General features: G+C 66.8%; 60 protein-coding genes and 1 pseudogene (1 of these 61 running past the window's edge). 19 read left to right on the plus strand and 42 right to left on the minus strand.

What is annotated here, in order from left to right:
- The 4 genes from A5753_RS16435 to fadD5 all read right to left on the minus strand — a co-directional run.
- Nucleotides 1-231: MlaD family protein (locus A5753_RS16435; protein WP_156656135.1), on the minus strand; the 231-nt coding region annotated here is incomplete at its 3' end.
- Nucleotides 232-236: 5 nt separating this feature from the next.
- Nucleotides 237-1,106, minus strand: a complete 870-nt coding sequence (locus A5753_RS16440; protein ID WP_067130199.1) for an ABC transporter permease — start codon at nt 1,104-1,106, stop codon at nt 237-239.
- A gap of 1 nt (nt 1,107) precedes the next feature.
- The gene (locus tag A5753_RS16445; RefSeq protein WP_067130500.1) at nt 1,108-1,923 is read right to left on the minus strand and encodes an ABC transporter permease; all 816 of its coding nucleotides are present in this window, start codon (nt 1,921-1,923) and stop codon (nt 1,108-1,110) included.
- Between the two features lie 293 nt (nt 1,924-2,216).
- Nucleotides 2,217-3,812 (minus strand): fatty-acid--CoA ligase FadD5, encoded by a 1,596-nt coding sequence (gene fadD5, locus A5753_RS16450; RefSeq protein WP_067130502.1) that lies wholly within the window; start codon nt 3,810-3,812, stop codon nt 2,217-2,219.
- A 182-nt stretch (nt 3,813-3,994) separates the two neighbouring features.
- Here fadD5 and A5753_RS16455 point away from each other — a divergent pair, with 182 nt between their 5' ends.
- A complete protein-coding gene (locus A5753_RS16455) occupies nt 3,995-4,675 on the plus strand; it encodes a GntR family transcriptional regulator (protein ID WP_197694721.1) in 681 nt (226 codons plus the stop codon).
- On the opposite strand, the gene A5753_RS16460 is transcribed toward A5753_RS16455, so the two are convergent.
- Together A5753_RS16460 and A5753_RS16465 are read right to left on the minus strand one after the other, a co-directional pair.
- The gene (locus A5753_RS16460; protein ID WP_067130208.1) at nt 4,672-5,112 is read right to left on the minus strand and encodes an SRPBCC family protein; all 441 of its coding nucleotides are present in this window, start codon (nt 5,110-5,112) and stop codon (nt 4,672-4,674) included. The genes A5753_RS16455 and A5753_RS16460 overlap by 4 nt on opposite strands.
- A gap of 92 nt (nt 5,113-5,204) precedes the next feature.
- Nucleotides 5,205-5,690: a thioesterase family protein gene (locus A5753_RS16465; protein ID WP_067130211.1), complete on the minus strand. Its 486-nt coding sequence runs from the start codon at nt 5,688-5,690 to the stop codon at nt 5,205-5,207.
- Nucleotides 5,691-5,704: 14 nt separating this feature from the next.
- On the opposite strand from A5753_RS16465, the gene A5753_RS16470 reads away from it, so the two are divergent.
- Nucleotides 5,705-6,817: an alcohol dehydrogenase catalytic domain-containing protein gene (locus tag A5753_RS16470; RefSeq protein WP_067130506.1), complete on the plus strand. Its 1,113-nt coding sequence runs from the start codon at nt 5,705-5,707 to the stop codon at nt 6,815-6,817.
- On the opposite strand, the gene A5753_RS16475 is transcribed toward A5753_RS16470, so the two are convergent.
- The 10 genes from A5753_RS16475 to A5753_RS16520 form a co-directional block, all read right to left on the minus strand.
- Entirely contained in the window at nt 6,818-7,756 is a 939-nt protein-coding gene (locus A5753_RS16475) for an alpha/beta hydrolase (RefSeq protein WP_067130214.1), read from the minus strand. It lies immediately after the preceding gene.
- Complete coding sequence (locus A5753_RS16480; protein ID WP_067130217.1) at nt 7,753-9,264, minus strand: NAD(P)/FAD-dependent oxidoreductase; 1,512 nt, start codon at nt 9,262-9,264, stop codon at nt 7,753-7,755. The genes A5753_RS16475 and A5753_RS16480 overlap by 4 nt, the downstream gene beginning before the upstream one ends.
- Nucleotides 9,246-9,974, minus strand: a complete 729-nt coding sequence (locus A5753_RS16485; RefSeq protein WP_067130220.1) for an SDR family NAD(P)-dependent oxidoreductase — start codon at nt 9,972-9,974, stop codon at nt 9,246-9,248. The genes A5753_RS16480 and A5753_RS16485 overlap by 19 nt, the downstream gene beginning before the upstream one ends.
- A complete protein-coding gene (locus A5753_RS16490) occupies nt 9,971-10,369 on the minus strand; it encodes a nuclear transport factor 2 family protein (protein WP_067130222.1) in 399 nt (132 codons plus the stop codon). The genes A5753_RS16485 and A5753_RS16490 overlap by 4 nt, the downstream gene beginning before the upstream one ends.
- On the minus strand, nt 10,366-11,124 hold the full coding sequence (locus A5753_RS16495; RefSeq protein WP_067130225.1) for an HpcH/HpaI aldolase/citrate lyase family protein: 759 nt from the start codon (nt 11,122-11,124) through the stop codon (nt 10,366-10,368). The genes A5753_RS16490 and A5753_RS16495 overlap by 4 nt, the downstream gene beginning before the upstream one ends.
- Nucleotides 11,125-11,131: 7 nt before the next feature.
- The gene (locus A5753_RS16500) at nt 11,132-12,100 is read right to left on the minus strand and encodes a zinc-binding dehydrogenase (protein ID WP_067130228.1); all 969 of its coding nucleotides are present in this window, start codon (nt 12,098-12,100) and stop codon (nt 11,132-11,134) included.
- A 1-nt stretch (nt 12,101) separates the two neighbouring features.
- Nucleotides 12,102-13,277: a cytochrome P450 gene (locus tag A5753_RS16505; RefSeq protein WP_067130509.1), complete on the minus strand. Its 1,176-nt coding sequence runs from the start codon at nt 13,275-13,277 to the stop codon at nt 12,102-12,104.
- A 62-nt stretch (nt 13,278-13,339) separates the two neighbouring features.
- Complete coding sequence (locus tag A5753_RS16510) at nt 13,340-14,044, minus strand: NIPSNAP family protein (RefSeq protein WP_067130231.1); 705 nt, start codon at nt 14,042-14,044, stop codon at nt 13,340-13,342.
- 3 nt (nt 14,045-14,047) lie between these two features.
- Complete coding sequence (locus tag A5753_RS16515; RefSeq protein ID WP_067130512.1) at nt 14,048-14,611, minus strand: hypothetical protein; 564 nt, start codon at nt 14,609-14,611, stop codon at nt 14,048-14,050.
- 139 nt (nt 14,612-14,750) lie between these two features.
- On the minus strand, nt 14,751-15,920 hold the full coding sequence (locus A5753_RS16520; protein ID WP_067130234.1) for a CaiB/BaiF CoA-transferase family protein: 1,170 nt from the start codon (nt 15,918-15,920) through the stop codon (nt 14,751-14,753).
- Nucleotides 15,921-16,033: 113 nt separating this feature from the next.
- On the opposite strand from A5753_RS16520, the gene A5753_RS16525 reads away from it, so the two are divergent.
- Nucleotides 16,034-16,720: a DUF427 domain-containing protein gene (locus tag A5753_RS16525; protein WP_067130237.1), complete on the plus strand. Its 687-nt coding sequence runs from the start codon at nt 16,034-16,036 to the stop codon at nt 16,718-16,720.
- On the opposite strand, the gene A5753_RS16530 is transcribed toward A5753_RS16525, so the two are convergent.
- The 3 genes from A5753_RS16530 to A5753_RS16540 are packed head-to-tail and all read right to left on the minus strand — an operon-like array spanning nt 16,659 to nt 19,723.
- A complete protein-coding gene (locus A5753_RS16530) occupies nt 16,659-17,894 on the minus strand; it encodes an acyl-CoA dehydrogenase family protein (RefSeq protein WP_067130240.1) in 1,236 nt (411 codons plus the stop codon). The genes A5753_RS16525 and A5753_RS16530 overlap by 62 nt on opposite strands.
- A gap of 13 nt (nt 17,895-17,907) precedes the next feature.
- Complete coding sequence (locus A5753_RS16535) at nt 17,908-18,828, minus strand: LLM class F420-dependent oxidoreductase (RefSeq protein ID WP_067130243.1); 921 nt, start codon at nt 18,826-18,828, stop codon at nt 17,908-17,910.
- 4 nt (nt 18,829-18,832) lie between these two features.
- Complete coding sequence (locus tag A5753_RS16540) at nt 18,833-19,723, minus strand: acyl-CoA thioesterase II (protein ID WP_067130247.1); 891 nt, start codon at nt 19,721-19,723, stop codon at nt 18,833-18,835.
- A 289-nt stretch (nt 19,724-20,012) separates the two neighbouring features.
- Between A5753_RS16540 and A5753_RS16545 the strand changes: the two genes are divergently transcribed.
- From A5753_RS16545 to A5753_RS24390, 5 genes and pseudogenes are all read left to right on the plus strand, one after another.
- Nucleotides 20,013-20,831, plus strand: a complete 819-nt coding sequence (locus A5753_RS16545; RefSeq protein ID WP_067130250.1) for an SMP-30/gluconolactonase/LRE family protein — start codon at nt 20,013-20,015, stop codon at nt 20,829-20,831.
- A 15-nt stretch (nt 20,832-20,846) separates the two neighbouring features.
- Complete coding sequence (locus A5753_RS16550) at nt 20,847-21,680, plus strand: thioesterase family protein (protein ID WP_067130253.1); 834 nt, start codon at nt 20,847-20,849, stop codon at nt 21,678-21,680.
- Nucleotides 21,681-21,732: 52 nt separating this feature from the next.
- Nucleotides 21,733-22,278, plus strand: coding sequence for a TetR/AcrR family transcriptional regulator (locus A5753_RS16555; protein WP_065056844.1), 546 nt, complete (start codon nt 21,733-21,735; stop codon nt 22,276-22,278).
- A gap of 201 nt (nt 22,279-22,479) precedes the next feature.
- Entirely contained in the window at nt 22,480-23,259 is a 780-nt protein-coding gene (locus A5753_RS25235; RefSeq protein WP_369829328.1) for a hypothetical protein, read from the plus strand.
- A gap of 105 nt (nt 23,260-23,364) precedes the next feature.
- Nucleotides 23,365-23,691, plus strand: a pseudogene (locus tag A5753_RS24390) (peptidase M42); the annotation flags it as partial.
- On the opposite strand, the gene A5753_RS16565 reads toward A5753_RS24390, so the two are convergent.
- Nucleotides 23,688-24,260 carry a TetR/AcrR family transcriptional regulator gene (locus tag A5753_RS16565; RefSeq protein ID WP_197694722.1) on the minus strand — a complete coding sequence of 191 codons (573 nt, stop codon included), beginning with the start codon at nt 24,258-24,260 and terminating at the stop codon, nt 23,688-23,690. The pseudogene A5753_RS24390 and the gene A5753_RS16565 sit on opposite strands and share 4 nt — an antisense overlap.
- Before the next feature lie 373 nt (nt 24,261-24,633).
- Between A5753_RS16565 and A5753_RS16570 the strand changes: the two genes are divergently transcribed.
- Nucleotides 24,634-25,596 (plus strand): NAD(P)/FAD-dependent oxidoreductase, encoded by a 963-nt coding sequence (locus A5753_RS16570; RefSeq protein ID WP_067130262.1) that lies wholly within the window; start codon nt 24,634-24,636, stop codon nt 25,594-25,596.
- A 100-nt stretch (nt 25,597-25,696) separates the two neighbouring features.
- Complete coding sequence (locus A5753_RS16575; RefSeq protein ID WP_231990097.1) at nt 25,697-26,371, plus strand: class I SAM-dependent methyltransferase; 675 nt, start codon at nt 25,697-25,699, stop codon at nt 26,369-26,371.
- A 914-nt stretch (nt 26,372-27,285) separates the two neighbouring features.
- On the opposite strand, the gene A5753_RS16580 is transcribed toward A5753_RS16575, so the two are convergent.
- Genes A5753_RS16580 through A5753_RS16590 form a run of 3 tightly spaced genes read right to left on the minus strand, consistent with a single transcriptional unit; the run spans nt 27,286 to nt 30,505 of the window.
- A complete protein-coding gene (locus tag A5753_RS16580) occupies nt 27,286-28,626 on the minus strand; it encodes an FAD-binding oxidoreductase (protein WP_067130265.1) in 1,341 nt (446 codons plus the stop codon).
- A 21-nt stretch (nt 28,627-28,647) separates the two neighbouring features.
- Complete coding sequence (locus A5753_RS16585; RefSeq protein ID WP_067130268.1) at nt 28,648-29,388, minus strand: glucose 1-dehydrogenase; 741 nt, start codon at nt 29,386-29,388, stop codon at nt 28,648-28,650.
- Nucleotides 29,389-29,404: 16 nt separating this feature from the next.
- Nucleotides 29,405-30,505 (minus strand): diacylglycerol kinase, encoded by a 1,101-nt coding sequence (locus A5753_RS16590; protein ID WP_067130271.1) that lies wholly within the window; start codon nt 30,503-30,505, stop codon nt 29,405-29,407.
- 109 nt (nt 30,506-30,614) lie between these two features.
- Between A5753_RS16590 and A5753_RS16595 the strand changes: the two genes are divergently transcribed.
- Nucleotides 30,615-31,514 (plus strand): alpha/beta hydrolase, encoded by a 900-nt coding sequence (locus tag A5753_RS16595; protein ID WP_067130274.1) that lies wholly within the window; start codon nt 30,615-30,617, stop codon nt 31,512-31,514.
- A gap of 73 nt (nt 31,515-31,587) precedes the next feature.
- A complete protein-coding gene (locus A5753_RS16600; protein WP_067130276.1) occupies nt 31,588-32,457 on the plus strand; it encodes an SAM-dependent methyltransferase in 870 nt (289 codons plus the stop codon).
- Nucleotides 32,458-32,558: 101 nt separating this feature from the next.
- Here A5753_RS16600 and A5753_RS16605 read toward each other — a convergent pair whose 3' ends face one another.
- Nucleotides 32,559-33,194, minus strand: coding sequence for a TetR/AcrR family transcriptional regulator (locus A5753_RS16605; RefSeq protein ID WP_064950964.1), 636 nt, complete (start codon nt 33,192-33,194; stop codon nt 32,559-32,561).
- Between the two features lie 157 nt (nt 33,195-33,351).
- On the opposite strand from A5753_RS16605, the gene A5753_RS24395 reads away from it, so the two are divergent.
- Nucleotides 33,352-33,477, plus strand: a complete 126-nt coding sequence (locus A5753_RS24395) for a hypothetical protein (RefSeq protein ID WP_156656137.1) — start codon at nt 33,352-33,354, stop codon at nt 33,475-33,477.
- A 28-nt stretch (nt 33,478-33,505) separates the two neighbouring features.
- On the opposite strand, the gene A5753_RS16610 is transcribed toward A5753_RS24395, so the two are convergent.
- The 4 genes from A5753_RS16610 to A5753_RS16625 all read right to left on the minus strand — a co-directional run bounded on the left by A5753_RS16610 (nt 33,506) and on the right by A5753_RS16625 (nt 37,087).
- Nucleotides 33,506-34,930, minus strand: a complete 1,425-nt coding sequence (locus A5753_RS16610; protein WP_067130279.1) for an NAD(P)(+) transhydrogenase (Re/Si-specific) subunit beta — start codon at nt 34,928-34,930, stop codon at nt 33,506-33,508.
- The gene (locus A5753_RS16615; protein WP_067130283.1) at nt 34,927-35,256 is read right to left on the minus strand and encodes an NAD(P) transhydrogenase subunit alpha; all 330 of its coding nucleotides are present in this window, start codon (nt 35,254-35,256) and stop codon (nt 34,927-34,929) included. The genes A5753_RS16610 and A5753_RS16615 overlap by 4 nt, the downstream gene beginning before the upstream one ends.
- Nucleotides 35,257-36,351, minus strand: coding sequence for a Re/Si-specific NAD(P)(+) transhydrogenase subunit alpha (locus A5753_RS16620; protein ID WP_067130286.1), 1,095 nt, complete (start codon nt 36,349-36,351; stop codon nt 35,257-35,259). It abuts the gene before it with no gap.
- A gap of 274 nt (nt 36,352-36,625) precedes the next feature.
- Complete coding sequence (locus tag A5753_RS16625; RefSeq protein WP_067130289.1) at nt 36,626-37,087, minus strand: nuclear transport factor 2 family protein; 462 nt, start codon at nt 37,085-37,087, stop codon at nt 36,626-36,628.
- Nucleotides 37,088-37,202: 115 nt separating this feature from the next.
- Here A5753_RS16625 and A5753_RS16630 point away from each other — a divergent pair, with 115 nt between their 5' ends.
- Nucleotides 37,203-38,420 (plus strand): acyl-CoA dehydrogenase family protein, encoded by a 1,218-nt coding sequence (locus A5753_RS16630; RefSeq protein ID WP_197694725.1) that lies wholly within the window; start codon nt 37,203-37,205, stop codon nt 38,418-38,420.
- On the plus strand, nt 38,417-39,241 hold the full coding sequence (locus A5753_RS16635; RefSeq protein WP_067130295.1) for a tyrosine-protein phosphatase: 825 nt from the start codon (nt 38,417-38,419) through the stop codon (nt 39,239-39,241). Before A5753_RS16630 ends, A5753_RS16635 begins: the two co-directional genes overlap by 4 nt.
- 12 nt (nt 39,242-39,253) lie before the next feature.
- On the opposite strand, the gene A5753_RS16640 is transcribed toward A5753_RS16635, so the two are convergent.
- The 9 genes from A5753_RS16640 to A5753_RS16680 all read right to left on the minus strand — a co-directional run bounded on the left by A5753_RS16640 (nt 39,254) and on the right by A5753_RS16680 (nt 48,752).
- Nucleotides 39,254-40,117, minus strand: coding sequence for an SDR family oxidoreductase (locus A5753_RS16640; RefSeq protein WP_067130299.1), 864 nt, complete (start codon nt 40,115-40,117; stop codon nt 39,254-39,256).
- 58 nt (nt 40,118-40,175) lie between these two features.
- Nucleotides 40,176-41,600: an aldehyde dehydrogenase family protein gene (locus tag A5753_RS16645; RefSeq protein ID WP_067130302.1), complete on the minus strand. Its 1,425-nt coding sequence runs from the start codon at nt 41,598-41,600 to the stop codon at nt 40,176-40,178.
- Nucleotides 41,601-41,748: 148 nt separating this feature from the next.
- Nucleotides 41,749-43,314 carry an LCP family protein gene (locus A5753_RS16650; RefSeq protein WP_067130305.1) on the minus strand — a complete coding sequence of 522 codons (1,566 nt, stop codon included), beginning with the start codon at nt 43,312-43,314 and terminating at the stop codon, nt 41,749-41,751.
- A gap of 135 nt (nt 43,315-43,449) precedes the next feature.
- Nucleotides 43,450-44,391 (minus strand): class I SAM-dependent methyltransferase, encoded by a 942-nt coding sequence (locus A5753_RS16655; protein ID WP_067130308.1) that lies wholly within the window; start codon nt 44,389-44,391, stop codon nt 43,450-43,452.
- Nucleotides 44,392-44,418: 27 nt separating this feature from the next.
- On the minus strand, nt 44,419-45,360 hold the full coding sequence (locus tag A5753_RS16660; protein ID WP_067130311.1) for a class I SAM-dependent methyltransferase: 942 nt from the start codon (nt 45,358-45,360) through the stop codon (nt 44,419-44,421).
- A gap of 69 nt (nt 45,361-45,429) precedes the next feature.
- On the minus strand, nt 45,430-46,065 hold the full coding sequence (locus A5753_RS16665) for a TetR/AcrR family transcriptional regulator (RefSeq protein WP_067130314.1): 636 nt from the start codon (nt 46,063-46,065) through the stop codon (nt 45,430-45,432).
- A gap of 2 nt (nt 46,066-46,067) precedes the next feature.
- Complete coding sequence (locus A5753_RS16670) at nt 46,068-47,048, minus strand: pirin family protein (protein WP_067130316.1); 981 nt, start codon at nt 47,046-47,048, stop codon at nt 46,068-46,070.
- Nucleotides 47,049-47,204: 156 nt separating this feature from the next.
- Entirely contained in the window at nt 47,205-47,753 is a 549-nt protein-coding gene (locus tag A5753_RS16675) for a Dps family protein (protein WP_067130319.1), read from the minus strand.
- An 87-nt stretch (nt 47,754-47,840) separates the two neighbouring features.
- Nucleotides 47,841-48,752, minus strand: coding sequence for a DNA-3-methyladenine glycosylase (locus A5753_RS16680; RefSeq protein WP_067130322.1), 912 nt, complete (start codon nt 48,750-48,752; stop codon nt 47,841-47,843).
- A gap of 63 nt (nt 48,753-48,815) precedes the next feature.
- Here A5753_RS16680 and A5753_RS16685 point away from each other — a divergent pair, with 63 nt between their 5' ends.
- A complete protein-coding gene (locus A5753_RS16685) occupies nt 48,816-49,214 on the plus strand; it encodes a nuclear transport factor 2 family protein (protein WP_067130325.1) in 399 nt (132 codons plus the stop codon).
- Here A5753_RS16685 and A5753_RS16690 read toward each other — a convergent pair.
- From A5753_RS16690 to A5753_RS16705, 4 genes are all read right to left on the minus strand, one after another.
- Entirely contained in the window at nt 49,208-49,588 is a 381-nt protein-coding gene (locus tag A5753_RS16690; RefSeq protein ID WP_067130328.1) for a DUF427 domain-containing protein, read from the minus strand. The two genes, A5753_RS16685 and A5753_RS16690, sit on opposite strands and share 7 nt — an antisense overlap.
- Before the next feature lie 48 nt (nt 49,589-49,636).
- Nucleotides 49,637-50,464, minus strand: a complete 828-nt coding sequence (locus A5753_RS16695) for a class I SAM-dependent methyltransferase (protein ID WP_067130331.1) — start codon at nt 50,462-50,464, stop codon at nt 49,637-49,639.
- Nucleotides 50,465-50,543: 79 nt separating this feature from the next.
- The gene (locus A5753_RS16700) at nt 50,544-51,563 is read right to left on the minus strand and encodes an NAD-dependent epimerase/dehydratase family protein (RefSeq protein ID WP_067130334.1); all 1,020 of its coding nucleotides are present in this window, start codon (nt 51,561-51,563) and stop codon (nt 50,544-50,546) included.
- Nucleotides 51,560-52,066: a nuclear transport factor 2 family protein gene (locus tag A5753_RS16705; protein WP_067130337.1), complete on the minus strand. Its 507-nt coding sequence runs from the start codon at nt 52,064-52,066 to the stop codon at nt 51,560-51,562. The genes A5753_RS16700 and A5753_RS16705 overlap by 4 nt, the downstream gene beginning before the upstream one ends.
- Before the next feature lie 87 nt (nt 52,067-52,153).
- Here A5753_RS16705 and msrA point away from each other — a divergent pair, with 87 nt between their 5' ends.
- Nucleotides 52,154-52,666 carry a peptide-methionine (S)-S-oxide reductase MsrA gene (gene msrA, locus A5753_RS16710; RefSeq protein WP_067130341.1) on the plus strand — a complete coding sequence of 171 codons (513 nt, stop codon included), beginning with the start codon at nt 52,154-52,156 and terminating at the stop codon, nt 52,664-52,666.
- Between the two features lie 30 nt (nt 52,667-52,696).
- On the opposite strand, the gene A5753_RS16715 is transcribed toward msrA, so the two are convergent.
- Nucleotides 52,697-54,016 (minus strand): cytochrome P450, encoded by a 1,320-nt coding sequence (locus A5753_RS16715; protein WP_067130344.1) that lies wholly within the window; start codon nt 54,014-54,016, stop codon nt 52,697-52,699.
- A gap of 145 nt (nt 54,017-54,161) precedes the next feature.
- Between A5753_RS16715 and A5753_RS16720 the strand changes: the two genes are divergently transcribed.
- Both A5753_RS16720 and A5753_RS16725 read left to right on the plus strand, forming a co-directional pair.
- Entirely contained in the window at nt 54,162-54,779 is a 618-nt protein-coding gene (locus A5753_RS16720) for a TetR/AcrR family transcriptional regulator (RefSeq protein WP_067130348.1), read from the plus strand.
- A gap of 105 nt (nt 54,780-54,884) precedes the next feature.
- A protein-coding gene (locus A5753_RS16725; RefSeq protein WP_067130514.1) for a molybdopterin-binding protein crosses the window boundary here: on the plus strand, nt 54,885-54,950 show its 5' portion. 147 nt of this gene lie beyond the right edge of the window; only the first 66 of its 213 coding nucleotides appear in the window; its start codon is at nt 54,885-54,887; its stop codon lies off the right edge, out of view.

The raw sequence follows: 54,950 nt of genomic DNA on the forward strand, positions 1-54,950 counted from the left end.
AATCGACCCCACCCGGCCGATCTCCACCCCGTTGTAGGTGACCTTCGAACCCGGATCCATCACCAACCCGGCCCGCGCCGCGAGCATGGTCAGCTGCGACTTGGCGGTGAAGCTGCCCCGAAACTGCCCGTATACCAACGCCAGAATCAGTGCGAACACGATCAAAAGCGCTACGCCGGCCAGCTTGTACGGCGGGGTCCGCGGTGGGTTGATCTGAATCGCTCGCGCCATGTCGGTTACACCGTGAGTGCGAAGTTCGGATTGACGCCATAGAGCGCCAACGCGGCGGACAACACGACAACCTGTACCGACACCAACGAAAAGCGCATCGAGCGGCCGACGGCCTCACCCACGCCGACCGGACCGCCGCCGGCGTTGTAGCCGTAGAAGCAGTGGGTGATCATCACCACCGCGGTGATGATGATGGCTTCCACGAACGACCAGAACACGTCCTCGGGACGCAGGAACGTCCTGAAGTAGTGCTCGTAGGTGCCGTTCGACTGCCCATAGATCACCGTCGTCGTGATCTGTGGCGACAGGAAAGTCATGATGATCGCCATCGAGTAGATGGGGATGATCACGACCAACCCGGCCATGATGCGGGTGGACGCCAGGAACGAAATCGACTTGATGCCCATCACTTCCAGGGCGTCGACCTCCTCGCTGATGCGCATCGCGCCCAGCTCCGCCGTGGCGCCGGCACCGACCGTGGCGGCCATGGCGATGCCGGTCACGACGGGCGCGGCGATGCGCACGTTGATCAGCGCGGCGAAGAAGCCGGTGAACGCCTCGACTCCGATGTTGCCGAGCGAGGCGAAGCCCTGGATGGCGACCAGCGAGCTACCGGACAACGTCACGAAGCCGACGATGGCGACGGTGCCACCGATGACCGCCATCGCGCCGGTGCCCATGCCGATCTGGGCGATGAGTCGCAGGGTCTCTTTGCGGTAGTTGCGTAGCGCGTGCGGAATGCTGCCGACGGCGGTCGCGCCGAACCACGCCATCTGACCCATGTCGTCGAGGCCGCGGGCCGCGGCGAGGCCGTAGCGGTTGAGGTTCTCTGCCGCCCGCGGGAAGCGCGAGCGAAGGACGGCGGATGTCGACATGTCAGTGTCCCGTCCCGAACCGCACGCCGATGGTCGTCAGCACCACGTTGACGGCGTAGAGCGCGACGACGCAGAGCACGACGGTCTCGTTGACGGCGGTGCCCAGGCCCTTGGAGCCGCCGCTCACGGTCAGGCCGCGGTAGCAGCCGACCAGTCCGGCAATGAGGCCGAATACGGCGGCTTTGACCGTCGCGATGACAACCTCGGGCAGGCCGGTGATGGTGGTCAGGGTGGCCAGGTACGCACCGCCCGACACATTCTGCAAGTAGACGCCGAACAGGTAGCCACCGACCAGGCCGACAGTGATCACCAGGCCGTTGAGCAACGTAGCGACCAGGGTCGCGGCGAGCACCCTGGGCACCACCAGGCGGTGGATCGGGTCGATGCCGAGCACCTCCATCGCGTCGATCTCCTCGCGGATGGTGCGGGCACCAAGGTCCGCGCAGATCGCCGTCGAGCCGGCACCGGCGACCACCAGCACCGTGGTCAGCGGGCCGAGCTGGGTGACGGCGCCGATCGCCGCGCCGGCACCGGACAGGTCAGCGGCCCCGAACTGAGCGAGCAGCACGTTGAGCGTGAAGATCAGCAACACGGTCAACGGGATCGAGACGAAGACGGTCGGCAGGAACGCGACCCGCATGATGAACCAGCACTGCAGGATGAATTCGCGCGCCTGGAAAGGCCGGCGGAACAGCGCTTTCCCGGTCAAGACGCACATCCGGAAGAATCCCCCGACGAGCGTCAAGGGCGTCCGCGCTTGGTCGCGCACATAATTGACCAGGTAGGGGCCTTGCCGATTCGTCGACGTTGAAGTCACCACTCCCCCCTCCGGCCGTCACCGCGCGCTTCGTGGCGTCGCGGCGGATCGTGTAGCACGCCTCGCCCCCTCACCGCTATGTAGCTGGGGTCGTCCCCACCTCGCCCCGGAATGATGCCTGTGACCATCGGCTCCCTACTGGCAAGTAGTAACGGAGACCACAGGAATGTACCCGATGGCCAAGCACGTGTGAACCGCATCCGCACAATTAACCCTTCGCCAACCGCTGGCAAACGTTACAGCTCCTGTCGCCTTTCTTCTCTACTCCTAAAACCTCTTGCCCGAGAATGGATTTAGTCGATTTGTCCGACTCCGTACCGCACCCGTAGTTCAGTCTTGAGCACCTTGCCGGCCGGGTTGCGCGGCAGGGCGTCGACGATCTCGAGCGCCTTGGGGTGCTTGTATCGCGCCAGCCGTTCGGTCAAAAACTCATCGAGCTGATCGAGCCGCAAATTGTCATCCGCGACAGCGGCCACCGCGATGGGCACCTCACCCCACTTGTCGTGGGCCCGGCCGATCACGGCGACCTCGACGATGCTGGGGTGGCTGGCGAGGACGTTTTCCACCTCGGCGCAGTAGATGTTCTCGCCACCGGAGATGATCATGTCCTTCTTGCGGTCGACCACCCACACGTAGCCCTCGGAGTCCATGCGGACGAGGTCGCCGGAGTGGAACCAGCCGCCGGCGAAGGCCTCGGCGGTGGCCTCCGGGTTGTTCCAGTAGCCGCTCATCAAAGTTGGTGCGCGGTAAACGATTTCGCCAACCTCACCGATCGGCACGTCATTCATGTTTTCGTCGACGACGCGGGCGGCCACGGTGGGGATCACCTTGCCGACCGAGCCACGTTTGCGAATGGCGTCCTCGCCCAGCAACATGCACGTCACCGGCGACATCTCCGTCTGGCCGAAGGCGGCCAGAATCTGGGTGCCGGGGAACCTCGCCGACATCTCCCGCAGCAGCGCGTCGGGTGCAGGCGCGGCGCCCCACGAGATCACCCGCAATTTCAGGTCGCGGGGGCGGGCCTGCTGTTCGGCGCAGACCGCCTGCCACTGGGCGGGCACCAGGAAGATGCCGGTGACCTTCTCCGCGGCGAGCACGTCGAGCAGCTGCCCGGGCTCGAACGCGCCGAGCGGGTAGATCACCGTCGGGATGCCGAGCAGCACCCCGGTCAGCATGTTGCCGATGCCGGCGATGTGGAAGAACGGCACACCGATGAACCCGACGTCGCTGTTGATGTCGGCGCCGTTGGTGTACAGGCCGGTCATCGTCTGGCCGGTCAGATTCGTGTGGGTCAGCACGGCGCCCTTGGGCCGCCCGGTCGTGCCCGAGGTGTACATGATCAGCGCAGGCGAGTCGTTCGGGATGTCGACGGGCCGGTGCTCTTGTCCGGACTCATTGATCAGGTCCTCGTAGCCCAGCACGCTGTCGTCGGTCGGACCGCCGGCCACCACGATGGTGCTCAGCAAAGATTCGATGTCGCGGACCCCGATGGCCACCGCTGCCAGCACGGGTTCGGTGATGATGACGCGCGCTTCGCAGTCCTGGACCAGGAAGGCGATTTCGGCCGGGGTGAGCCGGAAGTTCAGCGGGACCGCAATGGCGCCGAGCATGTTGACGGCCAGCACCGACTCGACGAACTCGGTGCGGTTGAGCATCAGGATCATGACCCGGTCACCGAAGCCGACACCCCGGCGGCTCAACGCATCGGCCAGCGCCGCGACCCGGCTGCGCAGGTCGCCCCACGTCAGGGTTTTGCCCAGGAACCGCAGCGCCGTCGCCTTCGGCTGCATCAGCGCGTGGCGTTCCAACTGGTTCACCCAGTTCTGGCGCCGGGCGAGGTACGGCTGCTCGTCCGCCTGGGTCGGATGGTTCACCAATTGCGCGGTCAAACTAAACACTCCCCTTCACTCGCGCACCGCTTGCGCCAGGTTGATATTTGATAAAACTTGGTGTTGTGTGGGTCACACTATGGCGTTGACGGTCTACTGACAAGTCCGCGTTAACACCCGTCAAAACTTCAACCCCGTCCGGCCAAGCCCACGAAAGCCCTGGCAGTCCCGTGAACGCACCGATGTCAATGCAGCCGAGGAGTCGGCGGCCGCTGCGCCGGGCGCAGTTGTCCGACGCGGTGGCTGGCCATCTGCGGGCCGCGATCATGTCCGGCACGCTGCGGCCGGGGACGTTCATCCGCCTCGACGAGACCGCGGCAGAGCTCGGAGTCAGCGTCACCCCGGTGCGTGAAGCCCTGCTGAAGTTGCGCGGCGAGGGCATGGTTCAGCTCGAACCGCACCGCGGCCACGTCGTGCTGCCCTTGACCCGGCAGGACATCGAGGACATCTTCTGGCTGCAGGCATCGATCGCGCGGGAGCTGGCGGCCGCGGCCACCGACCACGTCACCGAGGCAGAGATCGACGAGCTGGACCGCATCAACGACTCGTTGGCCGCGGCCGTCGGGTCCGGCGATGCCGAGACCATCGCGGGCATCGAGTTCGCGTTCCACCGAGTCTTCAACCAGGCGAGTGGGCGCATCAAACTGGCCTGGTTCCTGCTCAACGCCGCGCGCTACATGCCGGTGCTGGTCTACGCCGCCGACCCGCAGTGGGGAGAGGCCGCCGTCGACAACCACCGCCAGCTGATCGCCGCGCTGCGCCGGCGCGAAACCGCCGCGGTGATCGAGCACACCCTGTGGCAATTCACCGATGCCGCGACCCGACTGGCCGAGATGCGCGACCGCACCGGAATCTTCGACTAGCTCGCGGCCAGCTGCTCGGCGCGCTGCTTCAGGCTTTCGGCCAGATGGTCGAGCACATTGTTGAGGAGTTGCTTCACCATCGGTGCCGGCACCGGCATCGATGTTTCGACGTCCAGATCGACAGTCAGCAGGCTGGACGTCCCCATCGACACCACGCTGAACAGCTGCTCCTGCTTGGTGAAGAGGTCGCCCTGCTGCAGGACGGTCTGGATCTGGTTTTCGCCGGGGTAGTACACGGCCTGGATGAACATGCTCTGCATGCCTTGGTACTCGGTGTCGAGCCGCAGCTGGCTGGGGCGCCCGTCGTCGTAGCGGGCGAGCACCCAGAGACCCTTGATCTCCTGGTTCCACTGCGGGTAGGCCTCGAAGTCGCCGACGATCTTCATGATCAACGCGGCGTCGGCGTCCACCTCGACGGTCTTGCTCATGACTGGCATGCGCGAAGCATAGCCGGACGGCGGATCTCCTTGCGGTGCCTTCGCGGCCGCCTCGACGGCGAAAGCCCTGGTGTCAGGCCGTTATTGGGCTCTTATTCGTCGACGGCGGCGGTCGCCAGCAGCGCCCGGACGGCGTCGGGGATCGGGACGGGCTTGCGGGTGACCCGGTCGACGTAGACGTGCACCCAGTGCCCCAGCGCGGTGATGGGTTGCGCGTCGCTTTCAGCGGGCTCGTTTCCGGCGGCCGGGAACACGCCCAGGCGGTAGGTGACGCTGCTGCGGCCCAGCCGCGTGACGGCCAGGCCGACCACGAGGTTCTGCGGGAATTGCAGTTCGGTGAAGTAGCGGCAGCCCGATTCGGCGACGATGCCCAGCGCGGGCGTGGTGATCGGGTCCAGCTCGGTGCTGGTGTTGATCCAGGCGTTGATCGCGGTGTCGAACAGCTGGTAGTACACGGCGTTGTTGAGGTGGCCGAACATGTCGTTGTCGGCCCACCGGGTTCCGACCGGCCACAGCACCGGAAAGTCGTTGCTGGTCAGCCCGTCCGGTGCGGGCGGAACTACGGAAGCCGACGTCATGGTTGTATTCCAGCATGTCTGGAATTCGGGGCGCGGTACTGGAGCGCATCGCGTCACCGCGGCCCTACGCGCAGTCGCGGCCGATCAGCATCGCCGAACTCGACCTCGCACCCCCGGGCCACGACGAAGTCCTAGTCCGTATCGAGGCGGCCGGCGTCTGCCACTCGGACCTGTCGGTGGTCGACGGCAACCGGGTGCGGCCGGTGCCGATGTTGCTCGGCCACGAGGCCGCCGGGATCGTCGAGCGGGTCGGCGAGGGGGTCGACGACCTGGCCGTCGGCCAGCGGGTGGTGCTGGTGTTCTTGCCGCGCTGCGGTCATTGCGCGGCCTGCGCAACCGAGGGCCTGACGCCGTGTGAACCGGGCAGCGCGGCGAACGGCGCAGGCACCTTGCTCGGCGGCGACATTCGGCTCAGCCGGGCCGGCCACCCGGTCTATCACCACCTCGGTGTCTCGGGATTCGCGACGCACGCGGTCGTCAATCGGGCCAGCGCGGTCGCGGTGCCCGAAGAAGTGCCGGCCGACGTCGCCGCGCTGCTGGGTTGCGCGGTCCTCACCGGCGGCGGCGCGGTGCTCAACGTGGGCCATCCGCGGCCAGGCCAGACGGTCGCCGTGGTCGGGCTCGGCGGTGTGGGGATGGCGGCGCTGCTTACCGCGCTCACCTACGACGATGTCCGGGTGGTCGCCGTCGATCAGTTGCCGGAGAAGTTGGCCGCCGCCCGCCGCCTGGGCGCCCACGAGGCGTACACGCCGCAGCAGGCCGCCGAGGCCGGGGTTAAGGCCGCGGTGGTCGTCGAGGCCGTCGGTCATCCGGCCGCACTGGAGACCTCGATCGGCCTGACGGCCCCCGGTGGGCGCACCATCACCGTGGGTCTGCCGCCGCCGACCGCACGAATCAGCGTGTCGCCGTTGGGTTTTGTGGCGGAGGGCCGGTCGCTGATCGGGAGTTACCTGGGCTCTGCGGTGCCCAGCCGGGATATCCCCCGGTTCGTGGAGCTGTGGCGGTCGGGTCGGTTGCCGGTGGAATCGCTGGTGTCGTCGACGATTCCGTTGGAGAACATCAACGAGGCGATGGACAATCTGGCCGACGGCACCGCCGTGCGGCAACTGATCAGGTTCGACGGCTAGTTAGTCGCCGTGCAATGCGTCGGACAGGGCGTGGCCGTGTAGCGCGAACAATCGTTGCGAGCCGGCCCAATCGGGCAGCAGCGAATCGAACCCGTGACAGGCGCGCGCGAAGACGTGCAGCTCGGCCGAGACCCCGGCGCGCAGGAGCCGTAGCGCGTAATCGAGCGCCTCGTCGCGGAACGGGTCGATCTCAGCGCAGGTGATCAAAGCCGGTGGCAGTCCGGCGATTTTGTTGCGCCGCGCGGGCACCGAGGCAGCCGAGGCGCCGGCCGGTCCCAGGTAGTGGCGCCACATCAGTTCGGCGGCCTCGCCGTCGAACGCCGGACTGGTGCGGAACTCCACCTTCGATCCGGTGATCCGATCGTCGAGCACCGGTTGGTGTAGCAACTGGAAGGCCACCGGCGGCAGTGTCCTGTCGGCGGCCCGCTGCGCAAGTCCGGCGGCCAGGGCGGCGCCGGCGCTGCTGCCCGCGACGGCCAGGCGTCCCGGGTCCGCTTCCAGATCCCCCGCGTTCGCGGCCATCCACCGCAGCACGGCGCTCGCATCCTCGAGGGCAGCCGGGAAGGGGTGTTCGGGGGCGAGCCGATAGTCCACCGAGACCACCGTGCAGCGGCCGCGCCGCGAAAGTTCCACGCATTGGCGGTGATCGGTGTCCAGGTTGCCCAGCGCGAAACCACCGGCGTGGCAGTACACCACGCCCGGCGCCCGGTCGTCAGGTCCACCGCGATAGATGCGCACGCTGACGCCGCCGGACTCCGTGGGCACGCGATCCTCGGCGATCCGGACCCCGCGCGCATCGGTCTGCCCGGCGGTCAGCCGGCGGCGCTCGTTGAACGGTTCGCGGGTGAGTCCTATTGCGGCCGACGAGAACTCGGTCCGCGTCGTAGCGACGTCACGCAGTGCGGGATCAAGCCGATTGGCGCCGTCCAGCTCCGTCACCGCACATCCCGCTGCGCGGCGGTGACCGCCTCGGTCGCCGACGTGGCGGGCGCGGTGAAACGGAAGTCGGCCGGGGAGAACCTGCGCGTCATGCTCCAGAAGGCGCGCGCGCTGCGCGGCCACTGGGTGACCACTCGCCCGTTGGGGGCGCGGAAGTAGTTGCTGCACTGGGTGGTCCAGACGGTTCCGACCATCCATCGATCGATCTTGGTGACGAAGTCGGCCAGCGCGGCGGGTCGCACCGCGATGTAGCGCTTGCCCCTGCGCCGCAAATATTTCAGGGCCCGCACGATGTAGCGCGCCTGCGCCTCGAGGATGAAGATGACGCTGTTGGACCCGACGTTGGTGTTGGGTCCGTACAGCATGAAGAAGTTGGGGAAGCCCGGCACGGCCATGCCGAGGTAGGCGTGGGCCCCGTCCCGCCAGACCTCCCGCAGGGTGACGCCGTCTTCGCCGACCACGTCCAGCTCCGCGAGGTAGTCGGCCGCGGCGTATCCGGTGGCGCAGACCACCAGGTCCACCTCGCGTTCGGTGCCGTCTTCGGTCACCAGGGACCGGGCCCTCAGCGAGCGCGCCGGGCTGCTCACCACCTCGACGTTGGGCCGAATCAGCGCGGGCAGGTAGTCCGAGGAGAAGACCAGCCGCTTGCACCCCATCGGGTGATCCGGCGTGAGCTTGCGGCGCAACTCCTCGTCAGTGACGGTCTTCTCGAGCAGCCCCAGCGCGACCGCCTTGAATTCCTCGGTCTTTTCGCTGCCGTGCTCGATCACCGCGATGTTGGATTCGCTGCGCAGCCACAGCCGGGTCCGGTAGAGCTTTTTGGCGAACGGGAGGTGCGCGAACAACCAGCGTTCGCGCTGCGTGTAGTGCCGGTCCGGTTTGGGCAGGATCCAGGTCGGCGACCGTTGCACCGAATACACCTTGTCGGCGACCTTGGCCAGTTCGGGGATCAGCTGGGAGGCCGTCGAACCGGTGCCCAGTACGGCGATCCGTTTGTCTTGCAACGGGATCGAGTGATCCCAGCGCGACGAGTGCATCAGGGTTCCGGTGAACGGCTCTTCCTCGACGAGGTCCGGAAGCAGCGGCCGGGTGAACAATCCGACCGCCGAGACCACCACGTTGAAGTGGTGCAGCTCGCCGGACGCGGTGGACAAGCACCACAATTGACTATCGGGATCCCAGTGTGCCGCTTTGATTTCGGTCCGCAGGCGCAGGTGTGGACGCAACCCGTATTTGGCGGCGCATCGCTCGAAGTAGTCCAGGATCTCGGGTTGCGCTGACCATAGGCGCGACCAGTCGGCGTTCAGGTCGAACGAGTAGGAGTAGAGGTGCGATTTGACGTCGCACGCCAGCCCCGGATAGGTGTTGATTCGCCAGGTGCCCCCGACGCCGTCCTCCCGGTCAAAGATGGTGAAGCTGTCAAACCCGGCGCGCGACAACATGATTCCTAGCGCCAGGCCACCGGGCCCGGCGCCGATGATGCCGATGTTCATCGGATCTGCAGGCATTGCCCACCGTCGATGACGAGTTCGGAGCCGGTGATGAACGATGCCTCGTCAGACACCAGGAAGGCCACGGCGTCGGCGACTTCATCGGCCTCGCCAATCCGCCCGAACATGGACGCCTCGACCAGCCGCGCCTGGGTGGCCGCGTCGAGCATCGATGTGGCAATCGGCCCGGGGAAGATGGCGTTGACCCGGACGCCGGAGGGGGCGAGTTCGGCCGCGACGGTCTGGGTCAGCCCGCGTAGCGCCCACTTCGACGACCCGTAGGCGCTGTGCTGCGGGAAGGGGCGGATCGCACCGGTGCTGCAGATGTTGACGATCGAGGCGTTCGGCGCCTTGAGTAGCTGTTCCAGCGCTGCGCGCATCCCGAGGAATGAGCCCAGACAGTTGACCCGCCAAGCGGTTTCGAAGCCGTCGGGCGTCTCCTCGGTCAGCGACGCCCGGTGCAGCACGCCGGCGCAGTTGACCAGCGTGCTCAGCGACCCGAAGCGCGCGACGACCTCGGCGACCACGGTTTGCCACTGCTCGGGTGAGGTGACGTCCAGCTCGAGGGCGATCGGGCCATCGTCGTCCGCTTCGCCGACCGCGGTGACCAGTTCGGCTGTCCGCAGGTCGCACGCCGCCACCGAAAACCCTTTGTCTCGCAGGCGTTTGGCGATGGACCAGCCTTGCCCGCCGGCGGCTCCAGTCACCAGTGCGACGCGTTGATTCATGCTGGGCTCACCTCTGGGCTGTCGGCCAGTCCGGCGCTGGTGACGAAGCGGCAGCGGCGGCGTGCAAAGAACCACTGCCCGTCGACGCGGGTCAGCTCGTCATCGTAGATCGCGGGCCGCAGCTGCAGGTCGCCCGCGCGAACGAACAGCACCTGCGATCTGGCCGCGGCGCGCTCCCCGTCGACCTCGATCCGCACGCTGCCGTTCAGGTGCAGGCCGCGGGCCGCGGCGCGGAACATGCCCGCGATGGCGTCATGACCGGCGTAAGTTTTGCCATAGACCAGGAATTCGCCGTCGGGGGCGAACAGCCGGGCGCATTCGTCGACGTCGCCGACGTCGAGTGCCAGAGCGTAGCCGGCGAGGAGCTCACGGATTTTAGCCTCGTCGTCTGTCATTGCGTGGCCTCGCGCAGGTGCTCCGCGGCGCCTCGTCGCAACGCCTGTGACTCGGCTGCCAGGGTGATCATGCCGAATCCCAACTGCGCCATGGCGTGACCCGTCTTGCCGTCCCCGGCGTGAATGCCGGTGACGAGGCCCGCCTCCGACGCCGCCCGGTGGATGCGCACGATCGCGGCGAGCACGTCCGGATGACGGGTGGCGCCGACGACGCCCACGCCCAGCGAAATGGCCAGATCGGCTGGGCCGACGTAGATTCCGGTCAGGCCGTCGACGGCGCAGATCTCGTGGATGCCGGACAGCGCGCCCGCGGTCTCGATCATCGCGAACACGGCGGCCCGTGACTCGTGGGCGGCGGGATCGTGGCCCAGGCTGGCGCGCAGCGGACCGAAGCTGCGCACGCCCCGCGGCGGGTAGTGGCTGGCGGCCACCGCCGCGGCGGCCTGGTCCGCCGACTCGATCATCGCGATGACGACGGCGTCGGCGCCCGCGTCGAGAACCCGCCCGATCGGCGCCGCGTCGGCATCGGGCAGGCGCACCACCGTGCCGACGGCCAGGTGCTCGGTGCGGCGCAGGATTTCGGCGATGCCGGCGTCGTCGAGATAGCCGTGTTGGGCATCGAAGCCGACGTAATCGTAACCGGCACGGGCGAATTCCTCGGGCCCCAGCGCCGTGGGGCCGGTGACCCAGCCGCCGAATATCGGGGCCTTGCGGCCCAGCGCCAGCTGTAGGGCGCTCGGCGAGGCGTCTGTCATGGTCGACTCATTCGGCGATGGCGATCTTGATGCGTTCGGCGACCGGCCGGCAGGCTAGTTCGAATGCGTTCTGCACCCCGTCGATGCCGAAGGTGTGGGTGAGGTAGGCGCCCAGCAGCCACGGGTGCTCGGCGGCGAACTTGCCGGCCAGTTCCAGCATCCGCCGGCGGTCCAGCGTCACACCGGATTTCAGGGTCAGGTTGTTGCGCAACATCGTCCGCATGCTGATCGGATACATCTCGTCGTCGGCGACACCGAAATAGAACACGGTACCGCCGGGGGCGGCCGCGTCGATCGCGTGGTTCAGGGTGGCGACCTGGTGACCGACGGCCTCGATGACGACGTCTGCGCGTTCCGTGGGCCCGAGTTGACTCACCCAGCGGTCACTGGTGGCGCGCACCGGCTCGTCGACCCCGAAAGCCCTTGCCAGGTCGCGGCGATCAATCGGGTCGACCCCGGTGACGCGTCGCGCGCCCGCCGCCTTGGCGACATAGGAGAACAACAGGCCGATCGATCCCTGCCCGATGATCGCGACGTGCCGGCCGGCCAGGTCGCCGAGTTGGTCGCAGGCGTAGAGGACGCACGCCAGTGGCTGCAGCCCCACCGCCTGGGCCGGGGTCAGCGCCGGATCGTAGGGCGCCAGTCCTTCGCCGTCGCTGACGATGCGTTCCATCATGCCGTCGAACCCGGAGGCCCAACCGACGACGTGATCGCCGGGACGGTGTGCGGGATGCCTGCTGGCGATCACCTCGCCGGCGACCTCGTGAATGGGAAAACCGTCTTTCTCGGGTCCGCTGCGGCCGTCGTCACCGGGGATCCGTCCCTTGGCGCCGCGAAAGGCCGGCAGATCGCTGCCGCAGACACCCGCGGCCGAAAACCGCAGCAGCACCTGCCCGTCGGCCAGGCATTCGGGTGACTTGTCGTCAATCGTGGTGCGCTCGAACAGGTATGGGGCGACGATCCGGTGGCACCACACGTCAGACCTCCACCGGAATGTTGTTCCAGCCCCACTGGAAGCTGGACGGCAGCCGGGTTGCCGTGTCGTCTCGAATCGCGTAGTCCGGTACCCGGCGAAGCCATTCGGCCAGCAGCACAGCCACTTCCAGCCGCGCCAGGTGGTATCCGATGCAGAAGTGCTGGCCACGGCCGAACGCCAGCGAGCGTCCGATGGGCCGGTCCCAGATGAACTCGTCGGGCTCGGGGTATTCACGCTCGTCGCGGTTGGCCGAGGCGAGCAGGGTGATGACGCGCTGGCCCGGGTTGAGGGTCTGGCCGTGAATCTCGAAGGGCTTGCGCACCGTTCGGGCGAACCACTGCGCCGGCGCGCAGAACCGGATCATCTCGTCGCGCGCGACGAGCACGTTGTTGTCCAGATCGGCGCGCACGGCGGCCAGCTGGTCGGGCCGCCGGTTGAGCTCCCAAAGTCCGTGCGCGACGATTTTCGGCACCGTCTCGGTCCCCCCGATGAAGATGCACAGCATCTGGGTCGCGACTTCCATGTCGTCGAGCGCGCTGCCATCGGGCAGGCGATAACCGAGCAGGCCATCCACCACGTCGAGCGGTCCCCCGGTCGGATCGGCGCGGCGGCGCGCAACCGCGGGCAGCAGATATTCGAAGTAGTTGGGCCGCGCTTGGCCGGTGTCCACGCCTTCGCCGGGCTGCGCGAGACTGCCGGCGTTGACCGTGGCGAGGACCTGTGGCGCGAGATCGGTCGGGATGCCCAGGAGTTCGCAGACGATGGCGGCGACCACGATGCCGCCGTAGTCCTGGGTCAGGTCGAACGTACCGTCTGCAAGCAGCGCATCGAGGCGTTCGTTGGCCAGCGCGCGGATCCGGCCCTCCAGGTCGGTGACCGACCGCGGCCGAAACGGCCGGGAGTGGGTGCGCCGGATCTCGCCGTAGAGGTCCGCGTCGAACATGGCGTGAAACGGCAACGGGTGCAGGGGCGGGTCGGCGACCGGCCCGCTGTTGTGTTGCGCCAGAACCGATGCCGGCGGCAGCGTGCCTTCCGAGGCGACGAACGTGCCGTCGTTGACCTCCAGCACCGTCCAGATGTCCTCGAAGCGCGACAGCGCGAACGTGTCCCACTGCGGCATGTAATACACCGGGTGGTGGTCGCGCAGGACCTTGTAGTACGGCAACGGGTTTGCCATCACCGCCGCATCGAACGGGTCGTAGCGGAAGTCGTTGATGGTCACGGCGTTCAGTCGCTCCGTCACTGCAGCGGCGACGGCGGGAGGGCCTGCAGAATGGAATCCTCCCAACCGTCACGTAACGCGGGGGCCACGCTCATCCACGTGACGATCTCGGCCGGTGGGCTCTCTTTCCAGGACGGATAGTGCTCGGCGAAACAGTCCCAGCCGCCGTCCAGCGCCCAATAGTGGATGACTTCGTTGTAGCGGAAGGTCGTGGTGAACGAACCGAGCCAGCGCTTACCGGTACGTTCCGACCACGGAACATAGAGCCGCTCCAGTTCGCGGATGTAGTCGTCTTGGCGTCCCGGTTTGGTCTGCATGATTTCTTGAATCACCAGCGGCGCGGTGAATTTGGCCTCGCGCAGCTGGCCGAGCGTTTTATTGCTGGGCCCGGGGTACATGATGCGGCCCTCCCCCGAGGCGCCGATGTCAGCCAGGAACGCCGACCATTTGCCGGACGCGGCCTCGTGGCTGCCGCCGCGCGCCTGCGCGGCCCCGATCCTCGCGTAGTCGGCGAAGCCGTCGATCTCCCAGATGACAGTCACCTGCGGCCAGTGACCGTTGTACGGCGTGGATTCCCAGATCGCGAACAGCCGAGCGCCGAGTTGCTCCATCATGGGTTGATAGGTGTCGGCGAAAATCTCGGTGAAACGGTCGCTTCGACCGGATCCCAGCGAGATCGTCTCGTGCAAGTACAGCAGGGTATGTCCGAAGTACTTCTTCATGGCCTAATCGAGCCGGATCAGCTCTGAGTCGGCCCCCAGGCCCGTGTCGCACAGCAGCGTCTCGGTGGCATCGACCGTTGCGTCCGGAATGCCCGCCGCCGCAAGCGCATAGCACTTGAACATGCGGGCCGCGCCGCTGAGCAGATGCTGCGCACGGGTGGTCGCACGATTCACCCCCAGGGGCCATCCGTCGCCCCAGAGGGCGACCTCGATCAGCCGGCTGTCCAGCGACTCGAGCACCGCGTCACGCACCCGGGCGTCGTCGGTGAACGCCTGCGCGCTGACGGCCAGGGTCGTCGAGCCCGCCCCCAATCCTGCGAGCTCCGGCTCGAGGTCCGCGGCCCGCACCCCCAGGATGCGCAGCGAGCGGGTGTCGCAGCCCCGCGGGAGCAGCACGGTCACTTCCCAACCGGCCATGGCCCGGTCGTAGAGCCAACCACCGGCCGACTGCACGACATCGACGGCGCTTGCCGCGACGACGTCGAGCCGGTAACGCAAACCCTCACCGTTCGCGCGGGTTGCTTTCACGGCGCTGCTCTTGCTGATGTCGAACGTGGGAGCGACCATCGATCCATTCCTCACCACCAGTTCGCTGGCGGGTCTCAAGCGCTTTGTCATGGGCTGGAGCCGCTTCACGCGCGGGGCGATGCGACTCACCGGACAGCGTGACACTTCTGGCGGAATTTGTAAAGCTCCCCGCGGCCCCTCAGGACCCGCGGCGCGCCTTGAGGTCGGCCAGCACTTCCTCGGTGTGCTGCCCGAGTTCCGGTGCCGCAGAACGCGGTGCCCAGGGAGTACCGTGAAAATCCGCCGGTGTGGCAACCATCGGCACGGCGGCTTCGCCGTCGGGGACGTCGACGATGCCGCCCGCGGCGTGGAACTGCTCGTCGGCGACGACGTCCTCGAGGGTGTTGATCGGTGACCAGAAGAAGTCCGGTTCGCCGGCGAACACCTCCGCCCATGCGTCGAGGGGGCGGGTCGAGAAGATGTCATCCAAAGCGGCGATCAGCTCGGCCGAGTTGACGGCGCGGGAGCGGGCATCGGCGAACCGCGGATCGTCGCGCCACTCGGGCCGGCCCACCGCACGGCACAGCGCCGGCCAATGCCGCTCGGCCTCCAGGCCCACGATCCAGAATCGCCGGCCGTCGGCGGCGGCATAGTTGTTCATGCACGGATTGCCCATCGTTTCGCGCTGGCCGATCGCGATCGGCTGCCCGCTCATCAGATAGGTGTTGAGGTCGAAGCTCACGGTGTAGGCGCCCTGCCGGTACAGCGAGGTCGTCACCAGCTGGCCCGTCCCGGTCCGTTCGCGGGCAAGCAGGGCGGCGCACACGGCCGCGGCCATCGTCATGCCGGCGGAGTGGTCGCCCATGCCGCCGCGCTGAAACGGGGGTGTGTCGCCGGGGCGGGTGAGCAGGTGAGCCACCCCGGCCCGGGACCAGAAGGCGGCAACGTCGAAGGCGGCGCGGTCGGCGTCGGGTCCGTCTTCCCCGTACCCGGTGATGAGGCCGTAGACCAGGCGTGGGTTGGCCGCCGACACCGCCCCGAAGTCCAGGCCGAGGCGCCGTAGCGCGCCGGGCCGCACATTGGTCACGAAAACGTCGGCGTCACTGAGCAATTCGGACGCGGCGCCGCGGCCCTCGTCGGTCCCGAGGTCCAGTACGACGCTGCGCTTGGACCGGTTGTCCATCTCGAACGGCGGGTTGAGGCCCAGGTCGCAGCCCAGCATCCGGCCGAACAAGCGCGCCGGATCACCGGCCGGTGGCTCGATCTTGATCACGTCGGCGCCCCAGTCCGCCAGGATGCCGCCGGCGGCCGGCCCGGCCACCCAAACCCCGAGTTCGACGACTTTGACGCCTGCTACCGGTCCCGCCATGGGTAAGTTCCCGCTCTCTGCCATCCGAGCGTCACGCCAGCGCAACGCCGCATACCGAGTGCCACGCTAGCGTGACGTTCAGAAAAGTTTGCGTGCGATGGAAGGCTTAGACCATGACTCTGGTGGCCGGGCGTGGTCCGCTCAGCAGCGATCCCGCGGGACGCTTCGCGCCCCCGATACCCGACGACGTCGTGTACGTCGAACCGCATCCCCGTCGCGTGCAGGCCGTCAAGGACGGCCGCGTGGTGATCGACACCGAGCGGGCGCTGATGGTGCACCGGCGCGGCCGGCCGCTGAGCTACGTCTTCCCGGCCGACGAGGTCGGCGATCTACCCGGCGAGCCGGAGCCCGAAGCGCGCGGTTTCGTCCAGGTGCCTTGGGACGCGGTCGACACCTGGCTGGAAGAAGGGCGCAAACTCGTGCACTACCCGCCCAATCCGTATCACCGCGTCGACTGCCGTCCGACGCAACGCCGCCTGCGCGTTCGCGTCGACGGCGCAACGCTGGTGGACACCGACGACACCGTCATCCTCTTCGAGACCGCGCTTGCCCCGCGGCTCTACGTCGACCCGGCACACGTGCGCACCGATCTGCTGCGGCGCTCCGAGACGTCGAGTTATTGCAATTACAAAGGGTTTGCGACGTATTGGTCGTTCGTCTCCGGTGATCATGTCGTCGAAGACGTCGCCTGGAGCTATCCTGGGCCGCCGCCGGAAAGCCTGCCCATCAAGGGATTCCTCAGTTTCGATGAAGCCCGCGTCGAGCTGGCGGCCGAGCTGCCGGCCAGCGACCGTAACTAGGGCGCCCGAGGCCCAGCTCGTGCTGGGCGATCATGTTGCGGAACACCTCCATCGTGCCGCCGTAGATGCCGGCGGGCACGCCGTGCCGGAAGATGAACTCGATGGCGCCATTATCAGCGAAGTCCGCGGAACCCGTTGTATCGGTGGGCAATGTCGAGGCCGTTCCCAGCAGGTCCATCAACTCCTGGGAGACCTCACGCATGGTCTGAATGAGCGCTACCCGTCCGTACATACCGGGGGTCGACATGGCCGCCTCGATGCGGGCCATGCAGCGCCCGAGCCGGTATTTCGTCGCGTCGTCGTCCATCGGGCGCCGCCCGGCCGCGTCGGGCTTCGACAGGACCGCCGCGACGCCGTCGGCCGCCTCGGCCATCAGGTGGCCGTGCTCTGACAACATCGAAATGTTCTGCAGGCCATGGTCTTCGGCGTCGGTAATGCCATGTTCGGCGTCGAGGGCGAACCGCATCACCGTCCAGCCGCCGTTGACCTCACCGATCCGATAGAGGTCATCGACCCGCACGTCGCTGTAATACACGATGTTGGTGCGGTCACCGTCCAGCGTGCGGATGCCCTGGATCTCGATGCCGTCGGAGTCCAACGGCACCAGGAACATCGTCAGGTTCTTGTGTTTACGTCCCTGCGGATCGGTGTTGGTGAGCAGGAAGACGTACTGGGCATTCTGTGCGTTCGAGGTGAACATCTTGGAGCCGTTGATGACCCAGCTCGATCCGTCCGCCTCGCGCACGGCTCGGGTCTTGCAGGTGGCGACGTCGGAGCCGCCCTCGGGCTCGGTGTAGCCCAGGCAGAGCCGGATCTCCCCGGACAGCACGCCCGGCAGTATCGCGTCGGCGAGTTCGGCCGCCCCGAATTGCTTCACCAACCGCGCGACGACCGCCGTGGTGCCCCAGTGGAACCAGGGCGTGTGAGCGCGACCGATCTCGAGGTGGAAGATCCGCCGGCGCACCGGAGTGAATCCCCCTTCGGACTCCAGCCAATAATCCGATGTCAGGTAGCCCTCTTTACCCAACGCCAAATGCACTTGCTCACTGAAGTTTTCGCCGGTCTCGCGGTCGCGTCGCCGCACTTCGTCGGTGACGTGTTCGGCGATGAACGCCCGGGTCCGGTCGAAAAAATCCTGATCCTCGGGCGAGAGCCTTACACGGGAGAAGTCCATTTGACGCCTTTGCTCACGCCGCGTCGACGACCAGGCTGCGGAACCGGTCCAGGGTCTCGAGCGCGTGCGTCATGCTGTCGCCGGGCAGGTGAACACTGACCCACGTCACGCCCAACTTCGCCAGGTCGTCCAACCCCTCGAGGTAAGCGTCGGCGTTGAAGTCATCGCTCGCCGGGCTGCCGCCCGCGACGTTGGTGAAGGTGATGTCGATCGCCGACCAATCCCGTTGTGCCGCATCGCATCTGCGCCGCAGATCGTCGATGCCGTCGGCGAGTTTCTGCACCGAGTCGATGACGGCGGTGCCGGCCGTCTGGGCCAGCTGCGGCGGTGCTGGGAACGGGCACCAGCCGTCACCGTACTGGGCCACCCGCTGCCGCGATGACGACGTATTGCCGCCAATCCAGATCGGCGGAGGCGGATCGCTGACCGGCCGGGGATGCGCGGTGATGCCACGCGCACTGAAATGCTTGCCCTCAAAGGAGATATCGTCGCCGGTCCAAATGGCCCGGATCACCTGAAGGGACTCCTCGAACAACTCGGCACGCTCGTCGAAGCTCACACCGAGCGCCGCGAACTCGCGCTTGAGGTAGCCCACGCCCACCGCGAGCGTGAACCGGCCACCGGAGAGCAGGTCCAGGGTAGCGCCGGACTTGGCCACCACGAACGGGTTTCGGTACGGCAGCACCACGATGTTGGGTATCAACCGCAGCGTGGACGTCGTCGCGGCCGCGAAACCCAAGGCGACAAAAGGATCCAGCGCATCGTGGCCGCCGGCCTCCAGCCATCGCTGCGAGGGCGCCGGGTGATCGGTGAAGCCGAAACCGTGAATCCCGGCCGCCTCGGCGGCCGCGGCCACCTTGCCGATACCGTCCCCACTGACCAGCTCCGGGTTGTACGGATGACTGTGCATCGGGTGGGTGATGGTGAACCGCATGGCCTTAGAACCGCGCGCGTGAGTCGATCGCCGTGTCGCTGGTGCGCAGCGGACGAATCAGCGCCTCCTGGGCGAACGAGGCCAGCAGCTCACCCTCTTGCGCGTGCACGGCGCCGCGCACGTACGACATCCCCGCACCCACCTGGGTGCTCTCGTGCGTGTAGAGCAGCCACCCGCTCCAGCTGACCGGTTCATGGAAGGCGACCGAGATGCTCATCGGTGCGGTGGACACGGTCAGGTGCGCCTGGGCGGTGCCGATGCCCTCATGCGCGCGCATGGTGGTCGAGATTCCGAGATGGCCGGTGAAGTACGCGAGCAGCGCCTTGGCCAGGTCGTCGCGGGTCGGGATCGGGTCGTAGTGCAGCCAGGCGTAGAGCTCCGGCGGGCCGACCTCATCGGGGCTGTTGACGTCGACGACGTCGACGAGGCGTAGCTCGCGACCAACCATCGGCATCGGTGAGGGGTGCGCGTCGGCCGGGGCGGCGACATCCGGGAGCGGCATGTGGTGGCGGATGACGTCGCCGGTCGGGACGTCGGCCAGCACCGTGATGCTGAGGCAACGCCGGCCGTTCTGGTGGACGGCGACGACGGCGGTGGCGGTGGAGCGGCCCTCGGCGACGACGTCGAGAACCAGTTCGATGGGCGGGCCGACGGTGATCGCCCGGGAGAACACCGCGTGGGCCGAGCGCACCGACTTGTCCGGAAATCGCTTCGCCACCGCGACAATCGCCTGCGCGAGTACCTGGGTGCCCTCGACCACCTGGCGTTCGTCGCCCGCGGCGATGCCGGTCTCACCGGTGAATCGGTCTTGCCCGTCGGCCTGCACGTCGAACAGATCCAGCAGGCCCTGCACGGTCCACTCGGTCTGCTCGGATTCTTCAGACGCCTTCGTCAACCCACTTCACCCTCTCGCGCTCGCGACTCAGCGCTCAGCGTGACACTTTGCGTAGGATTTGTAAAGCTTGGCTAACAAGACGATAGCTGAACCAGTCGGCCAAACGACCGAATACACGGGCAGGCAACGCAATTGGGCATTGCCGTCAACGCTTTAGAGACTGCGTTCACGCACTGCGTGGCCGTGGCGCGGGAGCTCGCCCGATCGGCAGATTGACACCGGTACCCGCGGTGCGTGACACTTTTTCGGTGTTTTGTAAAGTGGGCCGATTTGCCGAAGGCAGGGACGGATGATTCCCGAGCCGCTGGCCAACGGATTCTGCTTCGGCGAGGGCCCGCGCTGGTTCGAGGGCCTGCTGTGGTTCTCCGACATGCTGGGCGAAGCCGTCCATACCGCGACCATCGGCGGTTCGCTGACCACGCTGCCGCTGCCCGGGCACTCGCCGTCGGGTCTGGGCTTCCGGCCCGACGGGTCACTGTTGATCGCCTCGACCGAAGACCGGCAGGTGCTGCGCTATGACGGCGAAACCGTCGTCGCCATCGCCGATCTCGCCGACTTGGCGCCGGCCGCCCTCGGCGACATGGTCATCGACGACGCGGGCCGCGCCTACATCGGCTGCCAGGCCTTGCACGGCGGCGTCATCATTGCGCTGGACCCCGGCGACGGCGCCACCGTGGTGGCCGAAGACCTAGACTTCCCCAACGGCATGGCGATCACCCCGGATCGCAGGACGCTGATCGTCGCCGAATCAACGGGCCGGCGGCTGACCGCGTTCTCCATCGGCGACGACGGCGGATTGTCCGGCCGCCGGGTTTTCGCGGACGGCCTGGACGGCCCGCCCGACGGCATCGCGCTGGACGCCGACGGCGGGGTGTGGACCTCCATGACCCTGGCCCACCAGTTCGAGCGCATTGTGGCGGGCGGCACCGTGACCGATCGCATCGACATGGGCGAGCGGGTGGCGATCGCCTGCGCCCTCGGCGGTCCGCAGCGCCGCACTCTGTTTCTGCTGTCGAGTACGGAGGCATATCCTCAGCGCCTGATCGGCACCCGGCTTTCCCGGCTGGATGCCGTCACGGTGACCACCCCCGGCGCCGGCCTGCCCTGATCCGAGAGGTTGACGATGACCGACGCCTATTACGAGCTGATCGACCCGGCTGGCGGCGACGCCGCCGTCTTGGGCGAGAAGTTCCGGGCGACCGATCTGGCGCGGGGCACCTGGTCGGCGGCCATCCAGCACGGCGGTCCGGTATCGGCTCTGCTGGTCCGGTCCTTGGAGCGGTGCGAACAGCGCGACGACACGCGCCTGTCCCGGGTGGTCATCGACCTGCTGGGCGGGGTGCCGGCCGAGGGCGACCTGTGGGTCCGATCCGAGGTGCAACGCCCCGGCAAGCAGATCGAATTGCTCAGCGCGCAGATGCTGGCTCCCGGGCCCGACGGCACGGCGCGGCCGGTGGCGCGCGCCACCGGATGGCGGCTGCAGCACCAGGACACGCAGTCCCTGGCGCACGCCGCGGCCCCGCTGCCCCGGCCGCGGGCGCAGGCCTTCAACCGCAACCTCAAGGCGCGGGACTGGGACCGCAACTACGTGCACAGCCTGGAGTGGCTGTGGCTGACCGAGCCACTGAGCGAAGGCCCCGGCGAGTCCTGGATCAACCCGACCGTCGATCTCGTCAACGGCGAATCCATGACGCAGCTGGAACGGCTGTTCGCGGTGGCCGACTGCGCCAACGGCATCGGCAGCAAGTTGGACATCACCAAGTGGACGTTCCTCAACACCGATCTGGCCGTGCACGTGTTTCGGGTACCGGACGGCGACTGGATCGGCATTCGGGCGGAGACCAGCTACGGGCCGGACGGCATCGGGACAACCATCGGCACGTTGTTCGACGAGCAGGGCGCGGTCGGCGCCATCCAGCAGTCGGTGCTGGTGCGCCGGCGCCCGCCTCGGGCCTAACGTGGGAGCGAATGACCATGACACCTCGGCGGAACTTCGAAATGTTTGAATCATGAGCCAGCCGGCCAGGGCGACGACGATCGCCGACACCGACACCTCGACGCGTCAGCGGATTCTGGCGGCCACCGCCGAGGTGCTCGGCCGAAACGGCAAGACCAAGCTGAGCCTGTCCGACGTCGCCACCCAGGCGGGGGTGTCCCGCCCAACGCTGTATCGCTGGTTCGCCTCCAAAGAGGAGTTGCTGTCTGCGTTTTCGGCCTACGAGCGCCAGATCTTCGAAAGCGGTCTGGTGAAGGCCACCGCGGGCCTCAAAGGCGTCGACAAGCTCGATGCCGTGCTGCGGTTCATCGTCGAATACCAACATTCGTACTCCGGTGTGCGCATGGTCGACGTCGAGCCCGAGCACACCATCGCCCAGTTCTCCTGGGTCATCCCGCAGATGCGCGAGGGCCTGCAACGCCACCTGCCCGGGCCCAACGCGGCGGTCAAAGCGGCGACGGTCATCCGGATTGCGATATCGCACTACATCGTGCGCAGCGATGACGCCGAACAGTTTCTGGCGCAGCTGCGCCACGCGGTGGGAATCAAGGGCAGCTGACTCGCCGAGTGTTTTGCGTTTGACCAAACTCCACCGACATCGCGCCTGATGGTTGCAAACAGGTGCGACAAGACATTGTGGGTTCGCTGCAGTGAGACCGCGTTGCGTGACCGCTGGACCGTGCGGATGTTGAGCCAGTAATCGCCCGTGGCCGATTCGTATCCTTGACTGAGGATCTGCTGGACCGAAAGGGCTTCCCAGGTGACCAACTTCGAGGCTGCCGGTGGCCAGTTCTGGCTGCCCGATTATCCCGAAGTTGTGATTCAGGGAACTTTCACCGCTACTGCAGGTGAGCAGGCCGAGGTAGCCCTGGAAGGCGGCCTACCGATACGACTACTCCCGGGAGGCCAACCGCCGGTACCCGCCGCGAAGGTGGGCGACATCGCTGGCGTGATGAGATCACATGCTGCGGGCTCGGCCGCGAGATTTCGTCCAGTGACGGTCGCCGGTCAACTCGCAAGCGGTGAGTTTGTCACCCTCCTGACCGCGCCCAATTTTGGCGGCCCGGGCTCGGTACCGCGCTATGTCGCTTCGGCAACCGTCATCGGAGCCGTCCCCGTGACATCCGATCAGACCTACAGCGCCGTTCGATTTCTCCTTGACAATCCGCTTTGGCTTGCCCACCTCACAGATGGCGATTCTGCTCCCGTTGAAGATGACCAGTCGGTGCTCAGTGTCGAGGCTTCCCCGGACGGGAACTGGCTGGTATACGAGTCGTCGTCCCCGGTAAGCCTGCGGCAGATCGAAAGTCGAGTTGTATCAGGATGTCTCGCGCTGGCCTTGTTCTCGCGCCCAGAACGGTCACGATGCTGTACGGCCCTGGGACACAACGGTATTTGCAATCTTCGGCGATCTAAAGCTGGATCCTGGCGATGTCGCTATTCTCGAACAACTGTGGAACCAGACGTAGTCCGAAAATGGCGACAATCCGTTCCGACACAAGAAGTCTCGAATAGCAAGCGGACGTCACCCAGCAACTGATTCTCCGTTCGTTGCTTTCACCTGTCGAGATGCAGCGAAGATTGACAGGACACGCCGGGCTACGTTGACAAGACTTCGCCGTGTCGCGAGAGCTTGTTAATCTTCGTTGCACTTGAGGTCGGTCCGCCCGAAGCGGAGTAGGGCACCACTGTCGGCTGCGGGCCGATTGTCGGCTACAGCGATGCACAATGCGGCTACGACAAAGGTGTTTCGGACCAATTGATGGGTGTGGCAACGGAATTGGATTGTCACCCCAAGGCCGCTGTGCTTGGCGCGTTTGAGTCCGACGCGTCACACGCAAAAGGCGAGCGGCGTGTCGCCGCGGGCGGGCTGCTGTGCCCGCCGACGCTGAGCACGCATGGCTACGAGGTCATTCGCCGCGACACGATCCCGGAAATGCGCGCGGTCCTCGTCGCATTCCTGTTGTGCTAGGGAGCCGGGCGGATGCCGCGCTCGAAGGTCCGGGTGATCAGTGGCGCGACGGTGTGCCGCGGCAGTGCACCGGCCATGGCTTGCTCACAGCCTCGCAGGATCAATCCGTAGAGCGCGTGCCGGATCCAGGTCTGGTTGAGGTCAGAGTCGAACACGCCTTCGTCCTGTCCCCGTGTGATCAGGTTGATCACCAACTCCTCGTTCGGGGACTGGGCTGGTGGGATATCGCGGAGCACAGCCGGGTCACCGAAGAGGAAGACCAGACGTTCACCGATTGAGACGGCGGCGGTGATGAATCGCCGCATCGCATCGACTGCGGGTCCGTCGTCGGTGGCGGCCTCGTCCACCGCTTCAGTGAGCACGCGGATCGAGTCCAGGGTCGCCTCGTAGATCAGCGTCTCGCGGTCGGCGAAGTAGCGGTGCAGCGTGGTGCGGCCGACCCCGGCCATGGTGGCGATCTCCGGCATGGTGGCGGTCCGGTTCGCGGCCAGCGCAGAGGCCGTAGCAGCGAGGATCGCGGCTCTGGTGCGCGCTTGCACACCCGAGAGTTGCTTTGTCGAGACGGACACGATGTGATCTTAGCCTGCCCGGAATAGAACGTTGACGTTCCGCTATTGAACGGTTATGTTCGTTTAGACGCATTTCAACCAGGTCGGCACTAGCGGGGTTGAGGCGCATGACGGCGTCCTCGACACCGGGGACCGGAAAAGGTGGTCGGGAAGTGATGCGCACTCTTCGCACGCTGCAGCTTGCATGGATACCGCCGGTGTTGGTGTGCCGGAGCCGTAGTGCCCGCCGCCGATGACGACTTTTCAAAGGAGAGGTATGCCAGTCTCCGGCCAGGCCTGGCTGAACGGCTTCCCCGTGCGGGTGGAAGCCCTCGGGAAGGACACGCGCAAAACCGACCCCGTCAACGCTCCAAACAATTGGGAGGATTAGGTCATGAACTCGATATGGGACTGCGTCGTCGTCGGTGGCGGAGCCGCGGGCTTGAGCGCGGGTCTGGTACTGGGTCGGGCGCGGCGGCGAACGCTGCTGGTCGACGCGGGTCAGCAGAGCAACCTGGCCGCTCACGGCATCGGCGGGTTGTTGGGTCAGGACGGCCGACCGCCGGGCGAGCTGTACGAGGCCGGGCGCCGCGAGATTGCCGCCTACCCGTCCGTCGAAGTGCGAGCCGGTGAGGTGGTGGCGGGTGAGCGCGCCGGCGATGTGTTCGAACTGGAACTGTCCGACGGTCGGCGTGAACGCACGCGTCGGGTGCTGCTGGCCACTGGCATGGAGTACCGGCCGCCTGCGCTGCCCGGGCTCGCGGAGTTGTGGGGGCGGTCGGTATTTCACTGCCCGTTCTGCCACGGCTGGGAGGTTCGCGATCAACCGTTGGCGGTATTGGCGAACGGTGAGCGGGCAGTGCGTTCGTCGTTATTGCTGAGGGGATGGAGCGACGACGTTGTGCTCCTGACTGGAGGGCCTGCGGAGCTCGATGGTGACGCCCGATCCCGGTTGGCCGCAGCACGCGTCGTGATCGACGAGCGGCCCGTTGCCGAACTCGCCTCAAGCAACGGCGAATTGGAAGCCATTGTGTTCACCGACGGAACTCGGCTGGCACGCAGCGGTCTGCTCGTCGCGACGACACTGCATCAGCGGTCGCAGCTGGGTGAACAGCTCGGGGTCGGGTTCGGTGAGCCGACGCCGGCGGCGGCGAATCCCATCGCAGTTGATGCGCTCTGTCGGACAACGGTTCCCGGAGTCTTCGCGGCCGGCGACAACGCCAGTGCGCAGATGCCGCAGGTGGCCTCGGCGATCGCGACAGGTTCGCTCGCGGCCGCCTCGGTTGTGCAGAGTTTGGCCGAGGACGTCGGCTCACCGATACCGGAATGGACGAGACCACCGTCAACGGTGAGCTGAATCATGAACTGGAGTCCCGGGGCTTTGACGGCAATGACGGGCTCGAAAGCCACATCGCCACCACCGAACGACCCATCAGTCTGGAACACGTAATCGGCCCATGGACGTCACACAACCGACCAACGACGAGCAGACCAAGCACTGGAACACAACAGCTGGATGCGCCTGGGTCGACGCGCAGGACCTGCTGGACCAGATGATGAAGGGATTGGAAGACCTGCTCGTCGACGGCGTGGCTGCCGGATCGGGGCGGCGGGTGCTTGACGTCGGCTGCGGTACGGGCGGCACCACACTCGCCGTCGCGCGCAGGCTCGGCGCCGAGGGCCAGTGCGTCGGCGCCGACGTGTCCGATCCGATGATCGCCGCCGCCCGCGCCAGGGCCGAACGGGACGGCATACCAGCGAGTTTCATCCTCGCCGACGTGCAGACCCATCCGTTTGAGCGCGCGAGCGTCGACACGATCATCTCGCGATTCGGCGTCATGTTCTTCAACGACCCGGTCCAGGCCTTCGCGAACCTGCGGAGCGCCGCAACCGACCACGCCGCGCTTCACATCATCGCCTGGCGCAACGCCGCAGAGAATCCGTTCATGACGACCGGCCTGCGTGAGGCGGCCCCGCTGCTGCCGAACCTTCCCGCCCCCTGGCAGACGGCCCGGGACAGTTCTCCTTCGCCGACCCGCAACGGGTCGCTGCGATCCTCGACGCGGGTGGCTGGGCCGACGTCGACCTCCAGCCGATCGACGTCGAGTGCACCCTGCCCGAGCCGGAGTTGATCGGCTTCGTCACGCGGCTGGGTCCTGTCGGTCTGGCACTTCAAGGCGAGGGCGAGCGGACCCGCGCCCAAGTCATCGAGGCCGTCCGTCCCGCCTTTGATCCCTTTGTGCACGGAGCCGAGGTTCGGTACACCGCCGCGTGCTGGATGATCAGCGCCCAAGCGTCGGGATAACCGCCGACGCCAGACTGAATCACCTTCCCGCACAGCTATTTCCGCATCGGGTGCGGCCCATGGAAGTTTTCAGGAACTCCAAGGCTCGGGACTTGGCCGAATCTCCGTCGGGATTTCGTCGGCGGGTGCACGCCACGCGTGACGGACGTGTGCCGGTCGTTCGCCATCAACGGGGGCTCAGGTTCTACCACGATCGTCAGAGCGTCGAGATTGACAAGCGGTCGTCGCATATCCCGACAACTCCGGCCTGACCAGTGAGTTCAGTCCGAAATAGTTAGGCGGGCTGACAATTTTGTCAAACAATCAGTACACGTTTGTCAATCTTCACTGCATCTCGACATCACCACCGCCGATAATCACCGACTACGTCAACCGCGACAGGTGCAGCTGATGGGCCACGATGGTCGTCATAATCGCATACCCCGATGAACTGACATCGAGCGGACTAGGTGTGGGGGCCTGCTACCGGTCGCTGAAAAATGCGAACAATGGACAACCGGGAATCGACGCTATCGGAGGGCAGAGCCCGTCAACGTGGTAACCGACGACCTAACCTTTCCCGCCAAATTATCTCTCTCGTCTGATCTTTGCTGTCTGACTAGCCCCGAACCATCGCTCCACTGGACGACGAACGCATGCCAGCAGAATTTGTCGGTCATGAAGGCGTCGTGCCGTCGAGCCAGCCGCCCAAGAGTGTCGAGTGGCCCATCAGCTTGTGCCTTCTTCCGGTTTCATGCTCGCCTAATCGAAAAGCACCGCCGCATTAAGGAATCCCGTCGGGTCCAGCGCGGCCTTGATCGCGCGCATCGCGGCGATGTCGGCGGGCCCGCGGGACATGGCGAGGTAGGGCCGTTTGCGGCTGCCGACGCCATGTTCGGAGCTGACGTTGCCGCCGCAGTGCGCGATGAGATCCATCATCGGCTCATACAGCGCCCGCTCGCGATCGGCCGGGCAGCGCAGCACGTTCAAGTGCAGGTTGCCCTCGCCGATGTGGCCGAACAGCACCGGAAGTGCGTCGGGGGCATGTGTGTGCACCAAATCGGCTGCGCGGCTTTCGAATTCGCCGATCGCCGACAGTGGCAGCGAGACGTCGAATTTCAGCGGGGGCCCATACACTCCGAGCACGTCGGCCAGTGATTCGCGAACCTGCCATAACCGTTGCTGCGCAACAAGATCCACACCGACCGCGGGATCGCCGCGCATCGGCACCTCGTCGAGTAGCTCGGCGAGCCGCTCGGTCTGGTCGTGATCGGCGGCCAGTTCCACCAGCAGCAGCCACTCGCCGGCGACCGGGGCGCCGACGCCGCGGTGCTCGGCGGTCAGCGCGGCGGCGCGGGCGTCGATCAGTTCCAGGGCCGCGACGCCGTCCACGTCGCGGAAGGTGCGCCCGGCGGCCACCAGCGCGTCGAGGCTGTCGAAGCCGCAGATCGCGGTCACCCGGTGCGACGGGGTGGGGTGCAACCGCAGGTCCAACTCGGTGATGACGCCCAGCGTGCCCTCGGCGCCCACGAACAGCGCCGGCAGGTCGTAGCCGGTGTTGTCCCGGCGCACCCGGCTGTGCCGGCGCAGCAGCGTCCCGTCGGGCAGGGCCACCTCCACGCCCACCACCTGCTCGCCCATGTTGCCGTAGCGGACCGTGCGCAGGCCGCCGGCGTTCGTCGAGGCCATCCCGCCGACGGTCGCGCTGTCGCGTGCGGCCAGGTCCACGGCGAACACCAGTCCGGCCGCGGCCGCGGCGCGTTGCACCGCGGACAGGGTGGCCCCGGCGCCGGCCCGGATGCGGCGTTCGACGGTGTCGACGTCGCCGACGGCGTGCAGCCGCTCGGTGGACAACAACACGTCGTCGTGTTCGGGAACGGTGCCGGCCACCAGCGAGGTCCGGCCGCCTTGCACCGTCACGTGTGCCCCGGCCTCACCGCACACCCGCAGCACCTCGGCAACCTGTTCGGCCGTGCCCGGTCGCACCAGCGCGCTCGCCTTGCCCCGGTAGCGGCCGGTGTGGTCGACGCTGCGCGCCGCCAGCACGTCGGGGTCGGTGACGACGTGATTCGATCCGACCAGGCTCGCCAGGCTGCGCAGCATGATCGCGGTTATAGCACCGCCCTAGAACTCCTTGTGATTCACGTCGGTAACCAGGCCGCCGTCCATCACGTACTCGCTGCCTGTGGAGTAGGACGACTCGTCGCTGGCCAGAAAAAGCACGAAGGTCGCTACTTCCCGGACCTCGCCGGGACGCCCGAGCGGAATGGTCACCATGTCCTCGGGCAGGTGGGCGGTCATCGGGGTGCGGATGAAGCCGGGGTGCACCGAGTTCACCCGAATGTTGTGCGGCGCCAGCTCCAATGCCGCCGACTTCGCCAGCCCGCGCACGCCCCACTTCGAGGCGACGTAGGGATGCACCATGGGCGCGCCGCGCAGGCCCTCGATGGACGACACGTTGATGATCGACCCGCCGCCGGCCGCAATCATCGGCTCGACCGAGGCCCGCATGCCCAGGAACGTGCCGGTCAGGTTGACGTCAATCACCTTCTGCCACTTGGCCAGATCGAAGCTCTTCAGCGGGCCGAGCGCTACCGTTCCGGCGTTGTTGACCAGCACGTTGAGCTTGCCGAATTCGCCGACCGCGGTGGCGACGGCGGCGTCCCACTGGTCGGGTTGGGTGACGTCGAGGTGCACGTAGCGCGCGGAGTCGCCGATCTCGTCGGCCAGCGCCTTGCCCTGGTCGTCCAGGATGTCGCCGATAACGACCTTGGCGCCCTCCTCGACCAGCAGCCGCGCATCTTCGGCTCCCATACCGCCGGCGGCACCACTGATCAGCGCTACCTTGCCGTCTACCCGACCCACGCGGGTCTCCTTTCGTTTAGGTGGTCACCAAAGTGCTTGGTGCGTAAAGGCCTTTGCCCGTTACCAGCGGCAAATCGAGTGTGGTCCGAATGCCCGGCGGAGCCGCGATCACCGCGGGGATGGCGTTGACGACGCGGCCGGCGGCGCCCGCGATCGCCGCGTGGTTGTGGTCGCCCTTGCGGCTGCTCGGGATGATGTCCACCGCATAGGACGGCTCGCCGGTGATCTCGACGCGGTAGGAGCCGTCGCCCGCAGCGGGCTGGGGCAGGTCGGGGCGCAGGTCGGGCCGCAACCGGGTGACGTGCTCGATGACGATGGCGGGGTGGCCCTTCACCATGCCGCGAATCTCGAACTGCAGCACGGCAACCGTGCCCTTGGCCACATGGCCGACCGCGATGTCGAAATCCTCGGGGGCGGGCTCGCGCTGATAGGACTCGGCGATCTCGTCGACCTCGATGCCGAGGCCGGTGGCCAGCTGACGGATCGCGGTCCCCCAGGCGATACTGAGGATGCCCGGCTGCAGCAGCATCGGGATTTCGTCCATGGGCTTGCCGAACCCCATGTAGTCCATGACCTCGGTTCCGTTATACGACGCGTAGTCGTGAATCTCCATGCACCGCACCTGCTCGATGCGCTGACAGGTGCCGGCGAGCGCGAACGGAATCAGGTCGTTGGCGAATCCGGGGTCGACACCACTGATGAAGATGCTCGAATCGCCTTGCTTGGCAGCGTCTTCCACGCGGGCGATGTACTTCTCGGGCATGACGCCCCACGGGTACTGCAGCAGCCCGGGCGACGACCCGACGACGTTGATGCCGGCGGCCAGGATGCGCATGACGTCGGCCATCGCCTCGGGCAACCGGGTGTCGCCCATCGCGCAGTAGACGACGCAATCGGGCTTGGCGGCGATGATCGCGTCCAAGTCATCGACGGCCGCGACACCCGTGACGACGCCGGCGTCCAAACCGACGCCGCACAACTGGCCGGCGTCCCTACCCACCTTCTCGGGCGTCGAGACGCACACCCCGGTCAGCTCGAACTGCGGATTGGTGATGAGCTCGGCGAGGGCCAGCCCTCCGACGTTTCCGGTACCGACGTGCGCGACGCGGATCGCCATCAGAGTCTCCGTCCGTTGAGCGCTCAACTTTTCTAGACACTAGTCCATTAATTTCGAAGCGCATACCTGGCCGACTGATCCCGATCGTCCGGGGCAGAATCAATCACTGATGACACAGCGCGAAGACATTCGGTTCCCGTCCGGCGGCGCCATGATCAGCGCCTGGCTCTACCGACCCGAGGGGAGCGGACCCGCGCCGCTGCTGGTGATGGCGCACGGTCTGGGCGCGGTGCGCAGCATGCGACTGGACGCGTACGCCGAACGCTTCAGCGCGGCGGGGTACGCCTGCCTGGTGTTCGACTACCGAAACTTCGGGGACAGCGAGGGCCTGCCCCGTCAGGTCCTCGACGTCGACATGCAGCTCGCCGACTGGGCCGCGGCCATCGCCTATGCCCGCACCATCGAGAACATCGACCCCGATCGGATCGGGTTGTGGGGCACCTCTTTTGCGGGTGGTCACGTGATCGCCACCGCGGCGCGGCAGCCGGGCATCGCCGCGGCGGTCGCCCAATGCCCCTTCACCGACGGCCTCGCATCGGCGCGCACCATCAGCAACCCGCTGATCACCGGGCGCATCACCGCGCGGGCGGTGCGCGACGTGATGGCAAGCCGGCTGGGCAGGCCGCCGGTGATGGTCGCGACGGCCGGAAAGCCCGGCGAGGTCGCGTTGATGAACACACCCGACGCGTATGCGGGCTACTTGCGGTTGGTGCCCGACGGGATCGAAATGCGTAACGAGGTCGCTGCGCGAATCGCGTTGCAGGTCTTCAAATATCGCCCGGGCCGCTCCACGCCTAAGATCAGCTGCCCGATCCTGTTCTGTGTGTGCGAGGCCGACTCGGTGGCACCCGCGGCGGCGACGCTGCGTCACGCCGCCAAAGCCCCCCGCGGCGAGGTCAGGCTGTACCCCGAGGGGCATTTCGCGATCTACGTCGACGAAGCCTTCGAACGGGTCGTCGCGGACCAACTCGCGTTCCTCGACAAGCACCTGAAAGGTGGGCGCGCCTAGTGTTGCCGGCGAAGCCCCTCAGAAGGCTAACCGACCGGTAAGCAAACGGTCGTCCGAAGTTCAAGGAGACTCGATGACATCGCATCGGACTGCTCAACTCAGTGGAATTCCGCTGACCGCCTTGGGCGTGGCCATGATTCGAGCTCGTGAATCCGAACGCGAGGACAGGCTCTACGACGACCCTTACGCACCCGCTTTCGCCGAGGCTGCACGCGACGCGTTCCTTGACCCGAACGCGCCCCCCGAAGCCGCCGCGCAGTGGGCCCGGGTCGAGCAGCTTGTCGATCAGTTCTACGAGGGGCGGACCCTGGCAGTTCGCGCCGTCGATGACCGCGTCCATGCCTGGGTAGACGCAGGGGGAACGCAACTCGTCATGCTCGGTGCGGGCCTGGACACCAGGGCGTATCGGATGAGCCTCCCGGCCGACCTGCGGTGGTTCGAGCTCGATCTGCCGGAGATGTTCAAGTTCAAGGAGCCGGTGCTGAAAAGCCTTGACGCGGTACCGACCTGTGATCGCCGTGTCGTCGCGGCCGACCTGCGCACGGACTGGGCGCCGGCGCTGCTGGCTGCAGGGTACGACCCGGACCTACCGGCTGCGTGGATCGACGAGGGCGTGATCCCCTATCTGTCACAAGCAGAAGCGACCGAGGTCGCGAAGACGATCACGCGGCTTTCGGCGCCCGGCAGCGAGTTCGGGACCGTACGCGCCAAAGTGGATGAAACTCAACAGCGGTACCGCGACCTGAAGCGACTCGTCGCGACCGGCGCCGACGATCGACCAACTTTCCGAGGTCTGGGTCCCCAGGCTCAGGACTGGTTAGAGCACAACGGCTGGCGGACCGAGTTCCGCGCCTGGGACGAGAATGTCAAGCTCTACGGGCGTGCCGCAGCAATCACCGGAGACCCTACCAACGGCGCCATCCACGCCGTCCGCCGCGACTGAGCCGACCCACCCCTCCAAAGCGGCGCCGTCCGCGAAGCTTTCGACGTGGAATGTCAACTACAACTATCACCGGCCGCACAACGCCTTGGCCTCCTGCGCGCTTAAGGTCCCAGCGGAGACGTCGTGCGGATGGCTTCGTCGCGGATCAGCCCGCGCAGCAGCGCCGTGCTGAACTCAGCGGCGATCTCCTTGGCCGAGCGCCGGCCGCTGGGCCGCAGCCAGCGGTAGCTGCCCAGCGTCATGCCGATGTAGCCCAGCGCCAGCACGTGCGAGTCGCACGGATAGAACTCGCCATTGGCGATCCCGCGGTCGATCAGACCGTGCACGTGGTGATAGACCTGGGCTTCCTTTTCGCGGACCTCGGCGACCTGCTCGCTGGTGAACCATTCGGTGATGTAGGGCTGCTCCTGGAAGTACACCGCGGCCCGTTCGGGATCGCTGGCGATGCCGGTGAGCAGGCGAACCGTGTACTGGTAGAGAGCCTCGCGCGCCGTCCAGGACGGGTCGTCGTGCACGGCGGCGAGCGTGCCCTCGGCGGCCTGGCGGTAGATGTCGAACAAGATCAGCGACTTGCTGGCGTAATAGTGATAGACCGTCGCCTTGTTCAGGCCGATCACGTCGGCCACGTCGTCCATCCGGGTGCCGTGATAGCCGCGCGCAGCAAACAGCTTGGTGGCGACCGCCAGCAGCTCTTCGCGCCGGGTTAGCCCATTCGGGGTGATGCTGTCGGTGGGCATTTGTTCTCACTATCGTCGGTATGGCCAGGCCAGGCCGGTGCGGCCAGAATATCTATCAATCAACTGGTTGGACAGTTTATGCAAAACGCCGGGTGTCACGCGCGGGCGTATGCGACTAGACTCCTCATCGAACGAGATGAGTCGAGAGGTGGGGCCGATGGATCCGAGTCCGGATTACGACGCGAGCGACGAGATCGAGTTTTTCCTTCGGTACGTCCCCTGGGGCCTGCGCGGGGTTGTCGACGGCAACGGATACCCGCCCCAGGCTTACCCGCCCGTCTAAACTGCCGGCGCCGCAGCGCCTTTCGTCGTTACAGCGCCTTGAGTTCCTCGGCGACCGCAGTCACCGATTTCTTCGCGTCGCCGAACAGCATGCTGGTCCCCTCGCCGTAGAACAGCGGGTTGTCGATGCCCGCGAACCCCGAATTCATCGACCGCTTCAACACGATCACCGACTTTGCCTTGTCGACGTTGAGGATCGGCATGCCGTAGATCGGGCTGGACGCGTCGTTGCGGGCCGCCGGGTTGGTGACGTCGTTGGCGCCGATGACGATCGCGACGTCGGTGCGCGCGAACTCGTCGTTGATGTCGTCCATGTCCTTCATGGCGTCGTAGTCGACCTCGGCCTCGGCCAGCAGCACGTTCATATGCCCGGGCATCCGGCCGGCGACCGGGTGGATGGCGTACTTGACCTCCACACCCTTGTTCTCCAGCAGGGCGGCCATGTCCTTCACCGCGTGCTGGGCCTGCGCGACGGCCAGGCCGTAGCCCGGCACGACGATCACCTGGTTGGCGTAGGCCATCTGGATCGCGGCGTCGGCTGCCGAGGTGGCCTTGACCGTCTTGTCGCCGCCGTCGCCGCCGCTCGGGGCGACCCCGCCACCGCCGAAGCCACCAGCGACGATCGCCGGGATGGAGCGGTTCATGGCCTTGGCCATCAGGTTGGTCAGGATCGACCCGGACGCGCCGACGATCATGCCGGCCACGATCATCGCGGTGTTGTTCAGCGCCAGGCCCGCCGCCGCCGCCGAGAGCCCGGTCATCGCGTTCAACAGCGAGATGACCACGGGCATGTCGGCGCCGCCGATGGGCAACACCACCATCAGGCCCAGCGCCCCCGCGGCGGCGAGCAGCCCGATCATCCACCAGAGCGGCGCCCCGCCGCTGCCGGGATGGGCGTGCAGCCCGATGACCACCGCGGCGGCCACCGCGGCGGCCAGCAGCAGCAGGTTGATCGGCTGCTGGGCCCTGCCGAAGCCGATCGGCGATCCGGAGATGATCTCCTGCAACTTGCCGAACGCGATGATCGATCCCCAGAACGAGATCGAACCGATGATCGCGGCGAACAATGACGCCACCACGATGTGCACAGTCGGCGACTCGCCGTGCTGGAAGGCCGAAAAACCGCTGGTCTCAATGAATTCCGAGAGTGCGATCAGCGCGACCGTGCCACCGCCGACGCCGTTGAAGAACGCCACCAGCTGTGGCATGGCCGTCATCTTGGTGTAGCGGGCCGGCGGGACACCGAGCACGACGCCCACCACCAGGCCGGCGATGATCAGCACCCACTGGTCGGTGTGACGGATCTTGATCAGGGTCGCCGCCACGGCCAGCGCCATACCCACCGCGGCGATCAGGTTGCCCCGCACCGCCGTCTTGGGCCCGGTCAGGCCCATCAGGCCGTAGATGAAGAGGGCGAAGGAAATGATGTAGAGGCCGATTACCAAGTAGTTCATTTGGCCGCCGGCTCCTCACTCGCTGCGGGCACGGGTTTCTTCTTGCCCTTGAACATGCCCAGCATCCGGTCGGTGACGATGAACCCACCGATAACGTTCAGCGTCCCGAACACCACCGCGACGAACAGGATGATCTGCACCGCGAGCGACGGGTGCTCGACAGAACCGAACACCACCAGGGCGCCCAGCACCACGATGCCGTGGATTGCGTTGGTGCCCGACATCAGCGGGGTGTGCAACGTGTTGGGCACCTTGGAAATGACGGCGAACCCGACGAATCCGGAGAGCACCAGGATCGCCAGGTTGGCCAATAGCTCGTCGTACATCTAGGAGTCCTTCCGATCGCGGGTCACGCACGAGTCCGCGATGACTTCATCGTCGAAGTCCGGCGCCAGCTTGCCGTCGGTGAGCAGCAGGTCCAGCAGTGCGGTGATGTTTTTGCTGTAGAGCTCGCTGGCGTGCTCGGGCATGGTCGCCGGCAGGTTCAGGGGCGACGCGATGGTGACGTCGTGCTTGACCACCGTCTGCCCGGGCTCGGTGAGCTCGCAGTTGCCCCCGGTCTCGCCGGCCAGGTCGACCACCACGCTGCCGGGCTTCATCGCTTCCACCGCCGCCGCGGTGACCAGACGCGGCGCCGGGCGTCCCGGGACCAGCGCCGTGGTGATCACGACGTCGAATCCGCTGATTGCCTTTTCCAGGGCCTTCTGCTGCTGGGCGCGCTCCTCGTCGGTGAGCTCACGGGCGTAGCCGCCCTCACCGGCGGCGTCGATGCCGATGTCGAGCCACTGCGCGCCCACCGAGCGCACCTGGTCGGCCACCTCGGGGCGGACGTCGTAACCGGTAGTGCGCGCGCCCAGCCGCTTGGCCGTCGCGAGCGCCTGCAGCCCGGCCACGCCCACGCCGAGCACCAGCACGGTGGCGGGCTTCACGGTGCCGGCCGCCGTCGTCAGCATTGGGAAGAACCGGGTCGACTCGGAGGCCGCCAGCAGCACGGCCTTGTAGCCGGCGACGTTGCCCTGCGATGACAGCGCGTCCATGGCCTGCGCCCGGGAGATCCGAGGAATGGCCTCGAGTGCGAACGCCTGGACGCCGGCCTGCTTCAGGGCCCCGATGGAGTTCTCGGCGTTGCGCGGCGCGAGGAAACCGATCAGCGTCTGGCCGCTGCGCAGCTTGGCGACCTCGGCCTGGGTGGGCGGCGCGACCTTGACCACGACGTCGGCGGCCCAGGCGTCCCCGATGCTGGCCCCGGCCTCGGTGTAGAGGGCGTCGGGCAACAGGGCCCGTTCGCCGGCGCCGGACTCGACCACCACCGCGACGCCGCTGCCCACCAGCGACGCGACCGCCTTGGGCACCAGCGCTACCCGCCGCTCGTCGGGGCCGGACTCGGCGACCACTCCTACCGTCGTCTGCGCATTTGTCATGGCGCGTACATCTACTTTCCGTACTTTTCCGTACTGTCCCTGCCGATGGGCGTGGCGCTGGCTCGGCCGCGCGCTTCGCTACCTTAACCAGGATTCACCCTGGACGTGTGATCGGCTCCGGGCCACCCGGGGCCGGATGCCCCGGCCGACGGCGATCGACCCTCCGGTCGATGGTTCGCCGCCGCGAGGCGACGCAGTAGCGCCCGCTCCGTTGTGAGGTCACAAGGCGCCGTTGTCGCCCCAACGCGCTTGCGGTTCCGCCGCGCCCGGCCGGCTACCAAAGCGGGATGTCGTTACCGTGCTCGGATTCCAGCCGGGGCCCGAAGTAGCGGCGCTGCGATTCGTCGATCGGGACGTCGTTGATGCTGGCTTCCCGGCGCGCCATCAGCCCGGACTCGGTGAACTCCCACAGCTCGTTGCCGTAGCTGCGGAACCATTGGCCGGACTGGTCGTGGCACTCGTATTGGAACCGCACCGCGATGCGGTTGTCCTGAAAGTCCCAGAGGCTCTTACGTAGCGAGTAATCGAGCTCGCGCTGCCACTTGCGGGTCAGGAACGCCACGATCTCGTCGCGGCCCACGACGTGTTCGTCGCGATTGCGCCACTGCGAATCGACCGTGTAGGCCAGGCTGACGCGTTGGGGATCGCGGGTGTTCCAGGCGTCCTCGGCCGCCTGCACCTTCTGGATCGCGGTCTCTCGGGTGAACGGCGGGGACGGGGGGCGGGCTTCACTCATGCCACCTATCGTGCCGCCCCGCCGGCGCGCTTTCACCGCGGCGTAAGCACTGCGCTGACGACCGGAAACCCGGCGACTCGACACGTGTCATATGGTGACGGGCATGGACTTCGCGATGTCGGCCAAAGCCAGCGACTACCACAAGCGACTGTCCGACTTCATGACTGAGTGCGTCTTTCCGGCCGAGGCCGAATACGACAAATTCCGCGAAGAAGCCGGCCCACACGATCACACGGTCCCGCCCGTCATCGAGGAACTCAAAACCAAGGCCAAGGATCGCGGCCTCTGGAACCTGTTCCTGCCGGCCGAATCGGGGTTGACCAACCTCGACTACGCGCCGCTGGCCGAGCTGACGGGCTGGAGCCTGGAGCTGGCTCCCGAGGCGGTCAACTGCGCGGCGCCGGACACCGGGAACATGGAGACGCTGCACCTGTTCGCCACCGAGGAGCAGCGTAAGCAGTGGCTGGAGCCACTGCTTGCCGGCGAGATCCGCAGCGCCTTCTCGATGACCGAGCCCGCGGTCGCGAGCAGCGATGCCCGCAACATTCAGACGGCCATCGTGCGCGACGGCGCCGACTACGTCATCAACGGGCGTAAGTGGTGGACCTCGGGCGCGGCCGACCCGCGCTGCAAGATCCTGATCGTGATGGGACGCACGAACCCCGAGGCCGCGAGTCATCAGCAGCAGTCGATGGTGCTGGTGCCGATGGACACCCCCGGCGTGACGGTGGTGCGCTCCACGTCGGTGTTCGGCTGGCAGGACCAGCACGGGCACTGCGAAATCAGCTACGACAACGTTCGGGTGCCGGCCACCAACCTGCTCGGCGAGGAGGGCGGCGGCTTCGCCATCGCCCAGGCCCGGCTGGGGCCCGGCCGCATCCACCACTGCATGCGCGCACTCGGCGGGGCCGAACGTGCGTTGGCGCTGATGGTGCACCGCGCGAACAACCGCATCGCGTTCGGCCGGCCCCTGGCCGACCAGGGCCTGGTGCAGCAGGCGATCGCCAAGTCCCGCAACGAGATCGACCAGGCCAGGCTGCTCTGCGAAAAGGCCGCGTGGACCATCGACCAGCACGGCAACAGGGCCGCCCACCTGCTCGTCTCGCAGATCAAGGCGGTGGCTCCCCAGGTGGCGTGCGACGTCATCGACCGCGCGATCCAGGTGCACGGCGCCGCCGGCGTCAGCGACGACACGGTGCTGGCACGACTGTACGGCTGGCACCGCGCCATGCGGATCTTCGACGGACCCGACGAGGTGCACATGCGCACCATCGCGCGTAGCGAGATCGGCCGCGAGCAGTCCGCTTTCGCCGCGGCGGTGACCAGAGAATGACTGAGGCATTGCGGGAACTGTCGGGCGCGTGGAACTTTCGCGACGTCGCCGACGGCACGCCCGCGCTGCGGCCCGGGCGGCTGTTTCGGTCCGGTGAGCTGAGCCGCCTCGACGACCAGGGCCGCGCCACGCTGAGCGAGTTGGGCATCACCGACGTCGCGGATCTGCGCGCGAACCAGGAAGTCGCGCGCCGCGGTCCGGGGTTGGTTCCCGACGGCGTCGAGATCCACCGGCTCCCCCTGCCCGATCTCGGCGACGATCAGCCCAGCGACGACGACGCGCCGCACGAGACCGCGTTTCGGCGCCTGTTCGAGGGCGACGCGAGCCAGTCCGACGAAGAGGTCAACGAGGCCGCCATCCGGCACATGATCGACGAGTATCGGCAGTTCCCGACCCGCAACGGGGCGCAACGCGCTGTGCGGCAAGTCTTCTCGATGCTGGCCGCCGGGCGTTCGGTTCTCACGCACTGCTTCGCGGGCAAGGACCGCACCGGCTTCGTGATCGCCACTGTGCTGGAGGTGCTCGACGTCGACCGCGACACCATCGTCGCCGATTACCTGCGCAGCAACGCCGCGGTCCCCCAGCTGCGTGACCACATCTACGAGATGATCCAGAAAAGGCCTGACGTCGACTTGACCCCGGAGGTGGTCACGTTCACCAAGGCCCGGCTGGCCGATGGAGTCCTCGGCGTACGACCGGAATACCTGGACGCCGCACGCCACACCATCGATCAGGAATTCGGGTCGCTGCAGGCGTATCTCCGCGACGCCGGCGTCACCGACAACGAGGTGGACCGGCTCCGCGCAGAGCTGCTCGCCTGAGTCGCTGGCGCCTTACCCCAGCTTGAATTCGGCCTGCTTTGCCGCTGACAGATCGGTGATCTCGCCCCACTGCGAGGCGATGTCCTCCACCGAAGGCGGCTTGTCGTAGTTGACGCCCTGGTTCTGGAACAGCGCGACGCGCTGCACCTTGCCGCCGCCGACCACGAAAACCGAAGCGCTGTTGGGATTTTCCTCGGTGCACAGGTACGCCACCACCGGAGCGACGTAATCGGGCGTCAGCTTCTCGAGAACCTCCTTGGGGAGGATGTCTTCGGTCATCCGGGTCGCCGCGATCGGGGCGACCGCGTTGGCGTGGATGTTGTATTTCGCGCCCTCCAGCGCCAGGCTGTTGATCAAGCCGACCAAGCCGAGTTTGGCCGCGCCGTAGTTGGTTTGACCGAAGTTGCCGAACAGCCCACTGGTGGACGTGGCGACGACCACGCGACCGTAGCTCTGCTCACGGAAGTGCGGCCATGCGGCGCGGATGACGTTGTAGCCGCCATAAAGGTGCACTTTGAGCACGGCGTCCCAGTTCTCGAACGACATCTTGTGGAAGGTGCCGTCGCGCAGGATGCCGGCGTTGCTGACCACACCGTGCACGGCGCCGAACTCGTCGAGCGCGGTTTTGACGATGTTCTCGGCGCCCTCGGACTCGGCGACGCTGTCGTAGTTGGCGACAGCCCGCCCGCCGGCGTCCTTGATCTCCTTGACCACATCGTCGGCCATGTTGTGGCCGGCGCCGGTGCCGTCGCGCGAGCCACCGAGGTCGTTGACGACGACGCTGGCGCCCTCCTTGGCGAGGGTCAGGGCGTAGTCTCGACCCAGTCCTCCGCCGGCTCCGGTGACGATGATGACGCGATCCTGCACTCCGGGCATAAGTTTCCTCTCTAGATATAAGTGTCTAGCAAGTGATTTGGTTGCGGGAGAACGATTTCTAGAAGATCCGGCGGGCCATCTTCATGGCGCGGTCGGTGTAGGGCGGGTAGATGAAGCTCGACAGGTCCGGGCGCGTCGGCTTGGTCAGCACCGACTTGCGGTGGCTGAATTCTTCGAAGCCGAACTTGCCGTGGTAGGCGCCCATGCCCGACGCGCCGACGCCCCCGAAGGGCAGCTTGGCCGTCGAGACCTGGAAGGCGAGGTGGTTGACCAGCATGCCGCCAGCGGGCACCTCCTTGATCACCCGCTCGCGGGTCTCGCGCGTCTTGGTGAACAGGTACGCCGACAGCGGCTTGGGCCGCGAGTTAACGAAACGTATTGCGTCGTCCAGGGATTGGACGGTGACCACCGGCAACACCGGGCCGAAGATCTCGTTCTGCATCAGCGGGCCGTCCGGGTCAGGGTCCACCACGACGGCGGGCTGGATGCGCAGGCTCGACGGGTCGCACTTGCCGCCGACGACGACCTTGCCGTCGCCACCGGACAGGTAGCCGCTGATCCGGTCGAACTGCCTTTGGTTGACGATCCGCATGCCGTCGGGCTTGTCGGAGGTGAACTTGGTGATGGCGGCGCCGATCTTGTCGACCAGCTCGTCGCGAATGCTGGCGTCCGCCAACACGTAATCCGGTGCGACACAGGTCTGTCCGGCGTTGAGCAGTTTCATCCAGGCGATCCGCTTGGCCGCCACCTCCACGTCGGCGTCCGCCGCGACGATCACCGGGCTCTTGCCGCCGAGTTCCAGGGTGCACGGGGTCAGGTGCGGGGCCGCGCCCTCGTAGACCTTGCGGCCGATCTCGGTGCCGCCGGTGAACAGCACCCGATCCAGGCCCTGCGCGATGAGCTCCTGGCTCGTGGCGCCGTCACCCTCGACCACGGCGATGGCATCGTTGTCGAGATATTTCGGCACCAGCTCCGCCATCAAATGCGCAGAGGAAGCGGCGATTTCCGACGGCTTGAGGATGACGGCGTTGCCCGCGGCGATCGCGCCGACGGCCGGACCCAGCGTCAGGTAGAACGGGTAGTTCCACGCGCCGATGATCAGCACCGTGCCGTAGGGCTCGTATTCGATCCAGCCGCGCCCCGGCAGCTGCGGCATCTCGAGCAGCTGGTACCTGCGCTTCGTCCACCGCCGGACCTTTTTCGCCGCGTATTTCGCCTCGCCGGCGGTCGTCGCGATGTCGGCGATGAAGGCCTCGAAGGGACTGCGGTCCAGGTCTTCGGCGAGGGCGGACGCGATGGCGGCCTCGTTCTCTTCCATCAGCCTCGCCAGCTGCGACAACTGCCGCTTGCGCCATTCGACGTCGCGGGTGCGTCCGGTGGCGAAGGTCCGGCGGAGCCGGGCGACCGTCGCCGGAATGTCGGCCGGCTGAGCCGTCCCATTGGATGCGGAGGTCTTCGATGCAACCGATTCGGTGGTCATCATTGTCCTTCCCGAGCAGAGTCCCGCTGCGGCGGCCGCTCATCGGTGATAACCGCGATACTAACCATCCGGTTGGGAGAGCAGTAGGAAGGATCCGGCGAACCACCTCTCGCCGGTCGGGTTGTCGACCCCGGCGCGACGACCGGTGCGGTTACTTCACGCAGGGAATGTTGGCCGCGGTCATCTGGCTGAGGTCGGTCGGCGCCGGGGCACGGTCGCCGGTGCCGGTGGCGGCCACGGCACTCACCTGCCCGGTCCCGGACGGGTCGGCAGTCGCGCCGGGATGGGCCAGGTAGTCGCCGGCGGGAAACTCTGTTCCAACGGTCAGGCGCACCGTCCCGGTGGCAACTGTGTCGTTCGCCGTGGCCGGCACGTGCAGCTGACCGGCCAGGATCTGGGCGGCCCGGTCGGCTCCGGGGCCGTATTCGATGGTGCTCTCGTCGGCCGGGACCGCCGCGGTCGTGGCGCTGCCGCGGGTGAAGCCGCGTCCGGCGAAGGCCTCTTCGACGGCGCCCGCGAGCCCGTCGCGTGAGGTGGCGTTGACGACGTCGAGGATCGCGGGTTCGGCCAGCGGCGGCGGTGGTTGGGTGTTCGGTGATGCGGCCTCGAGCGCGACCGGTGTGTCCGACATGAAGCGCTCGTTGACGATGCGCCGGATGGTCGGAAGGTCGACCTGGTTGATGTCGGACCCGTTGACGTCCTTGCCGAAGCCGGCGATCGGCAGGGTGTAGAGGGACAGCGGGCGCTCGCTCAATTGCGAGGCCCGGGAGGCGAATTCCATGATGTCCAGCCCGTCGTCGACGGCGACGTTGTCGCGGGCGACCTGCAGCAGTTTGCGCAGTCCGCTCACGCTGGACAGCGCACCGCCCCTGCGGGCCGCCTCTGCCAACGACACGAGGAACGCCTGCTGTCGCCGCGTGCGGTCGAAATCGGTGAAGGAGCCGTCGTTTTCGTCGCGCCGCTGCCGCACGAAGGCCATCGCGTCCGCGGCGTCGATGCGCTGAACCCCCTGGTGGAAGTCGGCGCCCGAGTAGCCGTCCCGCGTGTCGGCATTGAGGCACACGGTGATCGGTTCGACGGCTTTGGCGATTTGGAAGAAACCGCCGAGTGTGACCTCGACGAAGTGATCGACCGAGACGCCCAGAAAGTGTTGGACGGCGTCGATTTCGGCCTTGCGGCCGGCCTCGCGGGCGGTCTGCTCGCGAGCCGTCAAGTTGTTGGCGCCCGCCCCGCCCGAATTCCCGGCCGCCTGCGAATTCAGCGACTGCTGGTAGGCCAGCCCGTATGCCTGCTTGATCTTGCCGGCGCAGACCGACCCGGGACAGCCCGGTAGCTCCGCGTAGTCGTCGCGCGGGATCGATACCGCCGTGACCGGGCCGTCGCCGTCCGAAATATGCACGACGATAAGGACATTCGCGTTGTAGCCGCCCGAGCTCTCGTCACCGGCGTGCAGCGCCTCGTAGATCTCTTGGGGCAGGGGCTTACCGTTCTGGTCCAGCCGACTGTCCAGACCCATCAGCAGAATGTTCTGGTTGCCGTCCAGCGTCTTCGCCGCGTTCGGTAGCGCGTGCGAAATGATGATCTTGCCGAGGGCCGTGTGATAACCCGTCCACCCCATGCCGGTGATCGCCGTGACGACCGCCGAAGCGGTGGCGGCGGCCAACCGGGCTTTTCTCAGCACCCAGCGGCGCGATTGGTCGGATCCGCCGCTGCCCATAATGAGTGACCATTGTCCCCGATGACCAGGCGAATTCCCGGTAACCGCAGCCGCGAGCCAACGGTGAAGGTGCGGCGAGAGAGTCGGCACTCAGTAACTGCGACGGGCGTTGCCGTCACATAACGGTGCCCGCTCTTACAGGCGCTCGGCGACCACGAAGTCGGAGAAAGCGTCCTTGTCGTCGGCCAGCGCGACGTTTTCGATCCAGCGGCCCAGCCGGCGCATGGCGGCGGTCGAGTGCTCGGCCGTCGCACGCCAACCGTGTTGGTTGAGCCAGTCGGTGACGTCGGCGCGGTGTTCGTCGCGATACATCAGCTCGCCGACGTCGAGGGTCTGCTCCATGCCGATCTCGTCGGCCACCTTCTTGAACCGTTCCCGCATCTGCTGGCGCCGCTCGTCGGCGTGATTGGGCGCGGTTTCCGCCGAGACGCGGCTTCCGGCCGGGCTCAGTTCGCCGATCAGCGTGAACAACCGGTCCTGGGCCTCGGCCGGCAGGTACATCAGCAGGCCCTCGGCCAGCCAGGCGGTGCGCTGGCTGGGGTCGAAGCCCGCGGCACGCAGCGCGGCGGGCCAGTCCTGACGCAGGTCGATGGCGACTTCGCGGCGATCGGCCGAGGGCCTGGCCCCGTTCTCCGCCAGCGTGGTCGACTTGTAAGCCAGCACCTCGGGCTGGTCGAGCTCGTAGACCGTGGTGCCGGCCGGCCAGTCCAACCGGTACGCGCGGGAGTCCAGTCCCGAAGCCAGGATCACGATCTGGCGGATCCCCGCCGCGACGGCGTCGGTGAAGAAGGTGTCGAAGAAGTGGGTCCGCACCGCTTGATAGCCGCGCATGTGGTGCAGGTGCGCCGCGGACTCTTCGTCCAGGGCTTCGACCTTGGCCGCGATCTCCGGGTCGAGCATGGCCTCCCACAGGACGCCGGCACCGGAATTTGTGACCAGGAGCTTGGCGTAGGGGTCGCGGATAAGCGCGTCGGGACGTTCGGTCTCGACGGCGCGCGCCGCGGCCACCATCACCGCGGTGGTGCCGACGCTGCTCTTGATGTCCCACGTGTCATCGTGGGTGCGCAGTGAACTCATGGCGGTGCTCCTTGCATCGATCCTTGGTCAGGCGGTGGGCTTGCCGAGACGCGCCCGCAGCAACGTGCTGCGGACCGCTTCGTCGGTCAGGTCGTCGGGTACCGGACGGCCCAGCCGGGCCATCTCGTCGCGGTTGCTCACGCTGTGCACGTGCCAGCCGTGGTCGGCCAGCCACGCGGCGGCGTCGGATCGGTCCGGCTCCTGGTAGGTCAGCGCCTGGACATTGACATCCAAACCGAGCCGGTCCCGCATCCGCACCCAGCGCTGCGAGTTGCTCCGGGAGTTCATGCCGAACATCTCGATCGCGATCTGGCTGTTCGGCGCGCTGAGCGCGGTGACCATCTCGAACAGCCGGTCCTGGGCGTCGCTGGGCAGGTACGGGAGCAGCCCTTCGGCAAGCCACGTGGTGGGTTTGGTGCGGTCGAACCCGGCGGCGGTCAGGGCCGCGGGCCAATCGTCACGGAGGTCGACCGGGACGGGATGCCGGATAGCGGATGGCACGGCGCCGTGCTGCTGCAATATGTCGGTCTTGTATTGGAGCACCTGGGGCTGGTCGATCTCGTAGACCGTGGTGCCGGCCGACCAGTTCAACCGGTAAGCCCTGGAGTCAAGCCCGGCGGCCAGGATCACCACCTGCCGGATGCCGGCGCCGGCGGCGTCCGCGAAGTACCGGTCGAAGAAGTGGGTGCGCACGGCCTGGTAATCGATTCCGCATCGATGCGCGCGCTGTCCGTGCTCATCACCGTCGAGCCAGGCGAGCTCCGGGTCGGCCAGCCTCGCCCACGCCGGACCGGCGGACGACACCAGCAGGCGCGCGAAGTCGTCGCGGATCAGCGGATCGGGGCCGGCGGTTTCCGCCGCGCGCGACGCGGCTACGCCGAGCGCCGTGGCGCCCACGAGTTCGGTGATGGTCCAGCTGTCACCGGCGGACCGTACGGATGGCGGCGACGAGGAATCCAGATCAGTCATATCCCGGCCATGGTACCGGAATAAGTTAGTTAGCCTATACGCTTTGTGCGCAACTTCACTGCGCGCCGACTAAGCCCCCGGCCGCCGGAACGCGCCTTCCAGGAGCTGGCGCATCACTCCGACGAGCGCCAGCAGGTTTTCCGGGCTCGAAACGTAGCCGGCGTATACGCCCACCCCGCAGACGAGAACCAGCAGCGCCTCGGCCAGCACCGTCGCATCGACATCGGCGACGATCTCGCCGCGCTCGATCGCCTCATTGATGACGCGCAGCAGGAATTCCCGGCTGATCCGCACGGAATCGTTGTCGGTCTCAGTTAGCTCCGGGTGTCGCTGCGATTCCAGCACGCCGCTGATTAGAAACGCGGACCCGGCAGGATTCTTCGAATTGGCTCTGGTCGCTTCGGCGATGAATGCCGTCAGCTGCGCCGCCAGGGTGGTCTCACGGTCGGCTTGTTTGATACCGGCGCCGATCACGAATTGGTTGGTGTCTGCCACCACTTCGCGATAAAGCGCGCGTTTGCTCGAGAAGTAATGGTTAATCGCAGGGCGGGTGAGGTCGGCGCGCGCGGCGATGGCCTGGAATGTCGCGCCGTCGTAGCCACGTTCGCTGAACACCAAACGAGCAGCTTGGATGATTCGTTGCCGAGTCTCGTCGGCCTTCGCGGCGGGCGGACGCCCCGGCCGACGAGTCCCCCGTGGAAGCATTGCTAAAGTGTGCCATCGCCGTGGTGCGGCATTAGCGCATTTGGCGGAATGCTGCCAAACTTCCCGGCCTGGTAGTCCTCGAGCGCCGCGATCAATTCCGCGCGGGTGTTCATTACGAAAGGCCCGTAGTGGAATACCGGCTCGCGAATCGGCTGCCCGCCCAGGAGCAGCAAATCAATGGCCGTCCGGCTGGGGTCCGGGGCCTGCCGGGCCCCGACAGTGATCCGGTCGCCGGGCCCGAGGACCGCTAACTGTCCCTGGTGGATCGGATGGGCGACCGGGCCGACGTACCCGCTGCCAGACAACACATAGACCAGGGCATTGAAGTCGCGCCGCCACGGAACGTCGAGGCGCGCCCCGTTCTCGACGGTCGCATGCGCGAGGGTGATCGGCGTGTGGGTGACACCGGGGCCCCGGTGGCCGTCGATCTCGCCGGCGATGATGCGAATCAGCGCCCCGCCGTCGTCGGATGCCAGCAACGCGACGTCGCCGCCTTCGATCGACTGGTACCGCGGGGATGCGAACTTGTTCTTCTTGGGCAGGTTCACCCAGAGCTGGACGCCGTGGAACAGCCCGCCGCGGTCGACCAGCTCGGCCGGCGGCGTCTCGATGTGCAGGATGCCCGAGCCGGCCGTCATCCACTGAGTCGCACCGTCGGCGATCAGGCCGCCACCGCCGTGGGAGTCCTGGTGTGCGAACTTCCCGTCGAGCATGTAGGTCACGGTTTCGAAGCCGCGGTGTGGATGCCAGTCGGTCCCCCGGGGCTCCCCCGGCTCGTATTCGACCTCGCCCATCTGATCCATGTGCACGAACGGATCGAGCGCGGTCGTGCTGACTCCCGCGAAAGCGCGCACGACGGGAAACCCCTCGCCCTCATAGCCGCGCGGACCGGTGGTGATCGATCGGACCGGCCGATCGGTGTCGGTGGGTCCGGGACCGCTGACCCGTGGCAATGTCAGCGTGTTAGCTGTGACTGCGGGCATCTGACCTCCTCTTATAGTGAATGTCCTATATAACCGGACTTGGGTCCACTTATTCCGGAGGAGGGAAAGGCTTGCGCGGGGATACCGGCCGACAATTTCGCCCCGGCACGAAGGTGCCGGGGCGAAATGCGCGATGCCTGCGCTTAGCGAAGCATCTCAGGCTTTGCCACGGGCGCTGCCTGCGGCGCCTTTCTCGGTGCTTTTACCTTGGTGCGCCAGCTTGCCGCCGGCGCTTTCCAGGTGCGCCCGGACGAACCACTGGAACTTCTCCAACTGACCCGCCTGGCCGATCAGCAGGTCCTGGGTGACCTGGTCGAGTTCGTCGGTCTCGTCGATGTACCGGCGGATGTCCTCGATGACACCGTTGTAGACGAGGTCCAGCGCCGCCAGGTGCGCCTGTACCGTGTCTCGACCGACCGAGTAGTCGTCCCACGACCGGTCCTTGATGATGGCGCCGGGCGTCCCCTGTGGCGAAGCACCAAGGGCCGCAATACGTTCGGCGACATCGTCGGCGTATCCACGCACCACGTCCACTTGCGGGTCGATCATCTCGTGCACGCCGATGAAGTTCGGGCCAACCACGTTCCAGTGAATGTGCTTCAGCGTCAGGTGAAGATCGTTGTAAGTGCTCAGTTGCTTCTGCAGCAGTTCGGTGAGCCGCGCCGCCTGCTTATCGGTCAATCCCGGAATTGTGAACTGAGTCATCGCTTATTTCCTAGCTTCCTTCCATGGTTCACACACAGCTACTTGCACTGCTGGGTACCCGATGGCCCCGCTGAAAAACGCTACGGATCAAAGCGAGTGGATTTGCTGCACCGGCAGCCGCGGTCCGCGGCGGGGTTCGTACGCCAGCCCGCTGGCTTCGAGCAGCCGAACCACCCGCTGGCGATGGGGTCGCATCGGTGCGAGCAGTTCGAGCATGCCCGCGTCGTCGACGGGCCGGCCCAACAGGGTCCAGCCGATCATTTTGGGAATGTGGTAGTCGCCCACCGACACGGCGTCGGCATCGCCGAAGGCGCGCTGTGCGGTCTCGGCGGCGGTCCACTCCCCAACCCCCGGCAGCGACATCAACGCGTCCCGCGCCTGCACCGCCGGCCGAGACACCAACCGTTCCAGCGAGGAAGCCCGCCGCGCACAGGTCACTACGGTCTGCGCCCGCCGAGGGTCGACGTTGGCACGATGGAACTCCCACGACGGGATGTGTCGCCACACCTGTGCCGACGGCATGACACGCATCCCCGCCGGTGCGGGTCCCGGCGCGGGGGTGCCGTATTTCGTCACCAGCACCCGCCACGAGCGAAACGCATCGGCGCCGGGCACCCGTTGCTCGATGATCGCCGGGATCAGGGCCTCCAGTACCAGGCCGGTGCGGCCCAGGCGCAAGTGCGGAACCCGTTGGTGCGCGGCCGCAACCGTTGGATGCCTCGGGACGAAGTCCGAGTCGTCGTCCTCGAAGCCCAGCATGGCGGGCAGCATCTCGATGAATTCTTCGGCGCCGCTGCCCCACGCCACGCCGTGCGCGGCATTGGGCGCGACGCGGCTGATCCGGGCCGTGACGGACCCGCTGGGCAGCAGGCTGGTGCGCCAGATCGAGCCGTCTCCGGGAGCCCGGAAGCAGGGATCGCCGAAACCGCGGCGAAGGGGCGCCAACGTGTGTCCGAAGCTGACGGCTCCGGGAAACACGACCGTGCGCGTGCTCGTCACCTGATGATTCTCCGACTGCCCTGATTGACCGTGAACTGCGGTCCAAGTCAATATTGCGTTGTGATGACGCCGTTCGATGACCCGCAGGGCGAACTGGCTTGGATGTTCTTGCAGACCGTCAGCGACGACGGCGATCTGGACGAGGGCTTCGCGCTGCTCAGTGAGGACTTCTCCTACTGGACCCTCTACACGCGGACCCCCTGCGACAAGGCCACGTTTCGTCAGGCGATCGAGCGACGCAAGAAAGACCTCGAGCTGATCATCGACCTGGTGCGCTGCGTCAACGAGGGAGAGACCGTGGTGGTGGAGGCGCAGGCCACCGGCACCACCTCCGACGGCCGCGAATTCGACAGCCCGTTCGTATGCATCTTCGACACCCGCGACGGGCTGATCGTCTCGATGCGTTTGTACAGCGACACCCGGGCCGTCGCGACTGCCCTTCCCGGGTGGATCCCCTACTGAGCCGAGACGCTGATGTCGGCCTTGGTGGGATAGAACGCCACATGCCCGGCAATCGCCGCGACCGCCGGATAGGGCTGCTCGTACGTCCAGATCACATCGTCGACGGTGTCACCGGCGGAGGTGGTCACGCTGTAATAGCTCGCGTCGCCCTTGAAGGGACAGTACGTGCTGGTGTCCGTCCGGGTGAGCCGATCCCGCACCACGTCGGCGATCGGAATGTATTGCACGGCAGGTAAAGTGGCTTCGCGCAATTCGAGTGCCGCAGTGGTGTCGGCGATCAACTCGCCGTTCACGCGCACCTGCACCCGCCCTTTGGTCGGCTCGATGGTGATCGGGTGCCCCGCGCTGGGCTCCTTGATTTCCGGATGGGCCATGGTGGTTCCTCCTTAGACGTCTATCCGACTTTCAACGCGCGTCCGCCGTCAAGGCTTCCCGTCCGCCGGACCGAATGCGTAGCGGTGGTATTGCGCCATGTTCGCCGCCGCAGGCAACAGCGACATGATTTTGCCCAAGGCCCGGGATGAGCGGGGCAACTGCGCGAAGGTGTACGACTCGAACCACCGTTCCCACGCCAGCAGCCGCACCGCCGGCACGGCTTCGATGATGTCGGCGGGCCCGTTGATCGCCCAGTGCAGCGTGGAACCCGACCGCCGCACCACGGTGTTGAGCCATTGGGACTTGATGCCGAGCCAGTTGAACACGTCGAACTGCAGCTCGCCCGAACCGAACCGGTCGACTACCCGGCGCAGCAGCGCGGTGCCCTCCCGTTCGGTGAGGTACATGGTGAGCCCCTCCGCGATCATCAGTGTGGGGCGGTCGGCGGGGATTTCCGCCAGCCAGGCCGGGTCGGTGACCGAGGCGGCAATGACGCGATAGTGATCGCGGCTCGGGTAAAGCTGGGTGCGCAGCGCCGCGACCTCGGGGTAGTCGACGTCGTACCACTGGACGTCCGGGCCGGGCCGCACGCGGAAAAACCGGCTGTCGAGCCCACAGCCCAGGTGCAGCACGACCGAACGCGGATGTACGGCAAGGAATTCGCGCGTCCACTGATCGAAGTGCGCCGACCGGGTGGTCACCGACGGTGCCCGGCGCGGTGTGATGGTGGTTTGCTTCCAGTCGTAGTCGATGCGCTCGACGATCTCCTTCGCGTAGCGATCGCCCAGGATCGGTTTCGGGAAGTCGGCGTCAAGCGCCTTCGCGTAGAACGTCGCCAGCATGGTCTGGGGCGCCCCGGTGAGATCGACAGGCACTCGCGCGGTAGTCACACCGCCCGAGGCTAGTCCCGCCCCGGACGCCGCGCCGCGTTCTGAACACGGGTCGGCGTGGTGTTCAGCCGGGAGTCGTGCTCCCGCTCTTGGCATTTCGCATCGCCGCCCAGAATCGGGCCGCGTCGCGAATGGACTCCTCGACCGGGCGCGGCTGCCAGCCCAGTTCGTGGACGGCCTTGCTGTGGTCGACGGGCGCCTCGGCGCGCATCATGCGCACCGAGGCGAGGCTGAGTTCGGCGTCCTTGCCGGTGAGGCGGGCCCGCAAGTCGCCCAGCGCGCCCAGCGCATACAGCATCGGGACGGAGATGGAGCGCCGCGGCGCGGGCACGCCGGCCTCGTCGGCTGCGATTCGGACCACGTCTTTCAGCGCGATCATCCGCTCGGAGATCAGGTACCGCTCGCCGATGCGCCCGTGTTCGGAGGCCAGGATCATGGCCCGGGCGGCGTCGGTGACACCGACGGCTTCCAGCTGAATGCCCTCCATCGTGAAGGGCAGCTTGCCGAAGACCGCGCCGGCGATGAACGCACCATGCGGGGTGCGGCCCCAGTCGCCGCTGCCGTATGTCGTCGACACGCACATCGCCACCGCGGGCAGCCCGCATTCGGCCACGTAGCGCATCACCAGGTTCTCGGCGTGGACCCGGGACCGGACGTAGTCCGACACCCCCCGGGTGTCGATGCTGTCCTCTTCGGTCGCGACGTGTCCGCGGCGCCGCCCGACGGTCGTGTAGGTGCTGGTGAAGATGAACCGGCGCAGGCCGGTTTGCGTGACGGCCACATCGAGGACGTTGCGCAGCCCTTCGACGTTGGTGCGAAACAGCGGCGAGGTATCACGCAGCCAGGCGCGGGTGTCGACGACGCAGTAGTAGACGTCGTCGACACCGTTCATCGCCTCCCGCAGCACGGCGGTATCGAAAACGTCGCCGTGGAAGCGGGTGAGCTCGAGGTCGTCGATGGAGCGGGTGTTGGCCCCTTCGCGCACCATGGCCCGCACCTCATGGCCGTCGGCGACCAGCTGGCGGGTGACGTGTGAACCCAGAAAACCGTTGGCGCCGATGACGAGTTTGGGCTTGATGCTCACCGGGCGCCTCCGTACTGCTCCACGAATTGCGCGCCGGCCTCGTCGAGGGTGCCGAGCTCCTGCGCCTTGCGGCACCACTTCAACGTGGCCTGCACGAAACGCAGCGGGTTGTAGATGTCTTCCTGCTGACGCCACATGCCATCGCCGGCGTAGGTGATGATCGAAATGTTCGTCGCGCCGATGACCGTGCCGTCCCCGGGATCGCGCATCGGGTTGTCGAGTTCCATGATGATGCGCCCGGTGGGTTCGTCGATCACCGACCACAGCGACGGGAACGCGACCATGTGGCTGCCCGGAAAGCTGCCCATCGTCCGGCTGATCCACTCGCGGACCTCATCGCGGCCATGCATGGTGCCCGCCGCGTGTTCGATGTACAGGACGTCGGGTGTGTAGTGCTGGACCCAGGCGTCCCAGTCCTGCGTTTGCGCCGCCGCATCGACGGTCGCTTCGAATTTTTCGAAGGCGGCGGCCAGTTCGCTACGGGAGAACTTGGGCGTGCTCATGATGTCGCGGCACCGTTGCAGCTCATCGGCGGAGTGTAGCCTGGCCTTGTTCCTGCCCGAGTGCTAGCCGGTTATGGAGGACGAAGCATGACCAACCAGAAAGCGATTCTCGCCGGCGGCTGCTTTTGGGGGATGCAGGAACTCATCCGCAAGCAGCCGGGCGTGGTGTCGACCCGGGTCGGTTACACCGGCGGTGACGTCCCCAATGCGACCTACCGCAACCACGGCACGCACGCCGAGGCCATCGAGATCGTCTATGACCCGGCCGTCACCGACTACCGCACGATGCTGGAATTCTTCTTCCAGATCCACGATCCGACAACGAAAGACCGGCAGGGCAACGATCGGGGCGCCAGTTATCGGTCGGCCATCTTCTATCTCGACGAGGACCAGAAGCGGATCGCGCTGGACACCATCGCCGACGTCGAGGCGTCCGGGCTGTGGCCCGGCAAGGTGGTGACGGAGGTCAGCCCTGCCGGCGACTTCTGGGAGGCCGAGCCCGAACACCAGGACTATTTGCAGCACTATCCCAACGGATACACGTGCCACTTCATCCGACCGGGCTGGAAGCTGCCGCGCCGGGCGACCGCGGACCAGTAGCGACGCTGGCCCCGGCTTCAATCGCCGAGATCAGCGCCGGCGCACCACAATCCGGCCGCCGTCCTTCGGGGTGAACGCGACCCCGCGGCAATGCCAGCGCTCGCCGGGCGCATCCGTCGACTCAATGGTCAAGCGGCGCAGCACCGTTCGAAGCACCACGTCCATTTCCATGTTGGCAAACGCCGCTCCCACACAGCGGCGCGTCCCCCCACCGAACGGGATCCACGACAACGCCGACGGCTTGGTCCCGATGAAGCGTTGCGGGTTGAAACGGTCCGGATCGGTGAACACGTCGGGGTTGCTGTGGATTTGCCCGATTCCGACAATGATCGAATCGCCACGCGGAATCACCCACTCGCCAAGCTGGAAGGTCTCGGGGTAGACGTGGCGACCGGCGAGGTCGATCACCGTCCTGGCTCGCTGGACCTCCAAGATCGTGGCCTGACGCAGCTCGCTGCCGTCGCTATCGACCTCTTCAACGAGGGCCTTCAACAGGTCGGGGTGCCGGCTTATCCGCTCGAACGCCCAGCCCAGCGTGGATGCGGTGGTTTCGTGTCCGGCCGCCAGCAGGGTGAGCAGCTCGTCGCCAATGTCCTTGCGTGACATGGCCGAACCGTCTTCGTAGGTGGTACGCAGCAGCATCGCCAGGACGTCGGTCCGCTCGGCGAACTGCGAATCGGCCCGCTCGTCGTCGATCAACTTGTCGATGACCTTGTCGTACCGGCGGCGCCATTCGGCCAGCCGGCCCCACGGGCTGTACCTGCCGAATTGGCGTTTGGGCATCGGCACCGACGCCAGCCGCGATCCCAGGGTGACCCACGGCGGAATGAGCCGGCGCAGCTCGTCGAGTTCGGCGCCTTGCGCGCCGAAAACCGCGCGCAGAATGGCGTTCAAGGTGATCCGCATCATCGGCGGCAGCGTCGGGAACGGGGTGCCCTGCGGCCAGTCGGCGATCTCGCGCAGCGCCTCTTCTTCGATGATGCTTTCGTACTTCTTCATGCTCTTGCCGTGGAACGGCGGCGCCAACAGCCGGCGCCGCCGGCGATGGTCGTCGCCCTCGAGCGCGAAGACGGAGCCGGTGCCGAACAGCCTGCCCAGATTGGGCTGGATGTTGCCGAGCTCATCGGGGCTTGTCGTGAAGATCTGCTTGGCCAACTGCGGGTCGCCGACGGCGATGACGCGCCCGTACATCGGCAGGTTGAGCGTGAACACATCGCCGTGGCGGTGCGCCAGCCGTTGGATCATCCACCGTCGCGACATCGAAAATCCAAGGCCCTGAAGCACCTTGGGGATCCGGACCGCCGGGGGCAGGTTGACGGCGGCCGGCGGGGCGGCGACTTGGTGGCTCATGACGATGGCGTCTCCCAAACATCTGCCCCGGCAACGGGGGTGGTACGGCGATGTACCGCAGCGTGTTCCTTGTACGGTACTCTGAAGTACCAAACCTGACAAGGCGCCGTACTCACCGAAAGGGGGCGCTCGCGTGACACCAGCGGTGACAGCGACCGCCGCCGACGCGGTTGGGGGCGACGCACTTTCCGGGCCTGATCCGTTTCGGCAACGGCTGCTCGACGGTCTGGCCACCTCGATCACCGAGCGCGGCTACCGCGCCAGCACGGTCGCCGATGTGGTCCGCCACGCACGCACCTCCAAGCGCACGTTCTACGACCACTTCGCCGGCAAGGAAGAGTGCTTCCTCGAGCTGCTGGCGGTCGACATCGAAAAACTGGGCGCGAAGATCACGGCGTCCGTCGATCCGGAGGCCGATTGGCATGTGCAGATCCGCCAGGCGGTCGAGGCCTATGTCGGATATATCGAGGCCCGGCCCGCCATCACGTTGAGCTGGATCCGTGAATTGCCCTCACTTGGGGCGGCCGCTCGGCCGGTCCAGCGGCGTGGCCTGCAGTTGTTGACCAGCCTGCTGATCGACCTCAGCGCCAGTCCGGGGTTCCGGCGCGCAAAGCTGCCTCCGTTGACCGCCCCGTTGGCCGTGATCCTGCTGGGCGGCCTGCGGGAGCTCACCGCACTTGCGGTGGAAGACGGAAAGCCGGTCCGAGGAATCGTGGAGCCGGCCGTGGATGCATCCGTAGCCCTGCTCGGCCCACGGCATTAGACTCGTCCGCTCCCGTAAGTGAATGTGTGGCAAGCCATTCCGGCCCTGCTCCGGCGGGCTAAGCTCACTGCATACCCCACCCGTTCCGACATGGAGGATCTTGCGATGCGGCTCTCGACTCGAAACCAGCTCAGTGGGACCATCACCGAGGTCGAACTCGGCAGCGTGATG

Source organism: Mycobacterium sp. 852002-51971_SCH5477799-a (genome assembly GCF_001667145.1).
GTDB lineage: Bacteria > Actinomycetota > Actinomycetes > Mycobacteriales > Mycobacteriaceae > Mycobacterium.

Coding starts and splice junctions, on each gene's coding strand:
- A5753_RS16440 (WP_067130199.1), bottom strand. CDS start 1,106: ATGTCGACATCCGCCGTCCTTCGCTCGCGCTTCCCGCGGGCGGCAGAG.
- A5753_RS16455 (WP_197694721.1), top strand. CDS start 3,995: ATGTCAATGCAGCCGAGGAGTCGGCGGCCGCTGCGCCGGGCGCAGTTG.
- A5753_RS16460 (WP_067130208.1), bottom strand. CDS start 5,112: ATGCCAGTCATGAGCAAGACCGTCGAGGTGGACGCCGACGCCGCGTTG.
- A5753_RS16465 (WP_067130211.1), bottom strand. CDS start 5,690: ATGACGTCGGCTTCCGTAGTTCCGCCCGCACCGGACGGGCTGACCAGC.
- A5753_RS16470 (WP_067130506.1), top strand. CDS start 5,705: ATGTCTGGAATTCGGGGCGCGGTACTGGAGCGCATCGCGTCACCGCGG.
- A5753_RS16480 (WP_067130217.1), bottom strand. CDS start 9,264: ATGCCTGCAGATCCGATGAACATCGGCATCATCGGCGCCGGGCCCGGT.
- A5753_RS16485 (WP_067130220.1), bottom strand. CDS start 9,974: ATGAATCAACGCGTCGCACTGGTGACTGGAGCCGCCGGCGGGCAAGGC.
- A5753_RS16490 (WP_067130222.1), bottom strand. CDS start 10,369: ATGACAGACGACGAGGCTAAAATCCGTGAGCTCCTCGCCGGCTACGCT.
- A5753_RS16495 (WP_067130225.1), bottom strand. CDS start 11,124: ATGACAGACGCCTCGCCGAGCGCCCTACAGCTGGCGCTGGGCCGCAAG.
- A5753_RS16505 (WP_067130509.1), bottom strand. CDS start 13,277: ATGGCAAACCCGTTGCCGTACTACAAGGTCCTGCGCGACCACCACCCG.
- A5753_RS16510 (WP_067130231.1), bottom strand. CDS start 14,044: ATGAAGAAGTACTTCGGACATACCCTGCTGTACTTGCACGAGACGATC.
- A5753_RS16515 (WP_067130512.1), bottom strand. CDS start 14,611: ATGGTCGCTCCCACGTTCGACATCAGCAAGAGCAGCGCCGTGAAAGCA.
- A5753_RS16520 (WP_067130234.1), bottom strand. CDS start 15,920: ATGGCGGGACCGGTAGCAGGCGTCAAAGTCGTCGAACTCGGGGTTTGG.
- A5753_RS16525 (WP_067130237.1), top strand. CDS start 16,034: ATGACTCTGGTGGCCGGGCGTGGTCCGCTCAGCAGCGATCCCGCGGGA.
- A5753_RS16530 (WP_067130240.1), bottom strand. CDS start 17,894: ATGGACTTCTCCCGTGTAAGGCTCTCGCCCGAGGATCAGGATTTTTTC.
- A5753_RS16535 (WP_067130243.1), bottom strand. CDS start 18,828: ATGCGGTTCACCATCACCCACCCGATGCACAGTCATCCGTACAACCCG.
- A5753_RS16545 (WP_067130250.1), top strand. CDS start 20,013: ATGATTCCCGAGCCGCTGGCCAACGGATTCTGCTTCGGCGAGGGCCCG.
- A5753_RS16550 (WP_067130253.1), top strand. CDS start 20,847: ATGACCGACGCCTATTACGAGCTGATCGACCCGGCTGGCGGCGACGCC.
- A5753_RS16555 (WP_065056844.1), top strand. CDS start 21,733: ATGAGCCAGCCGGCCAGGGCGACGACGATCGCCGACACCGACACCTCG.
- A5753_RS16570 (WP_067130262.1), top strand. CDS start 24,634: ATGAACTCGATATGGGACTGCGTCGTCGTCGGTGGCGGAGCCGCGGGC.
- A5753_RS16575 (WP_231990097.1), top strand. CDS start 25,697: ATGGACGTCACACAACCGACCAACGACGAGCAGACCAAGCACTGGAAC.
- A5753_RS16580 (WP_067130265.1), bottom strand. CDS start 28,626: ATGCTGCGCAGCCTGGCGAGCCTGGTCGGATCGAATCACGTCGTCACC.
- A5753_RS16590 (WP_067130271.1), bottom strand. CDS start 30,505: ATGGCGATCCGCGTCGCGCACGTCGGTACCGGAAACGTCGGAGGGCTG.
- A5753_RS16595 (WP_067130274.1), top strand. CDS start 30,615: ATGACACAGCGCGAAGACATTCGGTTCCCGTCCGGCGGCGCCATGATC.
- A5753_RS16600 (WP_067130276.1), top strand. CDS start 31,588: ATGACATCGCATCGGACTGCTCAACTCAGTGGAATTCCGCTGACCGCC.
- A5753_RS16605 (WP_064950964.1), bottom strand. CDS start 33,194: ATGCCCACCGACAGCATCACCCCGAATGGGCTAACCCGGCGCGAAGAG.
- A5753_RS24395 (WP_156656137.1), top strand. CDS start 33,352: ATGGATCCGAGTCCGGATTACGACGCGAGCGACGAGATCGAGTTTTTC.
- A5753_RS16610 (WP_067130279.1), bottom strand. CDS start 34,930: ATGAACTACTTGGTAATCGGCCTCTACATCATTTCCTTCGCCCTCTTC.
- A5753_RS16615 (WP_067130283.1), bottom strand. CDS start 35,256: ATGTACGACGAGCTATTGGCCAACCTGGCGATCCTGGTGCTCTCCGGA.
- A5753_RS16620 (WP_067130286.1), bottom strand. CDS start 36,351: ATGACAAATGCGCAGACGACGGTAGGAGTGGTCGCCGAGTCCGGCCCC.
- A5753_RS16625 (WP_067130289.1), bottom strand. CDS start 37,087: ATGAGTGAAGCCCGCCCCCCGTCCCCGCCGTTCACCCGAGAGACCGCG.
- A5753_RS16630 (WP_197694725.1), top strand. CDS start 37,203: ATGTCGGCCAAAGCCAGCGACTACCACAAGCGACTGTCCGACTTCATG.
- A5753_RS16635 (WP_067130295.1), top strand. CDS start 38,417: ATGACTGAGGCATTGCGGGAACTGTCGGGCGCGTGGAACTTTCGCGAC.
- A5753_RS16640 (WP_067130299.1), bottom strand. CDS start 40,117: ATGCCCGGAGTGCAGGATCGCGTCATCATCGTCACCGGAGCCGGCGGA.
- A5753_RS16645 (WP_067130302.1), bottom strand. CDS start 41,600: ATGATGACCACCGAATCGGTTGCATCGAAGACCTCCGCATCCAATGGG.
- A5753_RS16650 (WP_067130305.1), bottom strand. CDS start 43,314: ATGGGCAGCGGCGGATCCGACCAATCGCGCCGCTGGGTGCTGAGAAAA.
- A5753_RS16655 (WP_067130308.1), bottom strand. CDS start 44,391: ATGAGTTCACTGCGCACCCACGATGACACGTGGGACATCAAGAGCAGC.
- A5753_RS16660 (WP_067130311.1), bottom strand. CDS start 45,360: ATGACTGATCTGGATTCCTCGTCGCCGCCATCCGTACGGTCCGCCGGT.
- A5753_RS16665 (WP_067130314.1), bottom strand. CDS start 46,065: ATGCTTCCACGGGGGACTCGTCGGCCGGGGCGTCCGCCCGCCGCGAAG.
- A5753_RS16670 (WP_067130316.1), bottom strand. CDS start 47,048: ATGCCCGCAGTCACAGCTAACACGCTGACATTGCCACGGGTCAGCGGT.
- A5753_RS16675 (WP_067130319.1), bottom strand. CDS start 47,753: ATGACTCAGTTCACAATTCCGGGATTGACCGATAAGCAGGCGGCGCGG.
- A5753_RS16685 (WP_067130325.1), top strand. CDS start 48,816: ATGACGCCGTTCGATGACCCGCAGGGCGAACTGGCTTGGATGTTCTTG.
- A5753_RS16690 (WP_067130328.1), bottom strand. CDS start 49,588: ATGGCCCATCCGGAAATCAAGGAGCCCAGCGCGGGGCACCCGATCACC.
- A5753_RS16705 (WP_067130337.1), bottom strand. CDS start 52,066: ATGAGCACGCCCAAGTTCTCCCGTAGCGAACTGGCCGCCGCCTTCGAA.
- msrA (WP_067130341.1), top strand. CDS start 52,154: ATGACCAACCAGAAAGCGATTCTCGCCGGCGGCTGCTTTTGGGGGATG.
- A5753_RS16715 (WP_067130344.1), bottom strand. CDS start 54,016: ATGAGCCACCAAGTCGCCGCCCCGCCGGCCGCCGTCAACCTGCCCCCG.